Genomic DNA, 57177 nt, shown 5'->3' on the forward strand with positions numbered 1-57177 from the left:
AGAACTGCGCCCAAGCGGCCCAGCAGAACTGCGCCCAAGCGGCCCAGCAGAACTGCGCCCAAGCGGCCCAGCAGAACTGCGCCCAAGCGGCCCAGCAGAACCGTGCCCACGCGGCCCACCAGTACCCGGACGGCAGCGCTGCCGCGCCCGAGGCCCCTGCCCCCGACGTCCGCGCCGCGGACGCACCAGCCCCTCCCGAGGAGACCGTGACCCACCCGGCCCCCGCCCCTGTCCAGCGGATCGACGTCGCATGACCGTCCCCGACCTGCAGGGCCACGGCCCGACCACGACCGGCCGGGCCGCCCAGTTGCCCGCACTGGGCATCGACATCGGCGGCACCAAGGTCGCCGGCGGTGTCGTCGCCCCCGACGGCACGATCCTGGACACCGCCCGCCGGGCCACCCCCGGGAAGTCGGTGACCGCCACCGAGGACGCGATCACGGCGGTGGTCGACGAGCTCGCGCAGCGGCACGGCGACCCACTGGTCGGCGTGGGCGTCGGCGCCGCCGGCTGGTTCGACCGCACCGGGGACACCGTGCTGTTCAGCCCGCACCTGGCCTGGCGCAACCAGGCGCTGCGCAAGGACCTCGCCGACCGGCTGCAGCGCCCGCTCTGGGTGGGCAACGACGCCGACGCGGCGGCCTGGGCCGAGTACCGCTACGGCGCGGCCCGCGGCAGCAGCCTGATGCTGATGATCACCCTGGGCACCGGGATCGGCGGCGGCATCGTCGTCGACGGCCGGCTGCAGCGGGGCTCGCACGGCGTGGCCGGCGAGTGGGGCCACATGCGCGTGGTGCCCGACGGCCGGCTGTGCGCCTGCGGCAACCGCGGGTGCTGGGAGCAGTACGCCAGCGGGAACGCGCTGGGCCACACCGCGCGGGAGGTGGCCGACAACTCCCCGGCGGCCGCGGCCGACCTGCTCGACCGGGTGGACGGCAACGCCGCGCGGATCACCGGTGAGGTGGTGGCGCAGGCCGCGGCCGACGGCGACCCGCTGGCGATCGAGCTGCTGTGCGAGGTCGGCACCTGGCTGGGGCAGGGGATCGCCGACCTCTCGGCGATCCTCGACCCGGACGTGGTGGTGATCGGCGGCGGGGTGAGCGTGCTGGGCGAGACGGTGCTGGCGCCGGCCCGGGAGCGCCTGGAGCGGGCCCTGCCCGGTCGCGGGTTCCGGCCGGGGCCGCGGGTGGTGGCCGCCGAGCTGGGCGCGCAGGCCGGGATGGTCGGCGCCGCCGACCTGGTCCGCCGCGCCGTGGCCGACGGCGAGGAGTAGCAGCAGGTCCGACGGCGGGGAGCAGCAGCCAGGGCCGGCAGCGGGGCCGGCGGCCCCGCTGCCGGGTGCTCACTCGGGGGCGAGCTCGCGGGCCAGCTGCTCCAGGAACAGGCCGATGTCGGTGACGATGCCCATCGCCTGGGCGCTGCCCCGGTCGGCCAGCTTGGTCACCGTCGCCGGGTTGATGTCCACGCACACCAGCGGCACCGACGCCGGGAGGATGTTCCCGGTGGCGATCGAGTGCAGCATCGTGGCGACCATGATCGCGAAGCCGACGTCCGGCAGCTCGGCGCGCATCGCCCGCTGACCGTCGATGACGTCGGTGATGACGTCGGGCAGCGGGCCGTCGTCGCGCACCGACCCGACCAGCACGAACGGCTTCCCCGCCTGCACCATCGCGTGCATGACCCCGCCGGTGAGGACGCCGGTCTCCACCGCCGCGGCGATCGACCCGGCTGCCCGGATGGTGTTGATCGCCCGGATGTGGTGCTCGTGGCCGTGCGGCACGCCGGAGCCCTTGGCCAGGTCGACCCCGAGCGAGGTGCCGAAGAGCGAGGACTCGATGTCGTGGGTCGCGAGCGCGTTCCCGGCGAAGAGCACGTCGACGTAGCCGGCCTGCACCAGCCGGACCATCGCGGGCGCGGCACCGGTGTGGACCACCGCCGGGCCGCCGACCCACAGCACCCGCTTCCCGGCGGCCTTGACCTCCCGCATCCGCTCGGCGATCTGGCGGACCAGGAGCGCCTGGGGCTTCTCGCTGGAGACCGAGGAGGACATGAAGCCGAAGTCGTCCTCGTCGCCGCGGGGGGCCTGCGGCGGCAGCTCCACCCGCACGCCGTGGGCGCCGCAGACCACGGCGTCCCCGGCCCGGACGTCGCTGACCGGAACGGTCCGCACGACCGGTCCGTCGGTCACGACCAGACCGCAGTCCATCTCCGGCCGCTGTACCCGCAGCCAGTCCCGGTCCAGCCGGACCAGGGTCTCCAGGTTGGTGGTCGAGTAGAAGTCCTCCGGGAAGACGCCGTCGGAGGGGGCGGGCCGGGTCGTCGCCGTCCCGGGGTCGACGGCGTTGGCCCCGTGCACCTGCACCCGCATCAGGATCCGGTCCAGCAGCTCGGGCTCGCTCGCGCTGACCTCGACCAGCGCCCGGGACTCGTCCTGGTGCTGGCGGCCCAGGTCCAGGCGGTCGATCCGGTAGTCACCGCCGTACTCGAGGACGTCGTCGAGCACCCGGGCGAGGATCCCGGTGTCCATCAGGTGACCGGTCAGGGTGACGACGGCGGAGTGCGTCGAGGAGGGGGAGCTCATCCCCGTGACGCTATCGGCTCGAGCGGCCGGGGAGCGCCGTCCGCCGTGGGCTCGCGAGGCGTGGGGCCAGCGGGGTCCCTCGTCAGACGACGGCGCCGTCGTCCCCGTCACGGTCGTCGCGGTCGCGCATCCGGGACACGAGCACCCCGACGCCGCCGACCACCGCGGCCACCCCGAGCACGAGGCCCAGGTCCAGCGACAGGCCGACCCGGGTCGGGGCGACGAGGAGCACGGCGCCGAGGACGATCAGCAGCAGCGCGTACAGCGAGGCCGGCGCGAGGACCGGCAGCGGTGGGGGCGGGGGCGGCTCGTAGTGGTCGTCGAAGGCCTCCAGCACCGACCGCTCGGCCGGCGGCGGGGGCGGGTCGTCGCGTGGTTCGGCGGCCACGACGTTGCGGCCGTGCTCGGCCTCGAACGCGGCGACGATCCGGGCGAACTCGGCGTCCTCGTCGGTGGCCCGTTCCGACCGGGCCGGCATCGGTCGGGGCGCGGCCGGCTCGTCGGTGTGCGGGTCGACGACGGCGGCGGCCTCGGTGCGCCGGGCGCGGTCGACGAACAACCGGTCCGAGGGCGGGCTGGGGAAGGAGACGCTGCGGGTGTAGGGCTGCACGTCGGTGGCCGGCTCGAGGTAGGCGGCGATCCCCGCCGCGGCCAGCAGGTCGAGCAGGTGCTCACCCACCCGCGGGTCGACGTCGCGCAGCGGGTGCCACAGCGTGGCGTCCAACCCGTTGTCCCGGCGGCCCCGGCCGCGGCCCGGACCGCGGGGCAGGGTCACGAGCTGCGCTCCCGGGCGGCGGGCACGCGCTCCCGGATCCACTCCACCGACCGGGTGAAGAGCATCGTCGCGTCGTTGTCCAGGGTCGCCACGTGCCAGCTGTCGTGCAGCAGCACCTCGGTGGTGTCGGTGCTGCCGACGCCGGCCAGCAGCACCCGGGTGGAGGCGGGTTCCACGACGTGGTCGGTGACGCTGCGGAACACCAGCAGCGGAGCCCGCACGGCGCCCAGGTCGGCGCGGACGGCGGTCCACAGCCGGCGGAGTGCCAGCGCGGCCCGGGTGGGCAGCCGCGGGTAGGCCAGCTCCACCGACCCCGGCTTCTTGATGTCGCCGGCGACCGGCGCCCAGGCCGGGGTGAGCCGGGCCAGCAGCGGCAGCAGCCGGGCGTCGCGTCGTTCGGTGAGCAGGGAGGGGTTGACCAGCACCAGGGCGGCGACGTCGTCCGGACGCCGCTGGGCCAGCCGCAGCGCCAGGGCACCGCCCATCGACAGGCCGGCCACCACCACCGAGCCGCAACGGGCACGCAGGTCGTCCAGCGCCGCGGACAGCTCCTGGTACCAGTCCTCCTCGGTGCTGGCGTTGGCGTCCTGCCAGCGGGTGCCGTGGCCGGGCAGCAGCGGGCAACGCACGGTGAAGCCGGCGGCCGCCAGGTGCTCGCCCCACAGGCGCAGGCTCTGCGGCGTGCTGGTGAACCCGTGGCACAGCAGGACCCCGACCGGTCCGCCCGGCAGGTCGAACGGGTCGGCGCCGGGCATGAGCGGCCCGGCCTGCGGTGCGACCTGCGGCATCGGTCCTCCGGGGCGGTGAGTGGCCGTGCGGCGGCGGCTGGGATTGTGGCGGTGTTGTGCGCCTCCTTAGTCTGACAGTCGCTGAGGGAGGCGCGTTGTTCTACTGGTTCCTCAAGTTCGTGGCCGTCGGGCCGATCGTCAAGCTCGTGTTCCGGCCGCGCGTCGAAGGCGTCGAGCACGTGCCGGCGACCGGTGCGGCGATCATCGCCAGCAACCACCTGTCCGCGGCGGACTGGATCTTCATGCCGCTGTCGCTGCACCGGCGGGTCACCTTCCTGGCCAAGGCCGAGTACTTCACCGGCACCGGGCCCAAGGGGGCCGCGCAGCGGCTGTTCTTCGGCGGCAGCGGCCAGGTGCCGATCGACCGGACCAACGCCTCCGCGGCCGAGGACGCGATCCGCACCGGCATCCGCATCCTCAGCCGGGGCAAGCTGCTCGGGATCTACCCGGAGGGCACCCGGTCGCCCGACGGCCGGCTGTTCCGGGGGAAGACCGGCATCGCCCGGATGACCCTGGAGACCGGTGCGCCCGTGATCCCGGTCGCGATGGTCTACGAGCCGCGCTCGGTGCCCCTGCCGGGCAGCCTGGGCCGCCGGCTCAGCAAGCACCTGCTGCGGGTCGTCGTGCGGTTCGGGGAGCCGCTGGACTTCTCCCGCTACGACGGTCTCTCCGGCGACCGCTTCGTCGAGCGGTCGATCACCGACGAGATCATGTACGAGATCATGGAGCTCTCCGGCCAGGAGTACGTCGACCTCTACGGCGCCAAGGTGAAGAAGTCGATGGACACCACCGGCATCACCGCCACCGAGGCCGTGTCCCGGCTGCAGCCCCCGCCGCACGAGGCCGCCGACCGGCTGCCGAGCTCGCTCGCCGGCTGAGCACCGCACCAGGGCATCAGCCGCGGGAAGCCGACCGGGCCAGCGCGTTCGCTGGACACGGCCGGTGGTGTCGCCGGACGCCGACCCGGGAAGAGCAAGCCGATGTGCTCCTGCCCTGACGCCCCGGCGCTGCGGCGCCCGGCCGCCCGCTGACCGGGGATGGACCCCACCGGCCTGGCCTACGCCGTCGCCGGGGCAGCGGCCCTGCTGACCGCCCTGCTGCCCCGACTGCTCCGCCGGCTGCCGGTCTCGCTGCCGATGGTGGTCGTGGCCATCGGGGTCGTCGTCTTCGCCGCCGTCGACCGGCTGCCCACCCCGGACCCGCTGGAGCACGAGCTGGTCGCCGTCCACCTCACCGAGGCGTGCGTGATCGTCTCGTTGCTGGGCGCCGGGCTGGCGCTGGACCGGCGCCTGGGATGGCGGCGCTGGTCGACCACCTGGCGACTGCTCGGCATCACCATGCCGCTGACCGTCATGGCCACGGCGCTGCTCGGCGGCTGGCTGCTCGGGCTGGGGGCGGCCGCTGCGGTGCTGCTGGCCGCTGCGCTGGCCCCCACCGACCCGGTGCTCGCCACCGAGGTCCAGGTGGACGAGCCGACCGGTGAGACGGAGAGCGAGGACGAAGCGCGCTTCGCGCTGACGTCGGAAGCCGGCCTCAACGACGGGCTGGCCTTCCCGTTCACCTACGCCGCGGTCGCCATGGCCACCCTGGGTGCTGCGCCGTCGAACTGGCTGGGGCAGTGGCTCCTGGTCGACCTCGTCTGGCGGATCGCCGCCGGTGTCGCCGTGGGCGTCGGGGTGGGCTGGGCTCTGCGTGCGATGTTCTTCTCGGCCGGGCGGAGGCGAGCCGGGCTCGTCGAACGGGCCGAGGGGTTCGTCGCGCTCGCCATCGTCTTCCTCGCCTACGGCATCGCCGAGCTCATCGAGGGCTACGGCTTCGTCGCCGTCTTCGTCTGCGCCTGCACGATCCGGGCCGCGGAACGGGCGCACGGCCACCACCAGGTGCTGCACACCTACGTCGAGCAGCTGGAACGCCTGCTGACCGTCGTCGTCCTCGTCCTGCTGGGCGGCGCAGTGGCCCGGGGGGCGCTGGCCGGCCTGAGCGGAGCCGAGGTGGGGCTGGCCGTGGTCCTGGTGCTCGTCGTCCGGCCACTGGCGGGCTGGCTGGGGCTGCTGCGCGGACGCACCGGTCCGCGTGAGCGCAGCGCCATCTCCTTCTTCGGGGTCCGCGGCATCGGGTCGCTCTACTACCTCGCCTACGGCCTGAGCCAGGCCGAGTTCGCCGGCGCCGAGCAGCTGTGGCGGGTGACGGTCCTCGTCGTCCTGGTGTCGGTGACCGTGCACGGGATGGCCGCCACGCCGGTCATGACCTGGCTGGATCGCCGCCGGCAGCGCGCTGCCGCGGCGGTGCGCGGGGACGAGGCCGCGGCCCCGGTCACCCCGGTCTGAGTCGACGCCGGTGGGCCGGCGCCTACGGTGTGCCGGTGAGCGTGCGGCGGTACTTCTACGACACCGAGTTCATCGAGGACGGCACCACGATCGACCTGGTGTCGATCGGCGTGGTCGACGAGACCGGCCGGGAGTTCTACGCCGTCAGCACCGAGTTCGACCCGGACCGGGCGATCCCGTGGGTGCGCCGCAACGTGCTGGACCAGCTGCCGTCCCCGGCGGACAAGGCGTGGCGCAGCCGGGAGCGGATCCGGGAGGACCTGCTGTCCTTCCTCACCGCCCCCGGTGAGGAGATCGAGCTGTGGGCCTGGTTCGCCGCCTACGACCACGTCGCGCTGGCCCAGCTGTGGGGTGCGATGCCGGCGTTGCCGCGACCGATCCCGCGGTTCACCCGCGAGCTGCGCCAGCGCTGGGACGACGCCGGCCGGCCCACGCTGCCTCCCAAGCCGACCGGCACCCACGACGCGCTGGTGGACGCCCGGTACAACCTGACCCGTTGGCAGGTGATCGAGGCGGCCGGAGGTCGCGCGGCGGCCCGCTGACCTGCTCGGGGCGCGACACTGGTCCGGGTGGAGGCAGCAGCGACGCCGGACGAGGCGCTGGCCCGGATCGCCCGCGCGGCCGCCGGCGAGCACGGTGCGCCGGTGGGGCTGCTGGACGGCTACCTGCCGGCGGTCCTGGCCGTGGCGCGGACCGGTCGCCGGCTCAGCGCCGCCGAGGAGGACTCCTGCTGCCGGCTGGGTGGGGAGGGGGCCCGGGCCGGGGTGCCGTTGCCGGCGCTGGTCGACCTCTACATGACGGCGTCCCGGCGGCTGTGGCCCGAGCTTCCCGCGCTGCTGGGGCAGGTGCGGTCGCGGCCGGTGCGGCCGACGGAGCTGGTCGGCATCGGCGAGGCCGTCTGGCGCGCTGCGGACACCGCGCTGGCCGCCCTGGCCAGCGGCTACCTCGACGCCCAGCACGAGGTGGTGCGCCGGGAGGAGGCCTACCGGCGCGAGTTCGTCGACGACCTGTTCAGCGGCGGGTCCGAGGTCGGGTCACTGGTCGAACGGGCCGAGCCGTTCGGCCTCTCGCTCACCGCGACCCACGTGGTCCTCGTGGCCGCGACCGACCGACCGATCGACTCGGGCATGCACGTGGCCGGTGCGGTCGAGGCGGCGGTCCGGGCCCGCGCCGCGGGGCGGGGCCTGCTCGTCGCCGCGAAGGACGGGCGGCTGGTGTGCATGCTGTCCTCGCCGTCCGACGACGGCAGCGCGGCCGAGGCGATCGACCCACCGGAGCTGACCGAGGTGGTCGGCCGGGCTGTCGCGCGGCTGACCCACCGGTCCTCGTGGCGGGTGGGGGTCGGGCGTCCGCACGCCGGGCCACGCGGGGTGTTGCACTCCTACCGGGAGGCACTCGACGCGCTGGACCTGGCGGCCCGGCTGGACCTGCCGCAGCCCGTCGTCCACGCGCGCGACCTGCTGGTCTACCGGGTGCTGCTGCGCGACGAGGCGGCCATGGCCGACCTGGTGCAGACCGTGCTCGGCCCGCTGGTCGGCGCCCGCGGCGGGGCGGAGCCCCTGGTGCGCACGCTGGCTGCCTACTTCGCCACCGGCGGGAACACCGCGGCCACGGCCCGGGACCTGCACCTGAGCGTGCGGGCGGTGAGCTACCGGATCGAACGGGTGCACACGCTCACCGGACACGACGCCAGCGACCCGGCCGACCACCTGCCGCTGCTGGTGGCCGTGACCGGGGCGCGGATGCTCGGCTGGCCCGGGCGCCGGCTGGTCGCCGACTGAGGGCCCTGGCGGTCCCTGGTTGCCGGGAACCGGCAACCAGGGACCGCGGGACGGTGCCCGGTCCAGCCGGTGCGACCCCCGGGCGGACGGGCCATCGTCAGCAGGCGGCGGGGCCGGCCTCGCCCGTGGCCCGAGGAGGCTGCCGTGTCCACGCACCCCGGAGACAGCGACGCCACCTGGACCCGGGTCGCCCGGGTGCTGCGACTGCTGCTGGCCGTCCTGTACGTGGGGATCGCCCTGCCCGGGGCTGTGGTGACCCCCGTCCCGCGGATGCTGCTGCTGGCGCCACTGGTCGGCGCCTTCGCCGCCGTCGTCGCCGGCCTGGTCAACCCGGGCTTCCCGGTGCAGCCGCGCGCCCGGCGGGCCGTGGTGGGGGCCTTCGCCGCTGCGGCTCTCACCGTGCCCTTCTCCGGCGGTGTCGCGCTGCTGGGGCCGTCGGGCGCATGGCTGGTGATCGCGATGATCCTGCTGGCCGCGACCGTGGCCGGGATGTGGATCGCCGACTGGGACTCCGCGCCGCTCTCGGTGTCGGACCCGCGGCGGGTGGCGGCGTTGCGCGACTTCGTCGGCGTGCTGCCCACGGAGGCGCTCATCCGGGAGTGGCGGGCCACGGGCCCACCGCTGCAGGCGACGACGGACCCGCAGGAGCGGGCCGCTCTCGTGCGGGTCCGTGGTCTCGTCCTGGACGAGCTCCTCCGCCGCGACCCGGCCGCCATGGCGCAGTGGCTGGAGGACGGCGGACCGGCCGACCCCGGGCCGCACCTGCGCCGGGAGCGGGGCCCGGCGGGCTGAGGGCCGCCGGCGGCCGATCACCGCCGGCGGCCCTCAGGCTCAGACCGTGAAGACGTTGATCAGTCGGTTCAGCTCCCCGGAGAGCTCGTCCAGCTCCCGGGCAGCGGTGCGGGCGGAGTCGACGTCGGCGGCCGTGCGGTCGGCGTCGGTGGTGACGTCGTTCATCGTGTCGGTCACCGAGCTGGCCCCGTCGGCCACCGAGTTGACGCTGCGGGACAGCTCGTTGGTGACCGCCGTCTGCTCCTCCACCGCGCTGGCGATGGTGGTCTGGTGGTCGTTCATCTCCCGGATGACCGCGACGATCTGACTGATCGAACCGACCGCGGCGGTGGTGTCGGCCTGGATCGACTGCACCCGCTTGTGGATCTCCTCGCTGGCCCGCGAGGACTCCTGGGCCAGCTCCTTGACCTCGGTGGCGACGACGGCGAAGCCCTTGCCGGCCTCACCCGCGCGGGCCGCCTCGATCGTCGCGTTGAGCGCCAGCAGGTTGGTCTGCTCGGCGACCGCCGAGATGACCTTGACCACGTCGCTGATCTCCCGCGAGCTGGTGCCCAGCGCCGCGATCGCCGTCTCGGTGCTGGCGGCCAGCTCGACCGCACCCTGACCGACATGGCTGGCGTCGCTGGCGCTGCGGGCGATCTCCCGGATCGCCGAGCCCATCTGCTCGGCACCGGCGGCCGCCGAGGTGACCCCGGAGCTGATGTCCGAGGCCGCCTGGTGGGCGTGCCGGGCCTGGTCCCGGCTGCGGCTGGCCCGCTCGCTCAGCCCGTCGGCCACCCGGGCCACGCCGGAGGCGGAGACCGCGAGCGACCCGGCGGCGGTGCCGATGTCGCGGATGGTGCCGGCCACCTTGTCGACGAACCGGTTGAAGGCGCCGGCGAGCTCGCCGACCTCGTCCTGGGCCGAGTCGTCGACCCGCTGGGTCAGGTCGCCCTCGCCGTCGGCGATCTCGGCCATCCGCTGCCGCAGTGCGTCCAGCGGCGCGGTCAGCCGCCGGCCCAGCCACCAGGCGAGCGCCAGGCCGGCGAGACCGACCAGCACGGCGGAGACCACCAGCGCGTCGAACATGGCGGAACGGCCCTCGTCGAGCCGGTCGACGGCGGCGGCGAAGTCGCTGTCCTGCGCGTCGACCACCAGCACCCAGTCCCAGGGCGCGTAGTAGCTGACCTGCACCGTGTGCGAGCCGGTCTCGGGGTCGCGGTACCGGACCGTCGCCTGCTCACCCGGCTCCAGCCCGACGGCGGCCGCCACCAGCTCCTGGATCCAGGGCTTGCCGTCGGCGTCCTGCGCCTCCAGCAGGGAGGTGCCCTCGGCCTGCCCGTCCTTGCTGATCAGGACGGTGCCGGCCCGGTCCCCGGTGCCACCGAGGGCCCAGACCGTGCCGTTCTCACCGGCAGCGGTGGTCTGCAGGCTCTCCCGCAGGGCGGGCAGGTTCTCCTGCTTCACGCCCACGTAGAGCATGCCGACGACCTGACCGGCCTCGTCGAGCAGCGGCTCGTAGGCGGTGACGTACCAGGAGTCGACGACGAACGCCGTCCCGCGGTAGGTCTGTCCGCTGAGCACGGCCGAGACGACGGGGTTGGGCGCCCCGCCCGCGCCGACCGCGGGGATGTAGGTGCCGATCGCCCGGGCGCCGGTGGCGCTGACCACGTTCGTCGCGACGCGGAGCATGTCCCCAGCCGGGTTCATCCGCTGGAAGACCGTCGCGGTGCCGCCGACCAGCTCCTGCACCTGGTCCACGACCGGGGTGGGCGCCGCGACGTCGGCGTTCTTGCCCAGCCACGTCCCGCCGACCTGGACGCGGGGAAGCGCGACCGGGACGACCTGACCCGTCACCTGGTTCTTCGCGTCCCAGGCGACGGTGTTGCGGGTGGCAGAACCGAGCCCGAACCCGCCGGCCTGCTCGAGCACGTAGCCGGCGACCTCCAGGTCGTTGTCGACGGCCGCGGCGACCGAGTCGCCCTGGCTGGAGACGACGTCGTACACGCCGTCGGCGGTCTGCTCGATGCTGTGCTGCACCATCTCGCGGACGTCGGCCTTGGCGTCGTCGGCGAACTCGCCGCTCTGCCAGGCGCTCACCCCGAGCATGGCCGCCGCTGTCACGGTGACGCTGGCCACAGCCAGCGCCACCACCTTCGTCCTGATGCCCCTGCGCACGTGTGCTCCCTGGCCCGCTTCCCCGGACGGGAGAGATCCCCGCCTCCCGCAGGTCATCGGCAGTCGAGTCGATCTTCGGTACCGGTGGGACAGCAGAGGCGTCCCACCAGCCGGACGGGACAACCGGCGGGGGAGCGGTGCGCCGTACCCTCAGGGGGTGAGCCTCCCTGAACCCGCCGAGCTCCTGCCGGACCTGGACCGGTGGCGGGGACTGCCCGCCGCCCAGCAGCCGGAGTGGCCGGACCGGGCCGCCGTCGACGCCGTGCTGTCGACCCTGTCGAGCGTGCCGCCCATCGTGGCACCGGCCGAGGTCGACACCCTGCGCCAGCAGCTGGCCGACGTCGCCCAGGGCAAGGCCTTCCTGCTGCAGGGGGGCGACTGCGCCGAGACGTTCGACCTGAACACCGAGCCGCACCTGCAGGCGACCACGCGCACGCTGCTGCAGATGGCCGTCGTCCTCACCTACGGGGCGAGCGTGCCGGTGGTCAAGGTGGGCCGGGTGGCGGGGCAGTACGCGAAGCCGCGCTCGTCCAACACCGACGCGCTCGGGCTGCCGTCCTACCGCGGCGACATGGTCAACTCGCTCAACCCGGTGCTGGCGGAGCGGATCCCCGACCCGAACCGGCTGGTGCGCGCCTACGCCAACTCGGCGGCGGCGATGAACATGATCCGTGCCTACGCCCGGGGCGGGCTGGCCGACCTGCACGCCGTGCACGACTGGAACAAGGACTTCGTCGCCAGCTCGCCGGCCGGCGTCCGCTACGAGGTCATCGCCCAGGAGATCGACCGGGCGCTGGCCTTCATGAAGGCCTGCGGCATCGACGACGCGGCGCTGCGCGGGGTGGAGCTCTACAGCAGCCACGAGGCGCTGATCCTGGACTACGAGCGCGCCCTGCTGCGGATGTACGAGGGGCGCCCGTACGCGCTGAGCGCGCACTTCGTCTGGGTCGGCGAGCGCACCCGGCAGATGGACGGCGCGCACATCGAGTTCGTCTCCAAGCTGGCGAACCCGATCGGGGTGAAGATCGGCCCCGGGACCACGCCCGAGCAGGCCACCGAGCTGGTCGAGCGGCTCGACCCCGACGGCGTCCCCGGCCGGCTCACGCTGATCAGCCGGATGGGCAACGGCAAGGTCCGCGACGTCCTGCCCGGGATCGTGGAGAAGGTCACCGCCAGCGGCCACCAGGTGGTGTGGCAGTGCGACCCGATGCACGGGAACACCCACGAGTCGCCCAGCGGGTACAAGACCCGGCACTTCGACCGGGTGGTCGACGAGGTGCTGGGCTTCTTCGACGTGCACCGCGGGCTGGGCACCTGGCCCGGGGGCATCCACGTCGAGCTCACCGGTGAGGACGTCACCGAGTGCCTGGGCGGCGCCATGGAGATCAGCGACGCCGACCTGAACAGTCGGTACGAGACGGCCTGCGACCCGCGGCTGAACACCGGTCAGTCGCTGGAACTGGCGTTCCTGGTCACCGAGATGCTGCGCAGCTGATGTACGGCATCGACACCGACGGCCCCGCCACCCGCGGGGACGTCGTGGACCTGCGCTCGGACACGCTCACCCGGCCGACCCCGGCGATGCGCCGGGCGATGGCCGAGGCGGAGGTGGGCGACGACGTCTACCGCGAGGACCCGACGGTCAACGCGCTGGAGGCGCGGGTCGCCGAGCTGTTCGGTCACGAGGCCGCGTTGTTCGTGCCGTCCGGGACGATGGGCAACCAGATCGGCCTGCGGCTGGTCTGCGAGCCCGGCCAGGAGGTGCTCGGGGACGCCGACGCGCACGTCCTCACCTACGAGATGGGGGCCGCGGCGGCGCTGTTCGGGCTCTCGTCCCGCACCGTCGTCTCCGAGGGGGGCCGACTGTCGGCCGACCAGCTGATCGCCCAGGTGCGCCCGCACGGCGACTGGCACCTCACCGCGACGGCCGCGATCGCCGTGGAGAACACCCACAACCGCGGCGGCGGGCTGGTGCAGCCCCTCGCCGAGCTGGAGCGCCTGTTCGCCTGGTCCCGCACCGCCGGGGTGAACGTGCACCTGGACGGCGCCCGGGTGTTCAACGCCTCCGTCGCCAGCGGCGTCCCGCTGGCCACCTACGGGCGGCTGGCCGACACCGCGTCGGTCTGCCTGTCCAAGGGGCTGGGCGCCCCCATCGGCTCGGTGCTGGTCGCCAGCGCCGAGCGGATCGCCGCGGCCCGGCTGTGGCGCAAGCGGCTGGGCGGCGGCATGCGCCAGGTCGGGGTGCTCGCTGCGGCTGCCTCCTACGCGCTGGACCACCACCTCGACCGGTTGGCCACCGACCACGAGCACGCCCGCCTGCTCGCCGAGCGCCTCGGCGTCGACCCGGCGACGGTGGAGACGAACATGGTGGTCGTCGACGACGTCCCGGCCCCGGCCGTGGCCGAGGCGGCCAAGGCCCAGGGGGTGCTGGTCGGTCAGGTCAGCGCCCGGCGGGTCCGGCTGGTGACCCACCTGGACGTCGACCGGGACGGCGTCGAGCGGGCGGCCAAGGTGCTCACCCAGGTGATCGGCGACCTCGCCGGCTGACCTGGCGCTCCTGCCGGCGGAGGAGCGCACGGCGCAGCGCGCTGTGGCACCACCACCGGGAGAAGCCGGTCGAGACCGGGTTCACCGCCCGGCGCAGCCGTCGCCCGGCTCGGGACATCGCACACCTCCCCGGATCGCAGCCCACCGGCCGCCGGGCCGATGATGCCGCAGTCGGGCCCGCCCGACACCCGGGGAGCACTCGCGCGAAGGTGATCACCGCTGTCACAGTGGTCCCCTCGTCCGCGCCCGCGGTCGAGTCCGCGCCGCCGTCGACTCGAAGAGGTCCCCCGTGCCAGAAGTCGAACCCGCCCTGGGCACCGCACCGCTGTTGCTGATCGCCGTGGGTGCCGTTGCCGTGCTGCTCGTCCTGATCATGAAGTTCAAGGTGCACGCCTTCGTGGCGTTGGTCCTGGTCAGCCTGCTGACCGCGCTGGCGACCGGCATCCCCATCGGGGACGTCATCGACACGCTGCTGGCCGGGTTCGGCTCGACCCTGGCCGCCGTCGCGCTGCTCGTCGGGCTCGGCGCGATGATCGGCAAACTGCTCGAGGTCACCGGCGGCGCCACCGTGCTGGCGGACTCGCTGATCAACCGGTTCGGTGAGAAACGAGCGCCCCTCGCGCTGGGCGTCGCGTCGCTGCTGTTCGGTTTCCCGATCTTCTTCGACGCCGGCTTCGTCGTCTTCCTGCCGATCATCTTCAGCGTCGCCCGCAGGTTCGGCGGGTCGGTGCTGCTCTACGCCCTGCCCTCGGCGGGTGCCTTCGCGGTCATGCACGCCTTCGTCCCGCCGCACCCGGGCCCGGTCGGCGCCGGTGACATCCTGGGCGCCGACATCGGGCTCCTGGTCGTCGTCGGCCTGGTCATCGGCCTGCCCACCTGGTTCATCTCCTGCTACCTGTTCAGCAAGTGGATCGGCCGGCAGGTCATGGTCCCGATCCCGTCCACCCTGGCCGGCCGCAAGTCCGAGGCCGACGACCCCCGGGTCGACACCGACGTGGACGACGCCGCCGGCCCGGACGGCGGTGGCCCGGGTGGCACGGCCGGCACGGGTGGCGGCGCCACCGTCGCCGCCGGCAGGGCGACGTCGACGGACACCCGGACCGCGCCGCCGAAGTTCAGCACCGTGCTGGCCCTGTTGCTCCTCCCGCTGGTGCTGATCCTGCTCAACACCGGCTTCAACACCCTGGCCACGGCCGGGGCGATCGACGGCGAGGCCGGCTGGCTGGACTGGGTGACCCTGCTCGGCCAGACACCGGTGGCGCTGCTCATCACGCTGCTGGTCGCCGCCACGGTGCTCAGCCGCGAGCGGTTCTCCCGCTCGGAGACCGAGGACCTGCTCAACTCCTCGATCGGTCCGGTCGCGGCGATCATCCTGATCACCGGTGCCGGCGGCATGTTCGGCGGGGTGCTGCGCGCCAGCGGCATCGGCACCGCGCTGGCCGACAGCCTGGAGACCATCGGCCTGCCGGTGATCGTCGCGGCCTTCGTCATCGCGACCTGCCTGCGGGTCGCCCAGGGCTCGGCGACGGTGGCGCTGCTGACCACCGCCGCGCTGATCGCCCCGGCGGTCGCGGAGAACGACCTGTCCCGGCTGGACACCGCGCTGGTGGTCATCGCGATCGCCTGTGGCGCCACCGTGCTGTCGCACGTCAACGACTCCGGGTTCTGGCTGGTCGGCCGGTTCCTGGAGATGGACGTGAAGACGACCCTGAAGACCTGGACGGTGATGGAGACGCTGATCGGGGTGGTCGGCTTCGCCATCGCCTGGGTGCTGAGCCTGGTCGTCTAGCGCGAGGTCGTACCCGGCCGGGTCGCCCGTGCGAGCGGACGACCCGGCCGGCCACGGCTCACCAGGTGCTGAACAACAGGTCGTTGTCCTGGGTGCGCGTCGTCGCCACCCGGTCCTTGGTGCTCGCCGCGGTGATCGCGCCGGCCACCGTGGCCGGGGAGGCCGCAGGGTCGCCCTGCAGGTACAGCGCCGCGACGCCGGCCACGTGCGGGGTGGCCATCGACGTCCCGCTGATCGTGCTGGTGGCCGTGTTCGAGGTGTGCCACGCGCTGGTGATGCCCACGCCCGGTGCGAAGAGGTCGACACAGGCGCCGTAGTTGCTGAACGAGGCCGGTGCGTCGGAACGGTCGGTGGCGCCGACGGTGAGGGCGGCGTCCACCCGGGACGGCGAGCCGGCGCAGGCGTCCTGCGGGACACCCGCGGCATCGCCGTTCCCGGCCGCGACGGCGTAGCTGACCCCGTCGGCGATGGACCGCTCCACGGCCTCGTCCAGCGCGCTGCTGGCGCCGCCGCCCAGGCTCATGTTGGCCACCGCCGGCGCGCCCGCCCCGTGGTGGGCGGTGACCCAGTCGATGCCGGCGATGACGCCGGCGGTGGTGCCGCTGCCGGCGCAGTCCAGCACCCGGACGGCGACCAGCCGCACTCCCTTGGCCACCCCGTACCGCGAGCCCCCGACGGTGCCTGCGACGTGCGTGCCGTGCCCGTTGCAGTCGTCGGCCCGCCCGCCGTCCACCGCGTCGTAGCCGGAGACCGCACGGCCACCGAGATCGCGGTGCGCGAGCCGGATGCCGGTGTCGATGACGTAGGCGGTGACGCCTGCGCCGGTGGCGTCCCAGCTGTAGGACCCGCTGAGCGGCAGGTCCCGCTGGTCGGTGCGGTCCAGGCCCCACGTCGCGCTGGACTGGGTGGCCTCGAGCTGCACCGGGGCGTCCCGCTCGACGGCGGCGACCCCGGGGAGCGTGGCGAGCCGGGCGGCGACCTCGGGGCGCAGCGTGACCGCGAAGCCGTCCAGCGCCGCGGTGTAGACGTGCTCCACGTGGCCGCCCAGCCGAGAGGTGGCCAGGGCGGCGACGGAGGCCGGCACCGAACCGGGGGCGAGGCTGACGATGTAGGTCGCCGCATCGCCCGGGGCGGCGGCGGCGGTCCCGCTCGTGAGGCCGACGCCGGTGAGGCTGAGGGCGGCGACGGCGGCGGTGGCCAGGGTCCTGCGGATGTGCACGGCGGTTCTCCTCGGTCCAGGTCATCGCATTCAGCTGCGACTGCGACACGGAGAGTGAAGCCACTCGGTCGCACCGGCGGAAGGCACCCGGCCGTGGAATCGATTGCGGACGGCGTTTCCCGCCACTCGGGCGAGTCGCGGCAGGGGCGGGTCAGCCCGGGACGAGAGCGCCGTCGCGCAGGTCGCAGAGCAGCGCGATGTCCTTGGCGTGGCCGTCGTCGGCACTGGGGGTCTCCACGACCACCGGGACGCCGGCCATCGTCGGATGGGTGAGCAGCTCGGCGAACGGTGCGGCACCGATCGAGCCGGCCCCGATGGTGGTGTGCCGGTCGCGGGTGGAACCGCAGCCGTCGAGGGAGTCGTTGGCGTGCACGAGCCCCAGCCGGCCCGGGCCGACGACGGCCTCCAGTGCGTCCAGGGTGGCCGCCATCCCGCCCGGGGTGGCCAGGTCGTGCCCGGCGGCCCAGGCGTGACAGGTGTCGAAGCAGACCCCGACGGCGGGGTGGTGGTCCAGGGCGGCCAGGTAGGGGCCCAGGTCCTCGACGGTGGCCGCCAGGGACCTGCCCCCGCCGGCGGTCGGCTCGATCAGCAGGCGGGGTGCGCCCTCGGGGAGCTCGTCGAGCACCGGCAGCAGCCGCTCGTGCAGCTGGGCCAGTGCCGCCTCGTACCGGTCGGCGCCGACCGCCGAGCCGGCGTGCACCACGACCCCGGCGCACCCGAGCTGGGTGGCCCGGGCGAGGTTGTGCCGGATCGTCGCGATCGACTGGTCGACCGTCGCCTCGTTCGGGGAACCGACGTTCACCAGGAACGGCGTGTGCACGAAGGAGGGCACCCCGCGCTCGGCGCACCCGGCGGTGAACGCGGCGTCCTGCGCCGGGTCGCCCGCGCTGGGCCGCCAGCCGCGCGGGTTCCCGACGAACACCTGGACGGCGCGCGCGCCCACGGCGTCGGCGTAGGGGAGCCCGCCCTTGGCCAGGCCGCCCTTGATCTGGATGTGCGCCCCGATCGCGGGCAGCACGGCAGGAGATGAGGTCACGGCGTGCAGGTCACCCGGACGTCGCTCACCCGAACGTCACCAGGATGGTGACCGACGAGCCCAGGTCGACGACCTCGCCGGCCCCGGGGGTCTGCCGCAGCACCTGGTTGCCGAAGAACTGGGTGACCTCGGCCTCCAGGCCGGCCTCCTCGAGGGTGGCGATCGCCTCCTCGCGGCTCTTGCCGGTGACGTCGGGGACCGCCACCTGCGGCAGGCCCTCGGACACCGTGATCGTCACCGGGCTGCCGTAGGGCCGTGCGCCCGCACCAGGCCCGGGGCTGACCGCCATGACCGCGCCGGTGGCGACGTCGGCGCTGCGACCGGTGGCCCGCTCGACGGTGAAGCCCAGCTGCTCCAGGTTGCTCTCGGCGGCGTCCGGGCTCTGGCCGACGACGTTGGGCACCGCGACCGGCGCCCGGCCGGAGGAGACCACGACGGTGACGGTGTCACCGCGCTTGAGCTCCGTGCCCGGCGCGGGGTCGAAGCGGATCACGTTGCCCAAGTCGACGTCGTCGCTGTAGTCCTCCTCGGTGCTGAAGGCCAGGTCGGGGAACTGGGTCTGCAGCTGGGCGAGGACGGTGTCGGCGGGCTGGCCGGCCAGCGCCGGGTCGACGGCGAACCGCTCCGGTCCCTTGGAGACGACGAGTTCCACGTCCGAGCCGCGGATCGCCTCGCCCGCGGCGGGCTCGGCGGTGATGACCGCACCGGGTGCGACGGTCTCGCTGAACTGCTCCTCGGTCAGCACCGGGTCCAGGCCGGCCTCCTGCAGCAGGCCGACCGCGGTGTCCTGGTCCTTGTTGAGCAGGTCGGGCACCTCCGTCCAGCGCCCCACGCCCAGCCACCAGCCGATCGCGCCGATGGTCACCGCGAGCAGCAGCACCACCGCGATGCCCAGCTGGGCACGGCGACGGCGGATGTGCGGGGGCACCCCGGGGCGGGCGACGGGTGGGCGCGCGCCGATGCCGGGGCGCGCGCTGCCCACGGCGGTGGTCGGGCCGGGGCCCATGCCCGGCAGCACCGTGGTGCCCCGGCCGCGGTCCACCGGACCGCCGATCACCTCGGTGTGCGGGTCGCCGGCCCGCCCGCCCGGCGCGCTGGGCTGGCGGGGGCGGGGTGCGGTCGGGCGGTTGGTCGGGCGGAGCGTGGCCGGGTTGTCGGCCGGCAGGCCGGTGGGCACCGGGACGCGGGCCAGACCCAGGTCGGCGCGCAGGTCGGTCAGCTCGGCCAGGAAGGCGCCGGCGTCCAGCGGCCGGGCGGCCGGGTCGCGCCGGGTGGTCCGGGTGACCAGCTCGTCGACCTGCCACGGCACCGTCGGCACCTCGCCCGAGGGCACCGGCACGTCGTGATGGACGTGCTGGTAGGCGACCGCCAGCGGGGTGTCGCCGGCGTAGGGCGGATGGCCGGTGAGCAGCTCGTAGAGCATCACCCCGGCGGCGTAGACGTCGCTGCGGGCGTCGCTGCGGCCGCGTTCGAGCTGCTCGGGGGAGAGGTAGGCGACCGTGCCGATGAGCACGCCGCCGGTGTGGCTGGTCTGTCCGGTACCGGCCACCGCGCGGGCGAGCCCGAAGTCGGCGACCTTGACCTGGCCGTCGGTGGAGATGAGGACGTTCTCCGGCTTGACGTCGCGGTGCGCGATCCCGGCCCGGTGGGCCGCGGTCAGCCCGGCCAGCACCGGCTCCAGGACGGCGAACGCCTCGCCCACGGTCAGCCGGCCGCGCGCCTGCAGCAGGTCGCGCAGCGTGCGGCCGCGGACCAGCTCCATGACCAGGTAGACCAGCCCCTGGTCGCTGCCCTGGTCGCTGACCGAGACCACGTTGACGTGGCTGAGCATCGCGGTGGCCCGGGCCTCCCGGGTGAACCGGTCGACGAAGGCGGGGTCGTGCGCCAGGTGCTCGGCCATCACCTTGACCGCCACGGTGCGGTGCAGGCGCAGGTCGGTGGCGGCGTAGACGGTGGACATGCCGCCACGTGCCAGACGCTCCTCCAGGCGGTAGCGCCCCTCGAGGACGAGGCCGACCACGGGGTCGGTCACGACGGTCTCCACGCCGGCGAGTCTAGGAGCGGATCGGCGTGCGTGGCCCGAACGACGCGAGCTGCCAGGTCACGGTCTGGACTCCAGGGACCTGGAGTGACCAGGTGGACGCGTGGGGTCGTCGGAGGTGGTCGGTCCGAGGTGTCGGTGGCCAGTGGGGTGGCCGTGCCCGGACGGCGCGCCGACCCGCTGTTCACCGGCCGGGCCACGGCCGGGCGACGGTGTCGCGCGGCACCGCCCGCACGTCGTCGACTCCGCACAGGGCCATGGTGTGGGCCAGCTCCTCGCTCAGCCCGCTGATCACCCGGGCCACGCCGTCGGCGCCTCCGGTGGCCAGCCCCCACACCGTGGGCCGGCCGAGGAAGACCGCCCGCGCGCCCAGCGCCAGGGCGGTGAGGACGTCGGACCCGGTGCGGATCCCCCCGTCGACGTAGACCTCGGCCTCGTCCCCGACCGCCTCGGCCACCTCCGGCAGCGCGTCGGCGCTGGCGACCGCCGGGTCGGCCTGCCGCCCGCCGTGTGTGGAGACCCACACGGCCGCGGCCCCGGCGGCCACGCAGCGGGCGGCGTCGTCGGCGCGCAGCACCCCCTTGACCACCACCGGGAGCCCGGAGACGTCGGCGAACCGGCCGATGTCGGCGAAGGTCCAGGTCGGCGTCTCGGCGGCCGCCAGTGGCGGCTGGGTCCCCGTCACGGGCGGGTGGTTGGCCAGCCGGAGGCCGGCGGGCAGGGCGAAGTCGTGCCGCAGGTCGCGGTGCCGACGGCCGAGCACCGGCAGGTCGACGGTGAGGACGAGCGCGCCGTAGCCCGCCTGCCCGGCGCGGCGGGCCAGGTCGTCGGTGTGGGCGGGGGAGTGCAGCCGGTAGAGCTGGAACCAGCGCGGCCCGGCCGGGTGGGCGGCGGCGACCTCCTCCAGTGAGGTCGTCGCGCTGGTCGACACGGTCATCAGCGCACCGGTCGTGGCCGCGCCGCGGGCGGTGGCCAGCTCGCCGTCCGGGTGCGCCATCGCCTGGTAGGCCCACGGGGCGACCCCGATCGGGGTGGCCACCTCCGCGCCCAGCAGCGTGGTGCCCAGCTGCGCGCTCGCGACCCCGCGCAGCACCCGGGGGCGCAGCCGCCACGCCCGCCAGGCGGCCGGCGCCTCGGCCAGGGTGGTCTCGGTCCCGGCGCCCCCGGCGTAGTAGTCGGCGACGTCGGCCGGTAACAGCTCCCTGGCCCGCTCGGCGAGCGCGTCGAGGTCGAGGTACGGCGGCTCGCGGCCGGGATCGTCGGGGGTGGCCGAGGCGTCGCTGCCCCGCTGCGGCTGGCTGAGCCGGGGACCGTTCGCCGGGGCTGCACTGTGCGCCATAGGCTGGCAGCCTATGGACACGTACACCCCCGCGGAGGTCGCCGAGCAGCTCGGCGTCTCGACGAACAAGGTCCGTCAGCTGATCGCCGAGCGGAAGCTCATGGCCGTGCCCGGCAGCGGCAACAGCAAGATACCGGTGGACTTCGTGCAGGACGGGGTCATCCTCAAGCACCTGCCCGGCCTCCTCACGGTGCTCTACGACGGCCGCTTCACCGACGAGGAGGCCTTCGAGTGGCTGTTCCGCGAGGACGACTCGCTGCCGGGCACGCCGGTGCAGGCCCTGCGGGACGACCGGCACACCGAGGTCACCCGCCGGGCCCAGGCCCTGGCGCTGTAGCCGGCCGATCGGACACCTGCCCTATGCCGCGCTGGTGGTCGCCGTCCGGGGGCTGCTGACCCTCGCCAGCTGGGCGGCGGTCAACCGGCGGGCGAACACGGCCAGACGGCGCGGCTTGGACACCCGCACCCGGCGGTCCAGCACCCGGTGGTCGGCGCGCTCGATCTCGGTGAGGATCCCGCCGTAGAGGGCGGTGGCCGCCCGCACGCAGTCCCGGGACTCGCGGGCCAGCATCGGGGTGCCCGGTGCCGCGTCGTCGTAGCGGCGCCGGGTGACGGCGACCATCTCCCGCATCAGCTCCGCGAAGCCGGGGGAGTGCCGCTTGGCGGCCAGCTGCTCACGGGTGACCCCGTGCGCGGCCATCAGGTCCGCCGGCAGGTAGACCCGGCCGCGGTCGACGTCCTCGGCGACGTCGCGCAGGAAGTTGGTCAGCTGGAACGCCTCGCCCAGCGCGATCGCGTGCGGTGCGGCCTCCTCCCGGGCGACCCCGGGGGCGGTGCCCAGCACTGGGAGCACCTGCAGGCCGATGACCGACGCCGAGCCCCACATGTACCGGTCCAGGGCGGCCAGGTCGGCGTAGCCGCTGACGTCGAGGTCGCTGGTCATCGCGGCCAGGAAGTCGACCAGGTGCTCGATCGGGATGTCGTAGCGGCGGTAGGTGTGCACCAGCGCCAGCCGCACCGGGTCGTCGGACCAGCCGGCCTCGACCTCCTCCAGCGCCGCCTTCGACCAGGCCAGCAACTCGCCCTCGGGGTCCCGGCCGGGCAGGTCGGCGCCGACGTCGACGATGTCGTCGGCCACCCGGGCGGCGGCGTACAGCGCATGGATCGCGGCCCGGCGGTCCGGGGTGAGCAGCCGGGTGGCCAGGAAGTAGGACTTGCCGTGCTCGGCGGCGATCCCGCGGCACACGGCGTAGGCGGCGTCCAGCTGAGCCTGCTGCTGCACCCGGGTGGGAGGCGGTGCGGTGGTCATCCCTGCGCTCCCGTGATCCGCTCGGCGGCCAGCCGGCCGCTGATCACCACCATCGGCACCCCGACGCCGGGCTGGACCGACGAACCGGCCAGGACGACGTTCTCCGGCCCGCTGCGGGGCAGCGTGGACGGGCGGAACGGCCCGGTCTGCCCGAAGGTGTGCGCCAGCGCGAACGGGGTGCCCGCGGCCATGCCCTGGGCGGCCCAGTCGACCGGGGTGAGCAGCTCCTCGACCTCGATCGACCCGCCGATCCCGGTCCAGCCGCGCGCCTCGAGGGTGGCCAGCAGCTCCTCGCGGTAGCGGGGGGCCAGCGCCGGCCAGTCCAGGTCGGGGTTGCCGCCGCTGCGCCGGTCCAGGTTCGGGGTCGGGGCGACGACGCTGAGCACCTGGCCGCCGGCGGGGGCGAGGGAGCGGTCGGTCACCGACGGCATGCTGATCAGCAGGCTCGGGTCGCTCATCGGACGGCCGTCGCGGGTCAGCTCGGCGAAGACCTGCTCCCAGGCCGTGCCGAAGCTGATCGTGTGGTGCGCCTGGCCGGGCAGCTCGGCTCGCACCCCCAGGTGCAGCGCCACGCAGGACGGTGAGTAGACCGGGCGCCGCGGCCCGCGCAGCCCGGGCACCAGCCGGTGCGGGGCGTCGGCGGTGACGACGACGGCGTCGGCGGGCAGCAGGTCCCCGCCCTCGAGCGCCACGCCGGTGACCCGGTCACCGGCCAGCTCCAGCTGGGCCACCTCCGTGCCGTACCGGAACTGCACCCCGGCGTCGGCGGCGGCGGCGGCCATCGCCCGGGGAACGGCGCCGATCCCGCCCTGCGGGTGCCAGACACCGGCCCCGATGTCGAGCTGGGCGATGACCGCGTAGGCGGCGATCGCCCGGAACGGGGAGACCCCGGCGTAGAGCGCCTGGAAGCTGAACAGCCGGCGCAGCCGGTCGTCGGTGAACGCCGCCTCGACGTGCTTGGACAGCCGGCGGAACCCGCCGCGGCGGACCAGGGACAGCAGCTCGGGGCCCAGCAGGTCCAGCGGGGAGTCCAGGTTGCGGTCGATGAACGTGCGCAGCTGCAGCTCGTAGAGCTCGGCGAGGTCGTCGAGGTAGCGGAGCAGGGCGGCGGCCTCGCCGGCGCCGCACAGCCGCTCCACCTCGGCGGCGAAGGCGGTCCGGTCGGCGTGCACGTCCAGGTGCGACCCGTCGGCGAACTGGGCCCGGTAGGTGGTGTCCAGCGCGGTCAGGGTCAGCCGGTCGGACATCGTCTCGCCGACCGCGGCGAAGGCGTCGGCGACCAGCTCGGGGGCGGTGAACACGGAGGGGCCGGTGTCCAGGGCGTACCCGGAGCGCTCGACCCGGCCGGCCCGCCCCCCGGGGCCGGGGCAGCGGTCGACGACGGTGACCTCCCGCCCGGCGCCGCGCAGCCGCAGCGCCGCGGAGAGGCCGGCCAGGCCCGCTCCGATCACCACGATCCGGTCGGTGCGCCCGGGGACGGTGCGCAGGTTCGTCCTCACGCGGTTCGGATGGTCGCGGCCACGGCGAGGGCGTCCAGCGCGGCGCGCGCCTCGTCGCTGATCGGTGCCGCGGCGATGGCCGCGCGGGCCACGGCCGTCCGGTCGGCGATCCGCTCCTCCACCCGGCTGCGGGCGCCGGTCTCCTCCAGCAGCGTGCGCAGCGCGGCCAGCTGCTCCGGACCGGCGTCCGGGTCACCGAGCGCCCTGGTCAGCAGCCGCCGGCCGGCCTCGCCGGCCCGCTCCTCGGCCAGCGCGATCAGCAGCGTCTGCTTGCCCTCGCGCAGGTCGTCGTCCACGGACTTGCCGGTGACGGCGGGGTCGCCGAAGACGCCCAGCACGTCGTCGCGGAGCTGGAACGCCTCGCCGAGCGGCAGGCCGATGGCGGTGTAGGCCTCACTGACGTCGGGGCCGGCCCCGGCGATCGCGGCACCCAGCTGCAGCGGCCGCTGCACCGTGTAGCCGGCGCTCTTGTACCGGGCCACGGTCAGGGCGCCCGCGGGCCCGGGCAGCCCACCGGCCGCGCGGAGCAGGTCCAGGTACTGCCCGGCGGTGACCTCGGTGCGCATGGTGTCCCAGACCCCCCGGGCACGGGACAGCGCGGGCGCGGAGATGCCCGACCGGCGTAGCAGCTCGTCGGACCAGACCAGGGCCAGGTCGCCGACCAGGATCGCGGCCCCGACCCCGAAACCGGTGGCGTCGCCGTGCAGGCCGTCGTCCACGTGCCGGGTCGCGAAGCCGATGTGGGTCGCTGGGCGGCCGCGGCGGGTCAGCGCGCCGTCCATCACGTCGTCGTGGACGAGGGCACTGGCGTGCACGAACTCCACCGCGGCGACGGCGCGCAGCACGTCGGCGTCGGCCTCGGCGATGCCGGCCGCACCGGCCACGGCCCCGCGCCAGCCCCAGTAGGCGAACAGCGGCCGCAGCCGCTTCCCACCCTCGGCCAGGGCACGGACCTCGTCGACGACCGGGACGAGGGAGTCGTCCATCGCAGCCAGGGTCTGCCGCTGCTCGGCCAGGAACCCGGCCAGCGCCACGGCGACCGCCGCGCGGACCCGGTCCTCGTCAGCGGCCCCCGGCTGGACCGGGACCCGGACAGGCGGCTGGCGGCGTTGGGTCCCGGCGGTCACCGGGCCAGTATCGCCCGCCGTGATCGGACGCTGCCCGTTCACCCTGGCTGGTGCGGCCGTCGTCTCCACTGGGCCTCCTCCTCCGCCGGCCGCGCCGGCCCGCCGTGTCGCGGGCCGTTCGCCAGCCGTCCGGAGGTCCTTCGCTCCCGACCCCGTCGGTGGATGCAGCCGGCCGGGGCGGGCCGACAGCGGTCGGTGCTCGGCCGGTCGTCCGGGCGCCCGTAGGCTCGGGTGTCATGACCGGTACCGTGCGCGAGCTGCTCCAGACCGAGCAGCCCACCTGGTCCTTCGAGTTCTTCCCCCCGCGTGACGCGGCGGCGGAGACGCAGCTGTGGACGGCGCTGCGCCAGCTGGAGCAGCTGCGGCCCTCGTTCGTGTCGGTGACCTACGGCGCGGGCGGGTCGACCCGCGAGGGCACCGTGTCGGTGACCGAGCGCATCGCCACCGACACCACGATGCTCCCGATGGCACACCTGACCGCGGTCGACCACAGCGTCGCCGAGCTCCGGCACGTGGTGAGCCGGCTCGCGGCAGCGGGGGTGCGGAACCTGCTCGCCTTGCGCGGTGACCCGCCGGGCGCGGACCCGCAGGGGGAGTGGGTGGCCCACCCGCAGGGCCTGCGGTACGCCGCCGAGCTGGTCGAGCTGATCAAGGGCATCGGCGACTTCTCCGTCGGCGTGGCCGCCTTCCCCGAGCGGCACCCGCGCTCGGCGGACTTCGACTCCGACACCGACATGTTCGTCGCGAAGTGCCGGGCCGGTGCCGACTTCGCCATCACCCAGATGTTCTTCCGGGTCGAGGACTACCTGCGGCTGCGGGACCGGGTCGCGGCCCGTGGCTGCGACGTACCGGTCATCGCCGGGGTGATGCCGGTGACCAGCGCCCGGCAGATCAGCCGGATCGTGCAGCTGTCCGGGCAGGCGTTCCCGGTCGAGCTGGCCGAGCGGTTCGCCGCCCTGGACGGCGACCGCCCCGAGGACAAGCGCGCGGTGCGGGCGCTCGGCGTCGAGGTGGCCACCCAGATGTGCCGGCAGCTGCTGGACGAGGGCGTCCCCGGCATCCACTTCATCACGATGAACCGGTCGACGGCGACGCGGGAGGTCTACACCAACCTGGCCGGCGCGGACCTGGTCAGCTGAGCAGCTCCTCGGCCTCCAGCGCGGCTCGCCGCAGCCCCTGCCGTTCGGCCGCGTAGCCGCCGGCGACCCCGACGACCGGGAACTGGGCCAGCGCCCGGTGCCGGAGCTTCCCCTTCGGCCGGGCGTCCAGGGCGTCGTCGATCCGGCTGAGCAGCCGGGCCGCCCGCCACAGGCTGCGCGCGACGCCCCGCGCCCCGGAGCGGTCCGCGCCCAGCGCCTCGTCGACGTAGACCCCGCGGCTGCGGTCCAGCAGCGGCTGGACCCGGTCGGCGGGCAGGTCGCGGTCCAGCAGCACGCGGGCCAGCAATGACACCCGGTCCGCGGGGCGGTCGAGGCCGTGCTCCCCGGCCACCCCGAGGACGACGAGGGCCTGCACCGCCGAGCCGACCGTGTTCTGCAGCGGCAGCAGGTCGGCCAGCTTGCCGGCGAAGCGCGGCGCGGCCGAGACGCCGGCGGCCACCCGGCTGACCTGGTCGGCCCACCAGGCGGCCCGCTCGGCCGGGGACAGTCGGGGAGGGCGCCCCAGCCGCTGGGCGAGCGGGTTCAGCCCGCGGTCGACGCGGCGGAGGACGTCGACGACGACGGCGTCGCTGATGGGGGCGGCCATGATCGCGACCCTAGGTGGCCACCGGCCGGACAGCCGATCGGCAGCGTCCGGTCGCGGGGCCCCGGTGACGGCGTCAGCTCTGGCGGAGCCGGCTGCAGTCGGCCGGGTCCAGCTCCACCGGGGGCCCGGCGGCCAGCTGGGCGAGCACGATCGCCTGGACCAGCGGGTCGGCGGGCAGCCGGCCGTGCGACACCTCGGCGTCGGCACACACCGACTGCACCGGCAGGTTCAGCGCGCCGTCCAGCTCGGCCGACGCCGGCGGCGTGACGGTCTCGTCCTGCGTCGTCCACACCGAGACCCAGCTGGGCCCGGCCGGCGTCTCGTCGCCGGCGTTCAGCTCGGCGAGCAGCGGGCTGCCGGTGGTCAGCTGCTGGCAGGCGTCCGGGCACTCCGCGGCCAGGAACCGGGCCGCCAGGTCGGCGATGGCGGTGCCGTGGTGCGGGGAGCCCAGGGTGAGCACCCGCCGAGCCTGCTCGGCTCCGCCGTCGGCCGCCCAGAGCCGGGCGATGACCCCACCGGCGGAGTAGCCGACGACGTCGACGCTGTCGGCGCCGGTGCGCTCGAGCGCCGCGTCGACCGCAGTGCCCAGCACCGCTGCGGAGGCGGCCAGGTCACCGGTGCCGTCGCCCGGCACCGGGACGACGGTGGCGTCCCGCCCGCCGGCGGTGAGCCGATCGGCGAGCGGCTGCAGCGAGCCGACCGAGCCGCCGTACCCGGGCACCAGCAGCACCGGGCCCGGGGTGGGCTCCTCGACGGCGACCGGCCCGGCTCCGCCGTCCGGGCCGATCAGCCGGGGGACGGCGAGGGCTGCGACGGCCACCACCGCCACCAGCGCGAGGAGCGCGAGCGCGAGACGACGACGGGCGGGGGAGAGGCCGGCGAGCACCAGCCCACTGTCCCTGCCCACGGCACCGGGCCGCCCGGTTCGTGGTGGACTGCACACCGTGCTGAGCCGCGACGAGTACCTGGTGGCCTGGTCACGCTGGCACGGGGGCACCGACCCGGCCGAGAGCCGGCTGGTGCGCGGCTGGCTGTCCCTGGCCTACACCCTCGCGGTGCCGCTGGCCCGGCTCTCCCCGCTGGCCGCCACCGCGCTGGGGCTGCTGGTCGCGGTGGCCGCGATCGCCCCGGCCGCCGCGGGTGGCGCCTGGCTGATCGCGGCCGGCGTGCTCATCGGGCTGTCCGGGCTGCTGGACTCCCTGGACGGCGCCCTGGCCATCGCCGGCGGGCGCGCCTCCCGGCGTGGGTTCGTGCTGGACTCCGCCGTCGACCGGCTGACCGAGGCCGGCTACGCCGTGGCCTTCTGGGTCGCCGGCGCCCCGGGCTGGCTGGCCGCCGCCTTCGGTGCGCTGTGCTGGCTGCCGGACTACCTGCGGGCCCGCGCCGGGCAGGCCGGCGTGCACGAGACCGGGGCCGTGTCGGTGTGGGAGCGGCCCACCCGGGTGGTCATGGCGGCGCTCGGGCTGGTCGGTGCCGGGGTCGTCTCGCTGCTCGACGTGGAGCTGGGCGGTGTCGACGCCGTCGTCCTGGCCGTGACCTGCGCGGCGGCGGTGGGTTGCCTGCTGGGGGCGATCGGGACGGCGCAGCTCGGCGTCCAGCTGCGCCGGGCGCTCGGCGACTGACGGCGGCTCACCCCCACGGGGGCCACCGCGGGCGGGGACGTGTCGCGGCTCCTACGCTTGTCCCCGCCCCGGTGACCGTTCCCGGTCGGGGTCCGCTGGCCGATGACGGCCGCATCCTCCGGAGAGAGTCGCCCTCATGCCCGTCGTCGTGACCGGTTCGATCGCCACCGACCACCTGATGACCTTCCCCGGCAAGTTCACCGACCAGTTCGTCGAGGGCAAGATGGAGAACGTCTCGCTCTCCTTCCTGGTCGACGACCTGGTGCAGCACCGCGGCGGTGCCGGGGCGAACATGGCCTACGGGCTCGGGTTGCTGGGACAGGGGCCGGTGCTGGTCGGCGCGGTGGGCAACGACTTCGCCGACTACGACGCCTGGCTGAGCCGGCACGGCGTGGACACCGGCAGCGTGCGCTGGTCCGAGCTCAAGCACACGGCCCGCTTCGTCTGCACCACCGACGCGGCGAACAACCAGATCGCGTCCTTCTACTCCGGCGCGATGTCCGAGGCCTCGCTGATCGAGCTGGCCCCGGTGGCGAAGCGCGTCGGTGACCTGGACCTGGTCATCATCGGGCCGAACGACCCGACGGCGATGGTGCAGCACACGCAGGAGTGCCGGCAGCGGGGCTACCCGTTCCTCGCCGACCCCTCGCAGCAGCTGGCCTGGGCCGACGGGGAGATGATCCGCGGGCTCGTCGACGGCGCCGACCTGCTGTTCACCAACGAGTACGAGCACGCCCTGCTGCTGCAGAAGACCGGCTGGGACGACGCCGAGGTGCTCGCCCGGGTGGGCACCTGGGTCACCACCCAGGCCGCCAAGGGGGTGCGGGTCGAGCGGGCCGGGGAGCCGACGATCGAGGTGATCGCCGTCCCGGAGACCAAGCCGGTGGAGCCGACCGGCGGTGGGGACGCGCTGCGCGCCGGCTTCGTGGCGGCCCGCCAGTGGGGGCTCGGCATCGAGCGCGCCACCCAGGTCGGGTCCGCGGTCGCCACCGCCGCGGTCGAGGTGATCGGCACGCAGGAGTACACCCTGCCGCGAACGCCGTTCCTGGAGCGGTTCGCCGAGGCCTTCGGCGCCGACGCCGCCGACGAGGTCGCCCCGCACCTGCCGGGCTGACGCAGGACCCCACTGCCCCCGGCGCAGGAACCTCTTCACCCGGTTCTCGGCCGGCACGTGGGTGAACAGCTTCCTGTGCCTCAGCCGCCGCGGAGGCGGTCGCCGATGTCCGGGTCCTCGGTCCAGCTGCGGTAGGGGATCCGGCGGATCTCCTTGACCTCGCCGATCGTCGACCACTCGTTGCCGCCGAGCCGGGCCAGCGGCTGCAGCTGCTCGATCCGTGGCCGGCCGTCGCGGACGGCGCTCTCCCACGCCGAGACGTGCACGACCCGGCCGAACACCACCGTGCTGTCGCCCAGCCGCAGCGTCGCGTGCAGCACGCACTCCAGGGTCACCGGCGACTGGGCGACCCGCATCGTGGCGACCCGGTCGCTGGGCTCCAGGGTGACCCCGGTGTGCTCGGCCTCGCTCTGGTCCGGCGGGAAGTCGGTCGCGGTGGCGTTGACCTGCTCGAACAGCGCCTCCGGGGTGAGGCTGATGGTGAACTCGCCGCTGTCCTCCACGTTGCGCAGCGAGTCCTTGCGGCCCACCGAGGTGAACTGGACGACCGGCGGGTCGACGCAGGCCACCGTGTAGAAGGAGTGCGGCGCCAGGTTGTGCACGCCCTCGGCCGAGCGGCTGCACACCCAGGCGATCGGCCGGGGCACCACCACCGAGTTCAGCACCCGGTAGAAGGCGCCCGTCTCCATCTCCGCCGGGTCGAAGGAGACGCGCGGCGGGTTGCTCGGCTCGGTCACCGGCCCATCGTCGCCGACCCGGTCGCCCGGCTCAGCCCCGGGCCTGACCATCCGGCGGGTGCTCGGCGCGCCACGCGTCGAAGGCGCCGAGGAAGGACTCGGCCATCCGCTGCTCGGTGACCAGCAGGTCGCGGTCCCGGTCGTCGACCATCCGCTGGCTCAGCGCCATGGTGTTGAACCGGATGGCGCGGAAGTAGGGGATGAAGGAGCCGGGCTTGAACGCACGCTTCGAGGCCTGGGGGACCACGCCCTCCGGCGCCCAGGGGGCGGGCTCGGGGAGTGCGGGGAGCCCGAGGGCCTCGAGCGCGGTGAGCACCGGCTCGTCGTCGGTGCGGTCGGTGAAGTCCCGGGACAGCTCCCGGAACACCTCGCGGCCGTCCGGGGCCACGGCGACGACGACCGGCCGGAAGATCGACGCCTCGGTGTCCCAGGCGTCCAGCGGCTGGGCGAGCCGGGTGCCGTCGGGGTCGCTGGCCCACCGGAAGGGCAGGTGCCAGGTGTGGTCCATGGCGAGTTGGACCTCGGGCGGGTCGACCGAGGCGAGCACCACCTCGGCGCCGGCGGCGGTGATGCGGGGCAGGGACTGGGCCAGACGGACCGCCTGGGCGCAGCAGTAGGGCTACCAGTCGCCGCGCAGGCCGATGAAGAGGAGGGCGGCGCGCTCGTCGGTGCGCAGGGCGAGGAGGTCGCTGGTGGTCATCACCCCACGCTAGGTGCGCGGGAGGTGGGCCGCCGGTCGACCGCGGCCGAGGGCAGGGTGCGCCCGCGCCACCGCAGCGAGCCCTTCCGGTGACCGGCCACCGAGCGGGCGACCAGCACGTCGAGCAGGACGATCGACACCGGGTGGGCCAGGGCGTCCGGCCAGACCCGGCCACCGGTGCGTGTCGCGACCACGGCCCGGTTCGCCACCCCTGCGGCGTAGCCGACCAGCCCAGCGCGGGAGCCGGTCAGGGCGGCCAGCGGCGGCAGCAGCCAGACGGCGCTGAGCCCGGCCGCCACCCCGGCGGCTGCGGCCGGGTGACCGCCGACCGCCGACCACAGCGACTTCGTGTAGCCGTCCCGGACGCCGGTCCAGCCGTCGTACATCCGGCAGGCGGCCAGCGTCGAACCGTCGACGACGACGCCACGGCCCCCGGCGGCCTTGACCGCACGCAGCAGTGCGACGTCCTCGATCACCTCGCCGCGCACGGCCGCGTGCCCGCCGGCCCGGTCGTAGGCGGCCCGGCGGACGACCAGGAACTGGCCGTTGGCCGCCGCCAGCGACGGCCGCGGCGACCGCTCGGCCAGCCGCAGCGGCAGCAGGGTGGCCCACAGCCACTGCTGCAGTGGCTGGACCAGGCGCTCGGCCGCGCTGCCGGTGAGCTGCCGCGGCCAGGGGGAGACCAGGTCGAGTGCGGACTCGTCGAGCACGGCGACCGCCGAGGCGATCGCGTCGGGCATCAGCCGGACGTCGGCGTCCAGGAACACCAGGACGTCGTCGGGGGCGGCCCCGTCGAGGGCGTCGGCGCCCTGGGCGCAGGCGTTCGGCTTGCCCAGCCAGCCCGGCCCGGGTGGCGTCGCGGGCAGCAGGGTGACCCGGTCGTCGCCGACCGCCGTGACCCGGTCGGCGGTGCCGTCGGTGGAGCCGTCGTCGACGACCACGACCTGCAGGTGCGGCACCCCGCGCTGGTCGAGCACGGCGGCCAGGCAGCCGGTGATCTGGTGGGCCTCGTCGCGCGCCGGGACGACCACGGTCACCCGGCGGGAGACCGGCCGAGGCACGGCCGGCGGCCGGCGGAGGAGCCGGCTGTTCAGCGCGGCGTGGACCGCGGCCGCCACCGAGAGCCCGGCGCACACCCGCAGCAGCCTGCGCCAGGCAGCGGTCATCGCCGTCGCCGCCGCTCCTGGACGGCCAGCGCGGCGAGCACCGGCAGCGCCAGGACGACGCCCCAGACCGCGGACCCCGGCAGCCCGAGCCAGCCGGCGTGCGCGAGCGCCCCGCCCAGCACCATCCAGCCGAGGGTCAGCAGCGGAGCGGTGTCCCCGATCCGGGGTGGCCGGCTGGTGCGTTCGACGAGGAGGTCGAGCAGGGTCATCAGCACCAGGCCGGCCAGCAGCCACCCGGCGAGGTTGGTGAGCGGGACGGTGGAGATGCCCGGCAGGCCCGGCTCGGGGTGGGCCCAGCGCCAGTAGCCGGCCTGCACCAGTTGCGGGTCGAGCACCACGTCCCAGGCGGCGAAGACGTAGGCCGCCACCGCCACCCGGGCGGCCCGGCGTAGGGGGGCGCGCACCCGCGAGGTCAGCCGGGCGGCGAGCACCCAGCTCGGCCACGCCATCATCAGCCAGGCCAGCGGCACCAGGAAGGGCACCCCGAGCAGGGTCGGGCCCAGCGTGTCGCTGTAGACGTACTCGCCGTACGGGAACCCCGTGCTCAGCCCCAGGGCCTCGAACAGCACCGCGACGACGCCGACGAGGACGAGCAGCGCGGCACCGGTGCGGGCACCGCGGCTGACCGTGGCGTGGCTGACCGAGACCGCCGACCCCAGCAGGACGATCGCCCAGCTGACCGTGTCGCGAGCGGCTCCGCTGCTGAGCGGGTAGGCGATCGCGGTGCCCAGCAGCGCGACGGTGAGCGCGAGGGGCAGCCAGGGGAGCGGGGCCGGGTCGGTGCCCGGCCGGCGGGTGGTGAGCGCACCGGTCACCCTGCCGTCCTCCGGGGCAGCCGGCGGGTGACCTCCGCCCGCAACCGGGCACGCAGCCGAGCCGTCGGCCGGCGGTCGGCGAGCACCACCCGGGCCGCGGTGCGCCCGGAGTTGCCCGAGACCCCGCCACCGGGGTGCGTGGAGGCGCCGGTGAGGTACAGCCCGCCCAGCCCCGGCACCCGGTGGCCGGACAGTGCCGGTGTCGGCCGGAAACCGAACATGCTGGCCAGGCTCATCTCCACGTGCATGACGTTGCCACGGAGGAGGGACAGTTCCTGCTCCAGCTTCAACGGAGTCTGAACGTACAGCCGCTGTACCGAGTCGGCGAAGCCGGGTGCGTAGCGGTCGACCGCGGCGATCAGCTGCTGGGCGGCCCGGTCGGCGATCTCGTCCCAGTCCGACCCGTCGGCGAGCTCGTACGGGTACCACTGGCCCCAGATCGTGACCACGTGCTGGCCGGCCGGGGCCAGGGTCGGGTCGCTCGCGGAGAACGACATGGCCAGCGGCACCGGCTCCCGGGGCAGCTCCCCGGCCAGCCAGTCGCCGTGCGCCCGGGCCAGCTGGGCCCGGTCGGTGCAGAGCAGCTGCAGCCCCTGCAGCGCCTCCGCGCCTGCGCCGGGGTAGTTCGGCAGGGCGTCGGTCTGCGCGCGCAGCACCAAGCCGAAGCCGTTGCCCAGCGGCGGGTCGGCCTCGGCCAGCGCGGGCGGGGCGTCGTCGCCGGCCAGCGCCTTGGTGGCCAGCACGTGGCAGGCGGCGACGACCACGGGTGCGGAGATCCGCCGTCCGGAGACCGTCTGCACCCCGGTGACCCGCCGGTCGTCGGGTGGCCCGTCGACGAGCAGGCGGGCCGCGCCGTCCCCGAGGGTGACCCGGCCGCCGTCACTGGACAGCCGCGCCGCCAGCGCCTGGGTGAGCCCGCCCGACCCGCCGACCGGGTGGCCGGGCGGGACGTCGTGCAGCAGCGCGACCCAGCCGACCATCGCGGCCGTGCCGGGCTCGGACATGGGCGGGCCGGACTGGGCGCCGAACCAGGCCAGGGCCGCCTTGAGCCGCTCGCTGGTGAACCAGCGGTCGAGCAGGGCGTCCCCGGAGCCGAGGAAGTCGGTGGCGATCTCCCCGCCCGGGGTGCGGGGCTGGCCGCGCCGGGGGGCGCCGACCGGCCACAGGTGCCGGACCAGCCGGGTCATCGCCGGCCGGTCGCCGAAGGCCTTGACGACGGCGGCGCTGCGCGGGCCCCAGACCTCGACGAACCGGCGGTAGGCCGCGGCGTCGGCGTCCCCGCAGGCGGCGGCGATGGAGGCGCAGGTGGCGTCGAGGTCGACGGAGAAGACCAGGGGCCTCCCGTCGGGGCCGGGGTCGCCGGGCGCCGGTGCCGGTGCGAAGCCCCAGGGGTCGCAGTCGACGTAGCGCAGGCCGAAGCGGTCGAGCTCCAGCTCCTCGACGACCCCGCTGTGCCGGATGATCACGTGCGCGCTGGACCCGCGGTCGACCCGGACGCCGGGCCAGCGCTCCACGGTGGAGACGGCGCCGCCGAGGACCTCGTCGGACTCCACCACCTCCACGCGCAGTCCGGCGCGGGCGAGGTGACAGGCGGCGACCAGGCCGTTGTGCCCGGAGCCGATGACGACGACGTCGGCGGTGCTGTCGACGGTGATCAGCCCTTCCCGGTCGGGGGGACCAGGGGCAGCCGCGCGCCCAGGATCGCGAAGGGGCGGGCGTCGCCGGGGAAGTGGTAGCCGCGGGCCAGGTCGACGAACCCGTCGGCGTGGTAGAGCCGGAATGCCTTGGTGTCGGTGTCCGGGGTGCTCAGCAGGGCGGCCGGGTGGGGGAGGTCGGCCAGCAGCGCGTGCAGCAGCTGCCGGCCCAGGCCCTGGCTCTGCCGGTCGGGGTGCACGTGCAGCTCGCACACCTCGAACGCGCCGGGCAGCCACTGCTTCGCCGTCCGCCGGTCCAGGGCGTTGCGGACCTGGTCGTGCCACCACTGGCCGGGGGCGACGACGTAGCCGTAGCCGAAGCCGACCAGCTGCTCGCCGACCGTGCCGTCGCCCCGGGGGGCCTCGACGAAGGCGCCCACCGCGCGGAAGCCCTCCCGCTCGGTGTGCTGGACGGCGTAGCCGTAGCGCCCGGCGACGACGGAGTCGCCGTAGCCCATCGCCGCCCCGTAGATCGCCAGTGCCTCGTGCAGGTGCTCGCGCATCCAGCCGGCGGGCAGTTCGGTGACCCGGGCCGCGGGTGTGGTGCCGGTCATCGGGTGGTCTCCTCGTCGGCGGCGGCCGGAGACGGCCCCGGGCCGACCTCCGCGGGGGTGCCGCCGGTGAGCTGCAGGAGCTCGTCGTAGCTGGTGGGGAAGACGGTGTGCGGGTGCCCGGCGGCCGCCCACACCCGAGGGTGCCGGGCGAGCTCCACGTCGACCAGCGTGCCGATCGGCTCTGGGTGCCCCACCGGCGCCACCCCGCCGATCGCCTGGCCGGTGTGCCGGCGGACGAACTCCGGGGTGGCCCGGGTGATCCGCGGGACGCCGAGCAGGTCGGCGACCAGCGCCTCGTCGACCCGGTGCGCGCCGCTGGTGAGCACCAGCAGCGGGACGTCGCCGGCGTCGAACACCAGGCTGTTGGCGATCGCACCGACCTCGACGCCGAGCTGGGCGGCCGCAGCGGCGGCCGTGCGGGCGCTGTCGGGCAGTACGCGCACCCCACCGGCGACGCCGGAGGCGCGCAGCACCTGCTCGACCTCGGCGACCCGTGGGTGCGGGGTCTCCGCAGCGGTCATGCCCGCGATCCTCCCACCGGTCCCGGGACCGTGCGCCACCCGGGACCTGGGCCGATGCCGACGGTCGGCGGGGCGTCGTCCGGGGGATGCCCGCCGACCTCGAGCGGAGGTCGAGGGTCGTGCGAGGCCGCTGAGTGCAGCCGCTGTAACGACACGGAGGTCGACACGCGCGTCCGGCTTGACCGCTCCGGCCCGCTCCGGTCTACTCATCGGTGTTCGAACACCTGTTCGAACACCGGCGACCCGTTCGCCGGCCCGGGCCGTCACGTCCTCCGACGTGCGCTTCCCCGCCGGGCCGGGGGGCGGGCGGCCGGTGGGTGGCGAAGAGTTGCGGAGTCTGTCATGAGCCGAGTGCTCGCCGGGGCCGGTGGCCGGGCCGGTGAAGAGGTGCAGGTCGAGCAGGGGTCGTCGGGGCCGGCCGAGTTCTGGCGAGGGCAGACCCGGTACGTGGTGGGGGAGCTGCTCGACTCGTGGGTGGAGACCGACCCGTGGTGGCAGGCCGACGCCGCCGGACGGGGTGGGGCGTCGGCCGAGCTGGTCGCCACCCGGCAGGTCTGGCGGGTCGAGGCGGTCCGCGCAGGCCGGTCCCGGATGAGCTTCGCCGGGGTCTTCGACCTGTCCTGGGAGCCGACGGGCAACCAGTGGCTGCTCGTCCGGGTGCACGACTGATGGGCGCCGCCCGGGCCCTCCCGGCCGCCGCCGACGGGCAGCTCCCGTTGCTCCCGCCGCTGCCCGCGGCCGCCGCCCAGCTGCTCGGTCAGGCCCATCGCGGTCTGGCCGAGGCCGCAGGCAGCCCCGACGCGGCCTGGCGGTACGCGACCGCACACCTGGCCGCGCTGCGGGCCGCGGCGGCCGTGCTTGCCGCCCGCACCCAGCCCGAGGCCGGGCGGCGCCGTCCGCGCAGCGCCTGGGTGCTGATCGGTCAGGTCGCCCCCGAGCTGGGGGAGTGGGCGGCCTTCTTCGCCGCCGGGGCGGCCAAGCGCGCCGCCGCCGAGGCGGGGCTCTCGCACGCGGTCACCGCACGGGAGGCCGACGACCTGGTCCGGGACGTCGGCACGTTCCTCGGCGTCGTGGAGGCCACGATCAGCCGCCCGGTGCCACCAGCACCCGCACGTCTGCGCGCGGTCGACCCCGGCTCGCGTCGGCGCGGTCCGGGTCATCCCGGTCCCGGCTCCACCTCGTGAGCGACCCCTTCGTCCACCTGCACGTCGCGTCGGGGTACTCGATGCGGCACGGCGCCAACCACCCGGCCGACCTGGTCGCCCGCGCGGCCGAGCACGGCATGGGGGCCCTGGCCCTGACCGACCGCGACGGGCTGTACGGCGCGGTCAAGTTCGCGCTGGCCTGCCGGTCGGCGGGCATCCGGCCGCTGTTCGGCGTCGACCTCGCGGTCGACCCGATCGTCGGCGGCGAGCCGGGGGACCAGACCCCCGGGCGGATCACCGCTGCGGCCCGGCACCGGGCCGCCCACCCCGTCGGCCGCCGCGCCCCGGCGCGCGGCGGGGCCAGCGTCGACTCCCGGCTGCCCCGGGCCACCTTCCTCGCCCGCGACGGCGCCGGCTGGCGGTCGCTGTGCCGGCTGACCAGCGCCACCCACCTCGGCGGCACCCGCGGTGAACCGGTCAGCTCGCTGACGCTGGCCGGTGCGCACTCGACCGGGCTGCTGGCGGTGCTGGGGCCGGGGTCCTCGGTCGGCCGTGCGCTGGCCGCCGGCCGGGCCGACCTGGCCCGGGCCCGGCTGGACACCTGGCGTGCGGTGTTCGGGCCGGGCCAGCTGGTGCTCGAGGTCGTGCACCACCGCGGCCAGGGCGACCGGTCCCGTGCCCAGGCGATGCTGCGGCTGGCCGCCGAGGCCGGGGTGCCTGCGGTGCTGACCAACGCGGTTCGCTACGTCGACGCCCTCGACGCCCCGACCGCCGACGTGCTGGACGCCGCCCGCCGGCTGGTGCCGCTGGGCCAGCGGCACGTCGACCGGCGCACCGCCGAGGGGCACCTGAAGTCGGGCAAGGAGATGGCGCTGCTCGCCGAGGAGCTGGCCGGGCCGGACCGGGACACGGCGCTGCAGCTGCTGGAGACCACCGCCCGGGTCGCCGAGCAGTGCGCGGTCGACGTCCGGGCCGACCTCGGCATCGGCACCGTGCGCTACCCCGAGCTCGACGTGGTCACCACCGCCGCCGAGCGTGGGATGGGCCCGTCGGCGGTGCTGCGGGCCCGCTGCGAGGCCGGGTTCGGCCGGCGCGGGATGACCCCGTCGGCCGTGGTGCGCGAGCGGCTGGAGGAGGAGCTGGCGGTCATCGAATCCCTCGGCTACCCCTCCTACTTCCTCACCGTCGCCGACGTGGTCACCCTGATCAAGGAGCTCCGGGTCCGCGCGGCGGCCCGCGGCTCGGGCGCCGGCAGCCTGGTCACCTACCTGCTGGGCATCTCCGACGTCGACCCGATCCGGTACGGCCTGCTGATGGAGCGCTTCCTCTCCCCGTTGCGCCACCAGCTGCCCGACATCGACATCGACGTGGAGTCCGCCCGCCGGATGGAGGTCTACGACGCGGTGATCGAGCGCTTCGGCGCCTCCCGGGTCAGCTGCATCTCGATGATGGACACCTACCGGGTGCGGCACGCGGTCCGCGACGTCGGCGCCGCCCTCGGGCTGCCCCCGGCGGAGGTCGACGCGGTGGCCAAAGCGTTCCCGCACATCCGGGCCAACCAGGTGCACGCGGCGCTGCGCGACCTCCCCGAGCTGCGGGCCAGCCGGCTGGGGTCGCGGCGGAGCGGTGGCTCGGGTGACCTGGACCTGCTCTTCGACCTGGTCTCCCGGCTCGACGGCCTGCCCCGGCACATCGCGCTGCACCCGTGCGGTGTGCTGCTCTCCGACGCCACCCTGCTCGACCGCACGCCGGTGGAGAGCAGCTACCTGGGCTACCCGATGAGCCAGTTCGACAAGGACGACGTCGAGGAGCTGGGGCTGCTCAAGCTGGACCTGCTGGGCATCCGGATGCAGTCGGCGATCGCGCACGCGATGGACGAGGTGGCCCGGGTGGACGGGGAGCAGGTCGAGATCGACGCTGTCCCGCGCGACGACCCGACCACCTTCGAGCTGATCCGCAGCACCCGCACCCTGGGCATGTTCCAGATCGAGTCACCGGGTCAGCGGGAGCTGGTCGGCAAGTTCGGCCCGCAGACCTTCGAGGACCTCATCGTCGACATCTCGCTGTTCCGCCCGGGCCCGGTGAAGAGCGACATGGTCACCCCGTTCCTGATGGCCCGGAACGGCTGGCGCGACCCGATCTACCCGCACCCGGCGCTGGTCCCGGCGCTGGAGGAGACCGCCGGGGTGGTGGTCTTCCACGAGCAGGTGCTGCAGATCGTGTCGGTGATGACCGGCTGCGACCTGGCCGAGGCCGACGAGGTGCGCCGCGCGCTGGGGGAGAAGGACGCCCATCCGGAGGTGAAGGCATGGTTCGCGCCGCGCGCGCTGGCGGAGGGCTTCGACGTCGCGGTGGTCGAGCAGGTCTGGGAGGTGCTGGTCGCCTTCGGCTCCTTCGGCTTCTGCAAGGCCCACGCCGCGGCCTTCGCGCTGCCGACCTACCAGTCGGCCTGGCTGAAGACCCACCACACCGCGGCCTTCCTGTCCGGGGTGCTCACCCACGACCCGGGGATGTACCCGAAGCGGCTGATCCTCGACGACGCCCGCAACTTCGGGGTGCAGGTGCTCGGCCTGGACGTCAACGCCTCGGCCGGCACCTACCGGGTCGAACGGGTCGACGGCGGCACGGACGACGGACCGGCCGACCAGCCGCGCCCCCGCCCGGCCTGGATGCCGGCGTCGATGCCCGACCCGGGGCGGTACGGCATCCGGCTGTCGCTGGCCGACGTCAAGGGGATCAACGACGAGGAGGTCGCTCGGGTCCAGGCCGGGCAGCCCTACCGGTCGCTGACCGACTTCTGGAACCGGGCGAAGGTGTCCCGGCCGGTGGTGGAGCGGCTGGTGCTGGCCGGTGGGTTCGACTCCGTCTACGGGTTCGGGATGCGCGACAGCGAGGGCGGCCGGCCGGCGCGGCGGCGGGAGCAGCTGACCCGCCGTGACCTGTTGCTGCAGATCGGGGAGCTGGACCGCTGGAGCCGCAGCGGGGCCCGGGCGAGCAGCACCGGCCAGCTGGGCCTGGACCTGTTCGGTGCCGAGTCCGGCGCCGGGGAGGCCGAGCCCGGGCTGTTCGACCCGGAGGGCGACGAGCCCGGACGGCCGGAGTTCGTCGCCTCCGGGCTGCCGGAGTTCACCGACGCCGAGCGGGTGCGTGCCGAGCTGGAGGTGCTGGGGCTGGATGCCAGCCGGCACGTCGTGGAGTTCTACCGGCCGTTCTTGGCTGCCCTCGGTGCGGTGCCGGCCGAGGAGCTGCTGCAGTGCCGCAGCGGGGCGGAGGTGCTGGTGGCCGGGGTGAAGGTGGCCACCCAGACCCCGCCGATCCGGTCCGGCCGCCGGGTGGTGTTCGTGACGCTGGACGACGGCACCGGTTGCGCGGACGCGACCTTCTTCGAGGACGTGCAGGGGCCCTACGCCGCCACGGTCTTCCACTCCTGGCTGCTGGTGGTCCGCGGGGTGATGCGGCGCACCGGGCCGCGTGGGGTCTCGATGCGGGCCACCGGCGCCTGGGAGCTGCCCGCGCTGCACGAGGCATGGGAGACCGGCGGGCTGGCGGCGGTCGCCGAGCTGATGGCCGCGCCGGGGGAGTACACCGAGCAGGCGATCGCCGGGGCCGCGGCGTCCCGGGCATCCCGGCCAGTGGTGGTGCGGCCGGTGCTGGTGCACCCGACCGGGTTCCGGATGTCGCCCTACGCCGACATCAAGCCGGCCGGCGACGACGCCAAGTCCGCAGCCCGGCGGGAGGCGGCGACCCCGCCGCGCAAGCTCTGGCACTCCAGCCCCGGCAGCTCCGGCCACTGAGCCCCCACCCGTGGACCCGCACGGCCCAGGAGCGAGGACGACCTGGGCCGTGCGGGTCCAGCGGCACCCCGCGAGCTCTGCCGCGACACCCGTTGCGGCTGCGCAGCGGCACGATCGCGAGCTGCGCGGCGGCACCGGTCCGGGCCGGGTGGGCTCGGCGGTCCGCGATTAGGCTCCGCTGGGTGACGACCCCTCCGGCCACCGCCGCGCAGGCCCCGGCCCGCACCGCGGCGATCTGGGCCGCGCTCGACCCGCTGGTCGCGGCCGGCTCCCCGCTCCAGGTGCTCGACCTCGGCGGCGGCAGCGGGATGTTCGCCGTCCCGCTCGCCGCCCTCGGCCACCAGGTCACCGTCGTCGACCCCAGCGCCGATGCGTTGGCCACCCTGCACCGACGGGCCGCCACCGTCGGCGCGGGCGACCGGGTCCGTGGCGTCCAGGGCGACGGCGACCGGATGCTCACCGCCCTGCCCTCCGGTGACCTCTTCGACCTGGTGCTGTGCCACTTCGTCCTCGAGGTGGTCGACGAGCCGGCCAGCACCCTCCAGCAGCTCGCCAGTGCACTCCGCCCCGGTGGGCAGCTCTCCCTCGCCGTGGCGAACCGGGCCGGCGCCGTCCTCGGCCGGGCGATCAGCGGGCACCCGGTCGAGGCGGTCGCCCTGCTGGCCGACCGCGACCCGGCCCCCGGCCGCGGCGGGCACGTCCACCGGCGGTTCGACCCGGCCGAGCTGCTCGCGCTGCTCGCCGGCGCCGGACTGGAGCCGGGGGAGTGGCACGGCGTCGCCGTCGTCGCCGACCTGCTGGGCGCCTCCTCCGGCGCCGACCCCGATGCGCTGCGCGCGCTGGAGCTGGCGCTGTCCGGCACCTCGCCCTACCGGGACGTCGCCACCGGCCTGCACGTCCTCGCCACCCGCCCGGCCGCCGGCTGACCCGGTCGCCGGCCGAGCCGATGAGCCTGCCCGACGGGTTCGGCGTCCCGCCCTACGGGAGCGCCACCCTCGCCGACGTGCTGCCCAGCGCGGCCAGCGCCCTCGGCGTCCCGGTGCACCGCGGCGACCTGCCCGTCGACCCGCTCGACCTGACCGCCGCCGTGGCCGGCGCCCGCCGGGTCGCCGTCCTGCTGGTCGACGGTCTGGGTGCCGAGCTGGTCGCCGCCCACCGCGGCCAGGCGCCGGTGCTCAACGCGCTCGGCACCCCGGTCGGCACGCTGTCCGCACCGTGCCCGAGCACCACCCCGGTCAGCCTCGTCACCCTGGGCACCGGCCTGCCGCCGGGCAGCCACGGCGTGCTCGGCTTCGTCACCGCGGTGCCCGGCGAGGAGCGCACCCTCAACCACGTCCACTGGGACGACGACCCCGACCCGCTGCGGTGGCAGGCCCAGCCGACCGTCTTCGAGCAGGCCGCGGCCGACGGCGTCTCCTGCACCGTCGTCGCCCCGCACGCCTTCGCCGCCTCCGGCCTCACCCGCGCCGCCTACCGCGGGGCCGACTACGCCAGCGCGTTCAGCCCCGGCGACCTGGTCGCCGGGATGCACGCCGCACTGCGCACCGGCGAGCGCAGCCTGGTCTACGGCTACACCGCCGACCTCGACCTGACCGGGCACGTCCGCGGCGTCGACTCGGCCGCCTGGCGCGCCCAGCTGGGCATCGTCGACCGGCTGGTGGAGCAGTTGGCCGACGGGCTGCCCGAGGACGCGGTGCTGCTGGTGACCGCCGACCACGGCATGGTCGACGTCCCCGAGACCACCCGGCTCGACATCGGCGCGGAGCCCGGGCTCACCGAGGGCGTGCGACTCCTCGCCGGCGAACCCCGCGCCCGGTACGTGCACGCCGAGCCCGGGGCCGCCGACGACGTGCTCGCCGCCTGGCGCGCGGTGCTCGGCCCCCGTGCCTGGGTGGTCAGCCGGGCGGAAGCGGTCGACAGCGGGGTGTTCGGGGCGGTCGATCCGGCGCTCGCCGACCGGATCGGCGACGTCGTCGCGCTGGCCCGGGGCAGCTGGGCGATCACCGACGTCCAGCGGGACCCGTTCGGGTCGATGCTGGCCGCCTACCACGGCTCCCTCACCCCGGCGGAGCTGGCGATCCCGCTGCTGGCCGCCCGCGGTCGCGCGCTGCGCTGACCGTCCGGCGCTGACCGCCGGCCGGCCTCAGCCTTGGGTCGGTGCGGCCGCCAGCCGCAGGGACAGCGGGTGCCAGGTGCGCCAGTGGCCCGGCTGTGGGGCGGCGCAGGTCAGCCGGTGCGACTCCGCCGACAGCCTGCTCTCCACGGTGACCACGACGTCGCCGTCCGGGCCGGCCAGGGTCACCTCGAACCGCTCGATGCCGGGCGCGGGCGACGGCAGCCCGGTCACCCGCCGCGGCGGCAGGTCGTGAACCCCCAGCAGGCCGAGCTCGCCGCGGGCGTGGTGCTGCGCCGCCTGGGCGGCCGGTGTGAGCCCGGCCCGCCCGCGCAGGAACGGGAGCGCGACCTGGCCGGCGGCGTGCGCGGCGAGCAGCACCTGGCCGCCTTCGGGCACCTGCCCGTAGACCAGCCCCCAGGGCAGGACGACGACGTTCGCGGCGAACCGGTCACCGCCCAGGTGGCTGGTCTCCCAGACATCGGCGGACGCCCCGGCGGCGGGCAGTGCCCGGGCCAGCGGCCGGCCGCGGACGGCGCAGCAGACGTCGTGCGCGCCGTGCGTGCAGACCAGGTAGGTCGGCACCTGCGTCGGCTCGCCGATCGAGCCGTCCCAGGGCAGCTGGAGCAGCTCGGCGTCATCGGTCCGGGTCGACCACCGGACGGTCTCCCGGCCCGGGGTGGTGTCGGCGACGGCCCAGCGGCGACCGGCGTCCGACAGCCGTTCGCCGGGCCGGCGCACCAGCTGGATCCGCATGCCCAGCTCGCGGGCCCGGGCCGCCAGCCGGGAGGCGACCCGCCGGTCGAACCGGGACTCCAGCAGTGCGTCCCGCCCCCACGGGCCGGGCTGCTCGACCAGCAGCCAGCGCCGGGCCGGTGGCGCAGTCGCCACCGCGGAGTCCCCGCGGAGGAGCGCCTGCACCGAGCAGCGGACCGGGTCCAGCCGGCCGGCCGGGGTGGACCGGAGCGCCGGGGAGTCCGGGGCGGGCTGAACCGGGCCGGTCGGCTCAGGCCCCACCGGTGTCGCCACGACCCCCATCGTGCCCGGAGGTGGCGGCCGGTGCCCCGGCGGCGGCGTCCGGCACGACCGCGATCGCCTCGGTGACCAGCCGACGGGCCAGCGTGAGCTGGTCCGCCGCATCCAGTCCGGGCAGGTCACCGACCTTCAGCTCGCCCGCGGCGAGCAGCGCGGCCAGGGCCTGGTGCGTGCCGGCCGGCAGGTCGTGGGTGCGGCGACCGGCGACCAGGGCCACCCGGTCGCCGTCCGGGTCGCGCAGCTGCAGGCGCAGCAACGGCCGCACCCGCAGCACGGTGTCGGCCGCCAGCGCCGCGATCGCGCTGGACTGGGCCAGCGGCGACACCGGGGCCGGCCGCACCTGTGCCCAGACGCGGGCCCGCAGTGCGTCGGCCACGGCCGCCGGGTCGACCTCACCGAGCCAGCGCTGCAGCCCGGAGAGCACCGCGGCGACGTCCTCGGCGGTGGCCGAGGGGTCGGCCAGGTCGACGCCGAGGGGGAGGGAGCCGCGCAGCGTCGGGTCCTCCGCGGCCAGGGTGCGCACCTGGTCCAGGGCGGATTCCACGGCGCCCCAGCGGGTCACCGAGTGCACGCCGACGGTCAGGTGGGCGCTGATCTCCCCGAGCGCGACCGCCGAGTGGAGGTAGCCGCGGGGCAGGTACAGGGCATCCCCGGGCCGCAGCACCGCGTCGATCACGGGCGGGCGCTCCGCGGCGGCGGCGACCTCGTCGGCGCGGTCGGTCCAGGGGTGGGTGCGCAGCGGGTCGGGGAGCACCGGCTCGTGGATCGTCCAGTGCTTCTCGCCGGCGACCTGCAGCACGAAGACGTCGTGCACGTCGTAGTGCGGGGAGAACCCGCGGGAGGACGGCGGGGTGATGTACGCGTTGACCTGCGTGGGGTGTCCGAGGTCGGCGGCGAGCTGGCCGGCGAACTCGATCAGCGGCGGCCACAGCCGGTGCAGGCCCTGCAGCACGACGGTGCTGCCGTCGGCGAACAGCCGCAGCACCGCGTCGGAGGAGACCTGGTCGGCGACCTCGGCACCCGCGCCCTGGGGGCTGGTGAAGCGCTTGGGGTCGACGACGGCGCCGTCCTTGGCGATGCGCAGGAACGGCGTGCGCAGGCCGCGGGTGCTCAGCAGCTCGTCGACGGCGGCCAGGTCGAGCAGGTCGGTGAAGGTGCCACCGAGCTCCGCGGCGGTGGAGAGCAGGGGTCGGCGGGACCAGTGCTCGGCGGCGAACACCTCCGGCTCGACCCGGATGCACCGGCGCAACGCGGGGCGGGCTGTGCCCTCGGCCCAGGTGCGGGCTGTGCCCTCCGCCCAGGTGCGGGCTGTGCCCTCCGCCCAGGTGCGGGCGCCGCCCTCCTCAACGGAGGACGACGCCCGGTCCTGCAGTTCGGGGTCGAGCACGGTCAGGCCGAGCCGTCCGCGCCGCCGTCGTGCTGCCCGGGCGTGCCGCCGCCGGCACCGGAGTCGGCCGGACCCTCGGCGCCACCATCGGCGCCGCCGTCCGCGCCACCATCGGCACCGCCATCGGCGCCACCGTCGGCGCCGCCGTCCGCGCCACCGTCGGCACCGCCATCGGCACCGCCGTCCGCGCCACCGTCGTGCTGACCCGGCGTGCCCTCGGCACCGCCGTCGGCCGGCCCTTCCGTGCTGGTCATGTCGTCGTCGTCGAGCGCCATGGCTCCTCCGATCGTCGAGGTCGTGGCCACCGGTCGGCGACCACCCGGCCCAGTTCTACCGCGATGATCGACTCCCCACACCTCCTGCCCGTCCACAGTCCGGTCGTGCACGACCGGACTGTGGACGGGCAGGTGCGATGAGCGGTTCCACGTCGGCCATCCCGTCGGATCGACTGCCCGACCACGTGGACCCCGGGCGTCGTGCCGGACCCGGCGCCGTTTCATGACGATTCGGTCACGGTCCTGGCCGTGTCGTGGACAGCCGGGCCCGGCCGGGAACCTCAGGACCTGCCAGACACGACGACGCACGAGAGAGGACAGGTCATGACGGAGAGTCGTACACGCACCGACGTCACCGCCCAGGGCAGCAACGTGGCGCGGGAGGTGACGCCGGAGTCGACCGTCGGTGCGACCCGCGAGGTGCGGGCCGAGCCGGCGGTCCACGAGGTGGAGCGGCGCGAGGAGCCGACCCAGGTGTCGGTGGCCCCGCCGCGGCGTGACCGGGTCCGCTGGGGGCCGGTGTGGGCGGGCCTGCTCGTGGCCATCTCCTCCTTCGTCCTGTTCAACCTGATCACCTTCGCCCTCGGCTGGTGGGACCTCGAGGGTGCCGGCGGCTCCAACGGCGACTGGATCAGCACGGCGATCCTGTGGGGCGCCTTCTTCCTCGGTGGGCTGACCGCGGCGGCCTCGGCGATCTGGCGTGGGGTGAGCGACGGCATCCTGCACGGCATCCTGGTGTGGGCGCTGGGCATGGCGACGTTCCTCGTGCTCAGCCTGCTCGGCGGCGGTGCGGTCCTGGGTGCCGTCGGTGACGCGATCGGCCAGCTGGGTGTGCTGCAGCAGAACGCCAACGCGCCCGCGGCGCAGCTCGGCCCGGTCGTGGAGAACGCCCAGTCGGTGGCCAGCTGGGCCGTCCTGGTGATGGGCGTGGCGATCATCCTGTCTGCGCTCGGCGGTGTCCTCGGGGCCAAGATGTGGCCGTCCAAGAAGGACACCGAGCACGACCGGGTGACCACCGCCCGCTGACCTGTCGCGACAAGCCCGGGGACCGATCACGGTCCCCGGGCCCGACCCGCTATCGTCCCCGTAGGTCGAACGCATGTTCGATCGACGGGGACGCAGGGGGTGCAGTGACCAGGGACGGGGCTGCCGGTTGCACGTTGCTGCACGTCGACATGGACGCCTTCTTCGCCAGCGTCGAGGTGCGTCGGCACCCCGAACTGGCCGGCACGCCGGTCATCGTCGGTGGGGTCGGCAACCGCGGGGTGGTCACCTCGGCCACCTACGAGGCCCGCCGCTACGGGGTGCACAGCGCGATGCCGACCTCCCGGGCGCTGCGCCTGTGCCCGACGGCCACCGTGCTCCCCGGCGACCTCGACCTCTACGCCGAGGTGTCCCGGTCGGTGATGGCGCTGTTCCGTTCCCTCACGCCGCTGGTCGAGCCGCTGAGCCTGGACGAGGCGTTCCTCGACGTCTCCGGCAGCGGTCGCCGGCTGGGTGACCCGGTGGCGATCGGGGAGTACATCCGGGGCCGGGTCCACGACGAGCAGGGGATCACCTGCTCGGTCGGGGTGGCCGGCAGCAAGTTCGTGGCCAAGCTGGCCTCCACCCGGGCCAAGCCCGACGGGCTGCTGGTGGTGCCGCCGGCCGAGGTGATGGCCTTCCTGCACCCGTTGCCGGTGAGCGCCCTGTGGGGCGTCGGCCCGAAGACCGAGGAAATCCTCCTCCGGCTGGGCCTGCGCACGGTCGGGGACCTGGCGCACGTGCCGGCACGGACCCTGCAGCGGGCCGTGGGCCAGGCGGCCGGCAGTCACCTGCACGAGCTCGCCTGGGGGCGCGACCCCCGGCGGGTGGTGCCCGACGAGCCCGACCGGTCCACCGGTGCCGAGGAGACCTTCGGCACCGACGTCGACGACCCGCAGGTGGTCCACCGGGAGCTGCTGCACCTGGCCGAGCGGACGGCGGGGCGGCTGCGCTCGACCGGTCACCTGGCCCGCACGGTGACCCTGAAGGTCCGCTTCGCCGACTTCACCACGATCACCCGCTCCCGCACGCTGAAGGTCCCCACCGACGTGGGCCAGGAGCTGTACGACACGGCCCGCACGCTCTTCGACGCCCTGGGGCTGGACCGGGCCCGCATCCGGCTGGTCGGGGTGCGGGCCGAGGGGCTGGTGGAGGCGGAGGCGACCGCCCGCCAGCTGGAGCTGGGGGCTCGCGAGCACGGCCGCCGGGACGCCGAGCTGGCCGCCGACCGGGCTGCCCGGCGCTTCGGGGCCGGCGCCGTCCGGCCGGCCACCCTGCTCGGCCGCCGCCAGGTCCCGGGCGCCGGTCCGGTTGCGCGCGGCCCATCATCGGGAACGCCCCGCTGACCTGGCCCTCTGCCCCACGGAGGCGCCGCGGGGCGGGAACCTGGTCCGCACAGGGTGTGTCGACGGCGACTCGCCTTTCGCACGCCGCAAACGGCTCGTATCCTCGGTGCTACCGCGGGCGGACTGCCGCCGGTGGTTTCTTGTACTTGTACCTGGAGGTCGACGTGCCGCTCTCCGAGCACGAGCAGCGTCTGCTGGAGCAGATCGAGCGCGCCCTCGTCGATGACGATCCGAAGTTCGCCTCGACGGTCCGCACCGGTGACCGGCGGCAGAAGGCCCGCCGCAAGCTGCAGCTGGGCGCCGTCCTGGTGGTCGTCGGCCTGGCCGTCGTGGTCGGCGGGGTGGCCCTGCCCAACGTCTTCGTCGGCGTACTGGGCTTCCTGGTGGCCTTCGGTGGTGCCGTCCTCGGGGTCCTGAACTACAAGGCCGCGACCGGTGAGGTGCCGGCCGGCTCCGCGCCGGGCCCCGCCGGGCGACCGGCAGCCGGTGGCCGCGGCGGCAGCAGCAGCGCGAAGTCGCGCCGCCAGCCGCTGAAGAGCCGGCTCGAGGAGCGTTTCCGCCGCCGCTACGACCAGTAGCGCCCGCCGGCCCACCCGCTGAGCCAGCAGCCGCCGCCCCGTCGGGGACGGCGGCTGCTGGCCTCTCCGGCCGGCTCAGACCCCGGGCGTCGCCGTCGTGTCGAACAGCGCGCTGACCGACTCCCCGTCGTGGATCCGCTGCACGGCCTGGGCGAGCGCGGGAGCCACCGACAGCACGGTCAGCTTCTCCGAGACCCCGGCCGGCACCGGCACGGTGTTCGTGCAGACGATCTCCACAACGTCGGCCTGGGCACCGATCCGCTCCAGCGCACCCGCGGTGAACAGGCCGTGCGTGCAGGCCACCCGGATCGAGCGAGCGCCGTCGTCCCGCAGCCGGTCGATCAGCTCCAGCACCGTGCTGCCCTTGGCGATCTCGTCGTCCAGCACGATCACGTCCCGGCCGGCGACGTCCCCGATCACGGCGCTGATGCTGACCCGGTCATCGGCGTACCGCTGCTTGGCGCCCGCGGCGACCGGCACCCCCAGCCGCCGGGCGAAGGCCGCGGCCTCCTTGGCGTTCCCCAGGTCGGGGGAGACGACGGTGGTGCGGGAGAGGTCCAGCGCGCGGAAGTGGTCGGCCAGCTCGCGCAGGGCGTGCAGGTGGTCGACCGGCACGCTGAAGAAGCCGTGCACCTGCGGGGAGTGCAGCGTCATGGCCAGCACCCGGCTGGCTCCGGCCGCCACCATGAGGTCGGCGATCAGCCGGCCACCGATGGAGATCCGGGGAGCGTCCTTCTTGTCCGACCGTGCGTAGGCGTAGTGCGGCATCACCACGGTGATCCGGGCGGCAGACGCGCCGCGGGCCGCATCGATCATCAGCAGCAGCTCGACCAGGTTCTCCTGCACCGGGGTGACCAGCGGCTGCACCAGGAAGACGTCGCGCTCCCGGCAATTGGCCTGCAGCTGCACCTCGAGGCAGTCGTTGGCGAAGCGGGTCACCCGGACGGGCTGCAGCGGCACGCCCAGCTGGGCGCACATCTCCTCGGCGAGCTCGGGGTGGGCACTGCCGGCGAAGACGGCGATCTCGCGCAAGGGGCACTCCGCAGCTGGGGGGCAGCCGGTGGCGACGCCACCGACACCGGCAACCGTAGCCAGCCCGGCCCCGTGGTCAGGCCGGGCGGGGTCTGCGGGGTGCCCGGGCGGCGGTCCACCGGGCGGCCGTCGCCAGCGTGGAGGCCGGCCACAGCGCCGCCCGGACCCGCTCCCCGCGGGAGGATGACCGGAGCAGTGCCCGGCGCACCGTCGCCAGTGCCTCGGTCAGCGCCGGGTCCGGTGCGGACCGGGCTGCCGGTGGGCCGTACACCGAACGCTCCTGGGCCCGTGCCAGCGTCTGCACCGCGGCGACCGCGGCCGGGTCGGTCCCGGCGAGCTGCTGGGCCAGCTGCTGGGCCAGCTGGCGTGCCGTCGTGCTCCCGGGCGGCTCGACGGTCAGGTCGACGGTCGTCGCCAGCAGCTCCTCCCACAGGGCGCCGGGCTGTCCGTCGGCCAGCCGGACGGCGCGCTGCCGGCGGCGCGCGAGGTACGGCAGCGCGCCCAGGGCGAGGACGACCAGGGTGCCCGCTGCCCCCAGCAGCCACGGCCTGAGCTGTTCCTGGGGCGCGGCCTGGGGCGTCAGCGGCGGCACGTACTGGTCGTCGCGGTCCAGCTCGGCAGCCGGTGGCGCCGGCAGCGGGGCCGCGCCGCCCGGCGTGAACGGGTCCGGGGTGCTGGTGTCGGCGTCGTCCGTGCGCGGTGCCCAGGGGAGCGCCACGGCCCGGTCGGCGGCGATCGGGGTCGGGTCGAAGGGGATCCAGCCCAGGCCGGCGAACCAGACCTCGACCCAGGCGTGCGCGTCGTCGGTGGTGACCACCCGGTCGCCGTCCTCGCCGACCTGACCGGGTGTGTAGCCGAGCACGACCCGGGCCGGCACCCCGGCCGCCCGGACCAGCACGGCCATGGCGCCGGCGTACTGCTCGCAGTAGCCACGCTTGAGCCGGAGGAAGTCGGCCAGGTCGTCGCCGGTGGTGCCCGGGCCGGTGGACAGGCTGTAGGTGAAGCCGTTGGCCGGGTCGGTGAAGAGGCCGAGCACGGCCCGGACCCGCTCGTAGGGCGACTGCGCCGGGTCGGTCAGCTGGTCGGACAGGGCGACGACGCTGGGGTCGAGCTCCGGCAGCGCCGTGTAGCGCTCCACCATCGGGTCGCCCGGGTCCTGGGGTGCGGCAGCCAGCTCCGCTGCGCTCGGTTGCGGCTGCTGGGAGGTGGACCGGTAGGAGAGGCCACCGGTGGTCTCGTCCCGGCCGAAGACGGTCCGGGCGGCCGGGTCGAAGCGCCAGTCCTCGTCCTCGGAGCCGAGCACCTGCACCGACAGCGGGGAGTCGAACAGCGGGAGGAAGCGGTCGTCGTGTGCGAGCACGGTGACCCGGGCGGTCACCTCGCGGCGGGACTGCCCGTCGAGGAGCGGTGCCAGGGGACCGTCGGCCGCGATCGACGACTGCCCGTCGAGGTTGCTCATCCGCCAGCCGACGTCGCCGCTGTACTCGTCCAGTGACACCGAGCGCAGGTACCCCGGGTCGGCCACCGAGGCGTCCACGGCCAGCAGGTCGATCGGTTCGGGGAGGCTCAGCTGGCCGGCCATCTCCGCCACCGGGTCCAGGGACGTCCCCACGCCGTTGCCGGTGCCCGCCCCGCCCCACCCCGCCGCGAGCGAGCCCTCGGCCAGGGTCGGCACGAACGCCGGCAGCAGCAGCCCGGCGACCAGGGCGACCAGGGCGGTGCGCAGGGCCGGCAGGGTGCCGGTGCCCATCGGCGACCCGCTGCCACCCCGGCCGCTCCCGACCAGCCGTGCCCGCTGGTCGGCCCACAGCAGGACGGCGAACCCGGCGGCCGGTGCGGCGAAGGAGATCAACGCCACCTCCCCGGTCACGGTGCTCACCGGGACGCAGTAGAGGACCAGCAGGCCGAGCCCGCCCAGGGCCGGCTGGCGGGCCGGGACGGCGAGCAGGTCGACGGCCAGCGCGATCAGGGCGACGAAGACGGTGGTCAGCGCCACCAGCCCGGTGAGCGGCAGCGCCGGGGTGGCCTGTTCCCGGATCTCCGCGGTGCCGTCACCGAGCAGGCCGGCCAGGTCGGCCAGGCTGCTCAGGGTCGGCAGCATGCCCACCCAGGCGCGGTCGGGCGTGAAGACGACGGTGAGCACGACGAGCACCAGGGCCACCTGGCCCAGCGGCACCGCCAGCCGAGCCGGGCCGGACCACCACGGGCCGTCGTCCTCGGCGGGGTCCACCAGCCGGTCCAGCAGCGCCCGCAGCGCCACCCCGCCCAGGCCGACGGCCGCCACCACCATCGTCACCGGCAGCAGCCACGTGCGGGCGGAGAAGACGGGGTCCAGCGCCAGCGCACCCAGTCCGACCGCGACCGCGACGGCGATCCCGGTGCCCGGACCGCCGCGGGTGGCCCGGGGCAGCTCGTCGACCTGGCGGCTCACGCCGGCACCGGTCCTGCGGCGCCGGCCCGGCTGCCCACCTGGCTCCACAGCTGCGCCACGGTCTGGTCCGGGCCGACGGTGGCCACCTGCCAGCCGGCCGCGCGGAGCAGGTCGCCGGCCTGCTGCTGCCGGGTCTCCACCTCGGCCCGGGCGGTGGGGGTGAGCGTGCGCCGGCCCCGGGTGGCCCCGGCGTCCAGCCAGCCGGCGGTGTCCACCAGCACCGCGACGTCCCGGCCCGGGCCGGACCGGGCGCGGACCAGCGCCGCGACGTCCTCGGGCCCGACGAGGCCCAGCAGGCAGATCGCCGGTCCGTCGGCCCCCGACCGGCGCAGCGTCTCCAGGCCCAGCTGCAGGCCGGGCTGGGGTGCCCCGCCCAGGACGGCGAGCCGCTCGAGCAGCTCGTCCGGGCCCAGCTGTCCCCGGCCGAGCGCCGGCGTGAGCTCCCCGCCGTCGGTCACGACCCGCAGCGCGGCCCCCCGGCGCAGCAGGTGGGTCCCGATGCTGGCCGCGGCCTCCACCACCCACTCCAGGGTGTCCTGCGGCGGGGCCGGGTCAGCCGCTGCGCCCTCGACCCGGCCCCCGAGCAGGTGCGCGGTCGACCGGGTGTCGACGAACACGGTCGCCGCGGCGCGCCACGGTCGTTCCTCCAGCCGGACCATCAGCTCGCCGGTGCGCGCGGTGGCCCGCCAGTGGACCAGCCGCAGGTCGTCGCCGTGGCGGTACTCCCGAGTGCTGACGTCGTCCTCGCCGTGCACGGCGATCGCGCGGCGGGCGCCCTCACCGCCGTCCCCTCCGGCTCCGGTCAGCGCGCCGCCACCGAGCAGCGGCACGACCCGGGGGAGGACCAGCAGCCCGGCGGTGTCGCTGCCGGTCGCCGTGCGCAGCACCAGGCCGAAGGGGTCGACGAGCCGCAGGCTCAGCGGCCCCAGGGTGTACCGGCCGCGCCGGGAACCGTGCAGTCGGTAGCGGAGCGGGGCGGTGCCGCCGCTGGCCAGCCGCTCCACGACGAAGCGCGGCTGCGGGCCCAGGTCGGCGGGCAGGTGCTCGGTGAGCAACCACAGCCCGCCGGCCCGCCGGTCGGCGTTGGAGACCTCCACCAGCACCTCGGCGGACCCGCCGCGCGGCAAGCGGGCCGGGGTGACGGTGCGCCGGGTCGCGACCCGGAAGCGCTGGCGGGCGATCCCGACGGCCGACACCACCGGCAGGGCGAGCACGAACAGGGCCAGCTGGACCAGGGCCCGCTCACCGAGCAGGGCGCCGAGTGCGACCAGGGTCAGCCCGGCGGCGACCAGGCAGCGGCCGCGCAGCGTGAGGGAGGACGCCGCGTCGGCGATCCGGGTGCGCGCCATGGAGGACCGTCCGTCTCTGGGTGGGCCGGGTCAGCGGCCGCCGTGGACGGGCACGGTGGCGAGCAGGTCGGTGACCACCCGCTGGGCGTCCCGTCGCGCCAGCGCCGCGTCCGGGGTCAGCAGCAGCCGGTGGGCCAGCACCGGGACCGCCATGGCCTGCACGTCGTCGGGGAGCACGTGGTCCCGGCCGGCCAGCGCCGCGGTGGCGCGGGCGGCACGGAGCAGCTGCAGCCCCGCGCGGGGGGAGGCGCCCAGCCGCAGGTCGGGGGAGCGGCGGGTGGCCTCGACCAGCGAGACGACGTACTGGCGCAGCGGCTCGGCGACGTGCAGCCGGCCCACCGCGGCCACCAGGGCCCGCACGCGCGCGGCGTCGACCACCGGGGCGAGCGCGGTGAGCGGGTCGACGGTGGCCCGCCCGCCGAGCATCGCCAGCTCGGCCTCGCGGTCCGGGTAGCCCATCGAGACCCGGGCGGTGAACCGGTCCCGCTGCGCCTCGGGAAGGGGGTAGGTGCCTTCCATCTCCAGCGGGTTCTGCGTGGCCACCACCATGAACGGCCGGGCCAGCTCGTAGGTGACCCCGTCGACGGTGACCTGCCGCTCCTCCATGCACTCCAGCAGGGCCGACTGCGTCTTGGGCGAGGCGCGGTTGATCTCGTCGGCCACCACCACGTTGGCGAAGACGGCGCCGGGCTTGAACTCGAAGGCCCGGGACTCCTGGTCGTAGACGGCCACCCCGGTGACGTCGCTGGGCAGCAGGTCGGGGGTGAACTGGATCCGGCGCACCGTGCCGTCGATGGTCCGGGCCAGCGCCTTGGCCAGCGTGGTCTTGCCGACCCCGGGGACGTCCTCGATCAGCAGGTGCCCCTCGGCCAGCAGCACGACCAGCGCCAGCCGGACGACGTCGGGCTTGCCCTGCACCACCCGGCCGATCGCCTCGGCGAGCTGCGCCCCCTCGGCCGCCACGTCGGCGTCGGTCTCCGGCTGCGTCGCTGTGGCGTCCTGGCCGGTGCCGTGCCGGGGAGCGGAGCGCAGCTCCGTCACCCCCCGGTCCGACCGCAGCTCTGCCGTGCCCTCGGTCACCCCGCTCACGGTACGTGCTGCTCAGCGGCGTGCACGGTCGATCCCGTTCCGCCGCCCGGAGGCGGTCGGTGGGGGCCGGTGGAGGGAAGGGGGCGACACGGCGTGAAGTGGTGTCCAGTGGGGGCCAGTGGGTTACTGTGTCGCGCAATGGGGAGGCAGGGGCCACGGATGGTGCCCGGCACGACCACAGGAGGACTGATGCAGGGGGTGATCCGGTGTTCGTCGGCAGCTACCCCCTGCGGCTCGACGAGAAGGGCCGGCTCGCCCTCCCGGTCCGCTACCGCGAGCTGGTGGCCGACGGCATGGTGATCAAGAAGGGCCAGGAGCGCTGCGTCTACGGCCTGACCATGGCCCGGGTCGCCGAGCAGAGCGCCGCGCTGAAGTCCATGGCGCCGGCCGACACCAACGCCGGCCGCATGCACGCCCGGATGAGCTTCGGCTCGATGGTCGAGGTCGAGGCGGACAAGACCGGCCGGATCACCATCCCGGCGAGCCTGCGGGAGTACGCCGGCCTGGACCGCGACGTCGTCGTCGTCGGCGTGGACACCCGTTTCGAGATCTGGGACTCCGGCACCTGGGACGCCTACGTGGCAGAGCAGGAGGCCGTCTTCGCCGCCATGGAGAGCGAGGGGATGCCGACCCTCTCCTGAGTCGACCCCCACCCGACCCCACCGCAGGACCGCCCCACCCCGCAGGACCGCACCATCCCGCACGAGCCGACTTCCCCCCGGCTCGACCGGGCCCGGACAGCGAGCCGACTTCCCCCCGGCTCGACGTCCACCGCACCGACCGCCCCACCCGCCCAGCTGCCCCAGCCCGACTCCACCTGGTACCGCTTCCCCGGCGCCAGGCGAGCCGGGCGGGGCAGCGGGCCGGGGCGTTGCCCCGCTCCCGCCCCACCCGCGCTCCACTGCGCACCACCCACCCCACTGCGCCCCACCCCCTGCCCTGCCGCTCGCCCCACCCCGTCCGCCCCCTGCGCAGCGAGAGGAGCCCGTCGATGAGCAGCCCCGAGGCCTCCGGGCCCGCGCTGCACGTCCCCGTCCTCCTCGACCGGGTCACCGAGCTGCTCGACCCCGCCCTGCAGGCACCGGGCGCCGTCCTGGTCGACTGCACGCTGGGGCTGGCCGGCCACTCCCTGGCCCTGCTGGCGGCCCACCCCGGGCTCCGGCTGATCGGGCTGGACCGCGACCCCGACGCCCGCGCCGAGGCCGCCGCCCGGATCGCCGCGGCCGGTCACACGGAGCGCACCACGCTGGTGCCCGCCGTCTTCGACGAGCTGCCCGACGTGCTGGCCGACCTGGGGGTCGAGGAGGTGCAGGGCATCCTGTTCGACCTCGGCGTCTCCTCCCTGCAACTGGACCGCCCCACCCGCGGCTTCAGCTACTCCACCGACGCACCGCTGGACATGCGGATGGACCCCACCGGGCCCCGCACCGCCGCCGACGTGGTCAACACCTACTCCCGAGGCGAGCTCGCCCGGGTGCTGAAGGTCTACGGCGAGGAGCGCTTCGCCGGCCGGATCGCCTCCGCCATCGAGCGGGAGCGCGCCCGGGAGCCGTTCACCGGCACCGCCCGGCTGGCCGAGCTGGTGCGCTCGGCGATCCCCGCGGCCACCCGCCGCACCGGGGGACACCCGGCCAAGCGGACCTTCCAGGCCCTCCGGATCGAGGTCAACGACGAACTCGGGGTGCTCTCCCGGGCCCTGCCCGCCGCCATCGACGCCCTCGCGATCGGTGGCCGACTGGTCGTGATCAGCTTCCACTCCCTCGAGGACCGCATCGTGAAGCAGACGCTCGCCGCAGAAGCCGTGGACCGCACGCCGCCCGGCATGCCGGTCCCGATGCCCGAGCACGCACCGGTGCTGAAGCTGGTCACCCGGGGCGGCGAGGCACCCGGCGAGGCCGAGCTCGCCGTCAACCCCCGGTCCGCCTCGGCCCGGGTGCGGGCCGCCGAGCGCGTCCGGCGGGCGGCATGAGCCAGCCGGCGCGGTCCGTCCCCCGGACCAGTGCACCGACCCCCCGCACCGGTGCGACCCGGGCGGGCACCGGCCGCACGGGCACGGCCCGGACGACGACGCGGACGACGACGGCCCGGACGACGACCGCACGGACGACGACGGCCCGCACCACGACAGCCCGGACCACCGGCCGGGCCACCACCGGTCCGGTGCACGTGCCCCGGGCCGCCCCGGCCCGGCGCAGCGGACCGGTCCCGAGCGGCCCGCAGCTGCGGCTGGTGCCGACCCCGGCCCGGGCCCCCCGCGGCAGCCGGCGGGCGGCGCTGCGCGGTCGCCGGGCGCCGTTCGTCGCCGTGCTCGTCGCCCTGCTGGTCGGGACGACGCTGGGCCTCCTGCTGCTCAACACCGCGATCGCCGTGGACTCCCTGCGTGCCACCGAGCAGCGGGTCGCGATGGCCGAGCAGGCCAAGGAGGTCGCTCGACTGGAGCAGCAGGTGATCGCTGCCGACACTGCTGCCGAACTGGCCCGCGCCGCAGCCGCGGTCGGGCTGGTCCCGCCGGGGGACGCAGCCCACCTGGTGCTGCAGCCCGACGGCAGCTCCGTCCTGCTGGGCAGCGCGACCCCGGCGACGGCACCCGTCGAGCCGGGGGCCGCCGACCCGGCGGCCGACGGGGCCACCGCGCCGCAGCCCGCCCCCGCCGACGCCGTGTCCCCCGACCCCGCGCCCACCGACAGCTCGCCCGCCGACAACGCGCCCGCCGACAACGCGCTCACCGACCCCGTGTCGCCGACCCCCGGGAACTGATCCGTGCCCCCTGCAGGTCCTCTCCCGCCGCATCGTCCGGCCGGGGG

At 75.4% G+C, this 57177-nt stretch carries 52 protein-coding genes and 1 pseudogene (1 of these 53 only partly in view); 26 read left to right on the forward strand and 27 right to left on the reverse strand.

Translation table 11 applies throughout. The annotated features are described in order from the left end of the window. On the forward strand, positions 1–254 hold a 254-nt coding region (locus O2W18_RS18870; RefSeq protein WP_442929151.1), incomplete at its 5' end, for a hypothetical protein. Further along, positions 251–1273, forward strand: a complete 1023-nt coding sequence (locus O2W18_RS18875) for an ROK family glucokinase (protein WP_269188977.1) — start codon at positions 251–253, stop codon at positions 1271–1273. The genes O2W18_RS18870 and O2W18_RS18875, both read left to right, overlap by 4 nt. A 69-nt stretch (positions 1274–1342) precedes the next feature. Here O2W18_RS18875 and O2W18_RS18880 read toward each other — a convergent pair whose 3' ends face one another. The 3 genes from O2W18_RS18880 to O2W18_RS18890 form a co-directional block, all read right to left on the reverse strand. Next, positions 1343–2581 carry an ornithine cyclodeaminase gene (locus tag O2W18_RS18880; protein WP_269188978.1) on the reverse strand — a complete coding sequence of 413 codons (1239 nt, stop codon included), beginning with the start codon at positions 2579–2581 and terminating at the stop codon, positions 1343–1345. 82 nt (positions 2582–2663) lie between these two features. Continuing rightward, positions 2664–3356 carry a hypothetical protein gene (locus O2W18_RS18885; protein ID WP_269188979.1) on the reverse strand — a complete coding sequence of 231 codons (693 nt, stop codon included), beginning with the start codon at positions 3354–3356 and terminating at the stop codon, positions 2664–2666. Further along, positions 3353–4144, reverse strand: a complete 792-nt coding sequence (locus O2W18_RS18890; protein ID WP_269188980.1) for an alpha/beta hydrolase — start codon at positions 4142–4144, stop codon at positions 3353–3355. Before O2W18_RS18890 ends, O2W18_RS18885 begins: the two co-directional genes overlap by 4 nt. Positions 4145–4239: 95 nt before the next feature. Here O2W18_RS18890 and O2W18_RS18895 point away from each other — a divergent pair, with 95 nt between their 5' ends. From O2W18_RS18895 to O2W18_RS18915, 5 genes are all read left to right on the forward strand, one after another. Continuing rightward, positions 4240–5022 carry a lysophospholipid acyltransferase family protein gene (locus tag O2W18_RS18895; protein ID WP_269188981.1) on the forward strand — a complete coding sequence of 261 codons (783 nt, stop codon included), beginning with the start codon at positions 4240–4242 and terminating at the stop codon, positions 5020–5022. Between the two features lie 159 nt (positions 5023–5181). Then, complete coding sequence (locus O2W18_RS18900; protein WP_269188982.1) at positions 5182–6471, forward strand: cation:proton antiporter domain-containing protein; 1290 nt, start codon at positions 5182–5184, stop codon at positions 6469–6471. 35 nt (positions 6472–6506) lie between these two features. Next, a complete protein-coding gene (locus tag O2W18_RS18905) occupies positions 6507–7013 on the forward strand; it encodes a polyadenylate-specific 3'-exoribonuclease AS (protein WP_269188983.1) in 507 nt (168 codons plus the stop codon). A gap of 27 nt (positions 7014–7040) precedes the next feature. Then, complete coding sequence (locus O2W18_RS18910; RefSeq protein WP_269188984.1) at positions 7041–8252, forward strand: PucR family transcriptional regulator; 1212 nt, start codon at positions 7041–7043, stop codon at positions 8250–8252. Between the two features lie 144 nt (positions 8253–8396). Further along, entirely contained in the window at positions 8397–9044 is a 648-nt protein-coding gene (locus O2W18_RS18915) for a hypothetical protein (RefSeq protein WP_269188985.1), read from the forward strand. 39 nt (positions 9045–9083) lie between these two features. On the opposite strand, the gene O2W18_RS18920 is transcribed toward O2W18_RS18915, so the two are convergent. Further along, on the reverse strand, positions 9084–11201 hold the full coding sequence (locus O2W18_RS18920; protein WP_269188986.1) for a methyl-accepting chemotaxis protein: 2118 nt from the start codon (positions 11199–11201) through the stop codon (positions 9084–9086). 157 nt (positions 11202–11358) lie between these two features. Here O2W18_RS18920 and O2W18_RS18925 point away from each other — a divergent pair, with 157 nt between their 5' ends. The 3 genes from O2W18_RS18925 to O2W18_RS18935 all read left to right on the forward strand — a co-directional run bounded on the left by O2W18_RS18925 (position 11359) and on the right by O2W18_RS18935 (position 15537). Continuing rightward, on the forward strand, positions 11359–12696 hold the full coding sequence (locus tag O2W18_RS18925) for a class II 3-deoxy-7-phosphoheptulonate synthase (RefSeq protein WP_269188987.1): 1338 nt from the start codon (positions 11359–11361) through the stop codon (positions 12694–12696). Beyond that, positions 12696–13748 carry a threonine aldolase family protein gene (locus O2W18_RS18930; RefSeq protein WP_269188988.1) on the forward strand — a complete coding sequence of 351 codons (1053 nt, stop codon included), beginning with the start codon at positions 12696–12698 and terminating at the stop codon, positions 13746–13748. Before O2W18_RS18925 ends, O2W18_RS18930 begins: the two co-directional genes overlap by 1 nt. Positions 13749–14037: 289 nt before the next feature. Further along, positions 14038–15537 (forward strand): GntP family permease, encoded by a 1500-nt coding sequence (locus O2W18_RS18935; protein ID WP_269188989.1) that lies wholly within the window; start codon positions 14038–14040, stop codon positions 15535–15537. Between the two features lie 58 nt (positions 15538–15595). Here O2W18_RS18935 and O2W18_RS18940 read toward each other — a convergent pair whose 3' ends face one another. The 4 genes from O2W18_RS18940 to O2W18_RS18955 all read right to left on the reverse strand — a co-directional run bounded on the left by O2W18_RS18940 (position 15596) and on the right by O2W18_RS18955 (position 21172). Beyond that, a complete protein-coding gene (locus O2W18_RS18940; protein ID WP_269188990.1) occupies positions 15596–16756 on the reverse strand; it encodes a S8 family peptidase in 1161 nt (386 codons plus the stop codon). A gap of 151 nt (positions 16757–16907) precedes the next feature. Then, positions 16908–17792, reverse strand: coding sequence for a deoxyribonuclease IV (locus O2W18_RS18945; protein ID WP_269188991.1), 885 nt, complete (start codon positions 17790–17792; stop codon positions 16908–16910). Positions 17793–17817: 25 nt separating this feature from the next. Further along, positions 17818–19836 carry a Stk1 family PASTA domain-containing Ser/Thr kinase gene (locus tag O2W18_RS18950; RefSeq protein WP_269188992.1) on the reverse strand — a complete coding sequence of 673 codons (2019 nt, stop codon included), beginning with the start codon at positions 19834–19836 and terminating at the stop codon, positions 17818–17820. Between the two features lie 181 nt (positions 19837–20017). After that, a complete protein-coding gene (locus O2W18_RS18955; protein ID WP_269188993.1) occupies positions 20018–21172 on the reverse strand; it encodes an alpha-hydroxy acid oxidase in 1155 nt (384 codons plus the stop codon). 13 nt (positions 21173–21185) lie between these two features. Here O2W18_RS18955 and O2W18_RS18960 point away from each other — a divergent pair, with 13 nt between their 5' ends. Continuing rightward, positions 21186–21509, forward strand: coding sequence for an Rv2175c family DNA-binding protein (locus O2W18_RS18960; RefSeq protein ID WP_269157007.1), 324 nt, complete (start codon positions 21186–21188; stop codon positions 21507–21509). 21 nt (positions 21510–21530) lie between these two features. Here O2W18_RS18960 and O2W18_RS18965 read toward each other — a convergent pair whose 3' ends face one another. From O2W18_RS18965 to O2W18_RS18975, 3 genes are read right to left on the reverse strand one after another with little or no spacing between them, the layout of a single operon-like run. Then, complete coding sequence (locus O2W18_RS18965) at positions 21531–22481, reverse strand: phytoene/squalene synthase family protein (RefSeq protein ID WP_269188994.1); 951 nt, start codon at positions 22479–22481, stop codon at positions 21531–21533. Next, on the reverse strand, positions 22478–23980 hold the full coding sequence (gene crtI / locus O2W18_RS18970; RefSeq protein ID WP_269188995.1) for a phytoene desaturase family protein: 1503 nt from the start codon (positions 23978–23980) through the stop codon (positions 22478–22480). Before crtI ends, O2W18_RS18965 begins: the two co-directional genes overlap by 4 nt. Next, entirely contained in the window at positions 23977–25107 is a 1131-nt protein-coding gene (locus O2W18_RS18975; RefSeq protein ID WP_269188996.1) for a polyprenyl synthetase family protein, read from the reverse strand. The genes crtI and O2W18_RS18975 overlap by 4 nt, the downstream gene beginning before the upstream one ends. A gap of 236 nt (positions 25108–25343) precedes the next feature. Between O2W18_RS18975 and metF the strand changes: the two genes are divergently transcribed. Continuing rightward, on the forward strand, positions 25344–26246 hold the full coding sequence (gene metF, locus O2W18_RS18980) for a methylenetetrahydrofolate reductase [NAD(P)H] (RefSeq protein WP_269188997.1): 903 nt from the start codon (positions 25344–25346) through the stop codon (positions 26244–26246). Here metF and O2W18_RS18985 read toward each other — a convergent pair. Then, positions 26239–26853, reverse strand: coding sequence for a hypothetical protein (locus tag O2W18_RS18985; RefSeq protein ID WP_269188998.1), 615 nt, complete (start codon positions 26851–26853; stop codon positions 26239–26241). The two genes, metF and O2W18_RS18985, sit on opposite strands and share 8 nt — an antisense overlap. A gap of 73 nt (positions 26854–26926) precedes the next feature. Beyond that, positions 26927–27739 (reverse strand): lipase family alpha/beta hydrolase, encoded by an 813-nt coding sequence (locus O2W18_RS18990; protein ID WP_269188999.1) that lies wholly within the window; start codon positions 27737–27739, stop codon positions 26927–26929. A gap of 58 nt (positions 27740–27797) precedes the next feature. On the opposite strand from O2W18_RS18990, the gene O2W18_RS18995 reads away from it, so the two are divergent. Further along, entirely contained in the window at positions 27798–28475 is a 678-nt protein-coding gene (locus tag O2W18_RS18995) for a CDP-alcohol phosphatidyltransferase family protein (RefSeq protein WP_269189000.1), read from the forward strand. A gap of 136 nt (positions 28476–28611) precedes the next feature. Next, positions 28612–29589, forward strand: a complete 978-nt coding sequence (locus O2W18_RS19000; RefSeq protein WP_269189001.1) for a carbohydrate kinase family protein — start codon at positions 28612–28614, stop codon at positions 29587–29589. Between the two features lie 80 nt (positions 29590–29669). Here the strand turns inward: O2W18_RS19000 and O2W18_RS19005 are convergent, their stop codons facing one another. The 7 genes and pseudogenes from O2W18_RS19005 to O2W18_RS19035 all read right to left on the reverse strand — a co-directional run bounded on the left by O2W18_RS19005 (position 29670) and on the right by O2W18_RS19035 (position 35776). Continuing rightward, entirely contained in the window at positions 29670–30326 is a 657-nt protein-coding gene (locus O2W18_RS19005) for a flavin reductase family protein (protein ID WP_269189002.1), read from the reverse strand. 31 nt (positions 30327–30357) lie between these two features. Beyond that, positions 30358–30933, reverse strand: a pseudogene (locus O2W18_RS19010) (peroxiredoxin family protein); the annotation flags it as partial. A gap of 92 nt (positions 30934–31025) precedes the next feature. After that, positions 31026–32192: a glycosyltransferase gene (locus O2W18_RS19015; protein WP_269189003.1), complete on the reverse strand. Its 1167-nt coding sequence runs from the start codon at positions 32190–32192 to the stop codon at positions 31026–31028. Then, positions 32189–33007: a carotenoid biosynthesis protein gene (locus O2W18_RS19020; RefSeq protein ID WP_269189004.1), complete on the reverse strand. Its 819-nt coding sequence runs from the start codon at positions 33005–33007 to the stop codon at positions 32189–32191. Before O2W18_RS19020 ends, O2W18_RS19015 begins: the two co-directional genes overlap by 4 nt. Continuing rightward, a complete protein-coding gene (locus O2W18_RS19025) occupies positions 33004–34665 on the reverse strand; it encodes a phytoene desaturase family protein (protein ID WP_331254091.1) in 1662 nt (553 codons plus the stop codon). Before O2W18_RS19025 ends, O2W18_RS19020 begins: the two co-directional genes overlap by 4 nt. Continuing rightward, complete coding sequence (locus O2W18_RS19030) at positions 34662–35255, reverse strand: GNAT family N-acetyltransferase (RefSeq protein WP_269189005.1); 594 nt, start codon at positions 35253–35255, stop codon at positions 34662–34664. The genes O2W18_RS19025 and O2W18_RS19030 overlap by 4 nt, the downstream gene beginning before the upstream one ends. Further along, positions 35252–35776 carry a YbaK/EbsC family protein gene (locus tag O2W18_RS19035; protein WP_269189006.1) on the reverse strand — a complete coding sequence of 175 codons (525 nt, stop codon included), beginning with the start codon at positions 35774–35776 and terminating at the stop codon, positions 35252–35254. The genes O2W18_RS19030 and O2W18_RS19035 overlap by 4 nt, the downstream gene beginning before the upstream one ends. Positions 35777–36118: 342 nt before the next feature. Here O2W18_RS19035 and O2W18_RS19040 point away from each other — a divergent pair, with 342 nt between their 5' ends. From O2W18_RS19040 to O2W18_RS19060, 5 genes are all read left to right on the forward strand, one after another. After that, entirely contained in the window at positions 36119–36445 is a 327-nt protein-coding gene (locus O2W18_RS19040; protein ID WP_269189007.1) for a DUF6504 family protein, read from the forward strand. Next, positions 36445–36960: an SAV_6107 family HEPN domain-containing protein gene (locus tag O2W18_RS19045; protein WP_269189008.1), complete on the forward strand. Its 516-nt coding sequence runs from the start codon at positions 36445–36447 to the stop codon at positions 36958–36960. Before O2W18_RS19040 ends, O2W18_RS19045 begins: the two co-directional genes overlap by 1 nt. After that, on the forward strand, positions 36957–40715 hold the full coding sequence (locus O2W18_RS19050) for a DNA polymerase III subunit alpha (protein ID WP_269189009.1): 3759 nt from the start codon (positions 36957–36959) through the stop codon (positions 40713–40715). Before O2W18_RS19045 ends, O2W18_RS19050 begins: the two co-directional genes overlap by 4 nt. Before the next feature lie 182 nt (positions 40716–40897). Beyond that, positions 40898–41641 carry a class I SAM-dependent methyltransferase gene (locus O2W18_RS19055; RefSeq protein WP_269189010.1) on the forward strand — a complete coding sequence of 248 codons (744 nt, stop codon included), beginning with the start codon at positions 40898–40900 and terminating at the stop codon, positions 41639–41641. 20 nt (positions 41642–41661) lie between these two features. Continuing rightward, positions 41662–42831, forward strand: coding sequence for an alkaline phosphatase family protein (locus O2W18_RS19060; RefSeq protein WP_269189011.1), 1170 nt, complete (start codon positions 41662–41664; stop codon positions 42829–42831). 27 nt (positions 42832–42858) lie between these two features. Here the strand turns inward: O2W18_RS19060 and O2W18_RS19065 are convergent, their stop codons facing one another. From O2W18_RS19065 to O2W18_RS19075, 3 genes are read right to left on the reverse strand one after another with little or no spacing between them, the layout of a single operon-like run. Further along, positions 42859–43866 carry a sucrase ferredoxin gene (locus O2W18_RS19065; protein WP_442929152.1) on the reverse strand — a complete coding sequence of 336 codons (1008 nt, stop codon included), beginning with the start codon at positions 43864–43866 and terminating at the stop codon, positions 42859–42861. Then, entirely contained in the window at positions 43835–45250 is a 1416-nt protein-coding gene (locus O2W18_RS19070; RefSeq protein ID WP_269189013.1) for a cupin domain-containing protein, read from the reverse strand. The genes O2W18_RS19065 and O2W18_RS19070 overlap by 32 nt, the downstream gene beginning before the upstream one ends. A gap of 2 nt (positions 45251–45252) precedes the next feature. Then, positions 45253–45525 carry a BatC protein gene (locus tag O2W18_RS19075; RefSeq protein ID WP_222193540.1) on the reverse strand — a complete coding sequence of 91 codons (273 nt, stop codon included), beginning with the start codon at positions 45523–45525 and terminating at the stop codon, positions 45253–45255. 324 nt (positions 45526–45849) lie between these two features. On the opposite strand from O2W18_RS19075, the gene O2W18_RS19080 reads away from it, so the two are divergent. The 3 genes from O2W18_RS19080 to O2W18_RS19090 all read left to right on the forward strand — a co-directional run bounded on the left by O2W18_RS19080 (position 45850) and on the right by O2W18_RS19090 (position 48472). Beyond that, entirely contained in the window at positions 45850–46551 is a 702-nt protein-coding gene (locus O2W18_RS19080) for a permease (protein ID WP_269189014.1), read from the forward strand. Positions 46552–46655: 104 nt separating this feature from the next. Next, positions 46656–47894 carry a DNA polymerase IV gene (locus O2W18_RS19085; protein WP_269189015.1) on the forward strand — a complete coding sequence of 413 codons (1239 nt, stop codon included), beginning with the start codon at positions 46656–46658 and terminating at the stop codon, positions 47892–47894. A gap of 140 nt (positions 47895–48034) precedes the next feature. Then, on the forward strand, positions 48035–48472 hold the full coding sequence (locus O2W18_RS19090) for a DUF3040 domain-containing protein (RefSeq protein WP_269189016.1): 438 nt from the start codon (positions 48035–48037) through the stop codon (positions 48470–48472). Positions 48473–48547: 75 nt separating this feature from the next. Here O2W18_RS19090 and O2W18_RS19095 read toward each other — a convergent pair whose 3' ends face one another. The 4 genes from O2W18_RS19095 to O2W18_RS19110 all read right to left on the reverse strand — a co-directional run bounded on the left by O2W18_RS19095 (position 48548) and on the right by O2W18_RS19110 (position 54364). Further along, on the reverse strand, positions 48548–49504 hold the full coding sequence (locus tag O2W18_RS19095) for a ribose-phosphate diphosphokinase (protein ID WP_269189017.1): 957 nt from the start codon (positions 49502–49504) through the stop codon (positions 48548–48550). Positions 49505–49580: 76 nt separating this feature from the next. Further along, the gene (locus O2W18_RS19100) at positions 49581–51935 is read right to left on the reverse strand and encodes a transglutaminase family protein (RefSeq protein ID WP_269189018.1); all 2355 of its coding nucleotides are present in this window, start codon (positions 51933–51935) and stop codon (positions 49581–49583) included. Then, complete coding sequence (locus tag O2W18_RS19105) at positions 51932–53284, reverse strand: DUF58 domain-containing protein (RefSeq protein WP_269189019.1); 1353 nt, start codon at positions 53282–53284, stop codon at positions 51932–51934. Before O2W18_RS19105 ends, O2W18_RS19100 begins: the two co-directional genes overlap by 4 nt. A 30-nt stretch (positions 53285–53314) precedes the next feature. Next, positions 53315–54364, reverse strand: coding sequence for an AAA family ATPase (locus O2W18_RS19110; RefSeq protein WP_269189020.1), 1050 nt, complete (start codon positions 54362–54364; stop codon positions 53315–53317). A gap of 215 nt (positions 54365–54579) precedes the next feature. Here O2W18_RS19110 and mraZ point away from each other — a divergent pair, with 215 nt between their 5' ends. The 4 genes from mraZ to O2W18_RS19130 form a co-directional block, all read left to right on the forward strand. Further along, positions 54580–55014, forward strand: coding sequence for a division/cell wall cluster transcriptional repressor MraZ (mraZ, locus tag O2W18_RS19115; RefSeq protein ID WP_269156976.1), 435 nt, complete (start codon positions 54580–54582; stop codon positions 55012–55014). 350 nt (positions 55015–55364) lie between these two features. Then, positions 55365–56342 (forward strand): 16S rRNA (cytosine(1402)-N(4))-methyltransferase RsmH, encoded by a 978-nt coding sequence (gene rsmH / locus O2W18_RS19120; RefSeq protein WP_269189021.1) that lies wholly within the window; start codon positions 55365–55367, stop codon positions 56340–56342. Continuing rightward, the gene (locus O2W18_RS19125; protein ID WP_269189022.1) at positions 56339–57130 is read left to right on the forward strand and encodes a hypothetical protein; all 792 of its coding nucleotides are present in this window, start codon (positions 56339–56341) and stop codon (positions 57128–57130) included. The genes rsmH and O2W18_RS19125 overlap by 4 nt, the downstream gene beginning before the upstream one ends. A gap of 3 nt (positions 57131–57133) precedes the next feature. Further along, positions 57134–57177, forward strand: the beginning of a protein-coding gene (locus O2W18_RS19130; RefSeq protein WP_269189023.1) for a peptidoglycan D,D-transpeptidase FtsI family protein. 1819 nt of this gene lie beyond the right edge of the window; 44 of the gene's 1863 nt are visible here — the first part of the coding sequence; it begins with the start codon at positions 57134–57136; its stop codon lies beyond the right edge, outside the window.

The organism is Modestobacter sp. VKM Ac-2983 (assembly GCF_026967885.1).
GTDB lineage: Bacteria > Actinomycetota > Actinomycetes > Mycobacteriales > Geodermatophilaceae > Modestobacter.

Bases quoted from the DNA above. Each gene is read 5' to 3' on its own strand.
- O2W18_RS18875 (WP_269188977.1), top strand. From the start codon at position 251: ATGACCGTCCCCGACCTGCAGGGCCACGGCCCGACCACGACCGGCCGG.
- O2W18_RS18880 (WP_269188978.1), bottom strand. From the start codon at position 2,581: ATGAGCTCCCCCTCCTCGACGCACTCCGCCGTCGTCACCCTGACCGGT.
- O2W18_RS18890 (WP_269188980.1), bottom strand. From the start codon at position 4,144: ATGCCGCAGGTCGCACCGCAGGCCGGGCCGCTCATGCCCGGCGCCGAC.
- O2W18_RS18900 (WP_269188982.1), top strand. From the start codon at position 5,182: ATGGACCCCACCGGCCTGGCCTACGCCGTCGCCGGGGCAGCGGCCCTG.
- O2W18_RS18930 (WP_269188988.1), top strand. From the start codon at position 12,696: ATGTACGGCATCGACACCGACGGCCCCGCCACCCGCGGGGACGTCGTG.
- O2W18_RS18955 (WP_269188993.1), bottom strand. From the start codon at position 21,172: ATGGCGCACAGTGCAGCCCCGGCGAACGGTCCCCGGCTCAGCCAGCCG.
- O2W18_RS18960 (WP_269157007.1), top strand. From the start codon at position 21,186: ATGGACACGTACACCCCCGCGGAGGTCGCCGAGCAGCTCGGCGTCTCG.
- O2W18_RS18965 (WP_269188994.1), bottom strand. From the start codon at position 22,481: ATGACCACCGCACCGCCTCCCACCCGGGTGCAGCAGCAGGCTCAGCTG.
- metF (WP_269188997.1), top strand. From the start codon at position 25,344: ATGACCGGTACCGTGCGCGAGCTGCTCCAGACCGAGCAGCCCACCTGG.
- O2W18_RS18985 (WP_269188998.1), bottom strand. From the start codon at position 26,853: ATGGCCGCCCCCATCAGCGACGCCGTCGTCGTCGACGTCCTCCGCCGC.
- O2W18_RS19000 (WP_269189001.1), top strand. From the start codon at position 28,612: ATGCCCGTCGTCGTGACCGGTTCGATCGCCACCGACCACCTGATGACC.
- O2W18_RS19015 (WP_269189003.1), bottom strand. From the start codon at position 32,192: ATGACCGCTGCCTGGCGCAGGCTGCTGCGGGTGTGCGCCGGGCTCTCG.
- O2W18_RS19030 (WP_269189005.1), bottom strand. From the start codon at position 35,255: ATGACCGGCACCACACCCGCGGCCCGGGTCACCGAACTGCCCGCCGGC.
- O2W18_RS19035 (WP_269189006.1), bottom strand. From the start codon at position 35,776: ATGACCGCTGCGGAGACCCCGCACCCACGGGTCGCCGAGGTCGAGCAG.
- O2W18_RS19040 (WP_269189007.1), top strand. From the start codon at position 36,119: ATGAGCCGAGTGCTCGCCGGGGCCGGTGGCCGGGCCGGTGAAGAGGTG.
- O2W18_RS19045 (WP_269189008.1), top strand. From the start codon at position 36,445: ATGGGCGCCGCCCGGGCCCTCCCGGCCGCCGCCGACGGGCAGCTCCCG.
- O2W18_RS19060 (WP_269189011.1), top strand. From the start codon at position 41,662: ATGAGCCTGCCCGACGGGTTCGGCGTCCCGCCCTACGGGAGCGCCACC.
- O2W18_RS19065 (WP_442929152.1), bottom strand. From the start codon at position 43,866: ATGGGGGTCGTGGCGACACCGGTGGGGCCTGAGCCGACCGGCCCGGTT.
- O2W18_RS19075 (WP_222193540.1), bottom strand. From the start codon at position 45,525: ATGGCGCTCGACGACGACGACATGACCAGCACGGAAGGGCCGGCCGAC.
- O2W18_RS19080 (WP_269189014.1), top strand. From the start codon at position 45,850: ATGACGGAGAGTCGTACACGCACCGACGTCACCGCCCAGGGCAGCAAC.
- O2W18_RS19105 (WP_269189019.1), bottom strand. From the start codon at position 53,284: ATGGCGCGCACCCGGATCGCCGACGCGGCGTCCTCCCTCACGCTGCGC.
- rsmH (WP_269189021.1), top strand. From the start codon at position 55,365: ATGAGCAGCCCCGAGGCCTCCGGGCCCGCGCTGCACGTCCCCGTCCTC.
- O2W18_RS19125 (WP_269189022.1), top strand. From the start codon at position 56,339: ATGAGCCAGCCGGCGCGGTCCGTCCCCCGGACCAGTGCACCGACCCCC.